Annotated in this window: 54 protein-coding genes (1 of these 54 running past the window's edge); 29 read left to right on the top strand and 25 right to left on the bottom strand. The window is 37.3% G+C overall.

Annotated features, from left to right (window positions below; translation table 11 throughout):
- The 9 genes from BLW74_RS22565 to nhaA all read left to right on the top strand — a co-directional run.
- A partial coding sequence (locus tag BLW74_RS22565) for a hypothetical protein (protein ID WP_167358478.1) occupies positions 1–490 on the top strand: 490 nt, incomplete at its 5' end.
- Between the two features lie 29 nt (positions 491–519).
- Positions 520–843 carry a hypothetical protein gene (locus tag BLW74_RS19425; RefSeq protein WP_089695284.1) on the top strand — a complete coding sequence of 108 codons (324 nt, stop codon included), beginning with the start codon at positions 520–522 and terminating at the stop codon, positions 841–843.
- A 56-nt stretch (positions 844–899) separates the two neighbouring features.
- Positions 900–1,454 (top strand): RHS repeat-associated core domain-containing protein, encoded by a 555-nt coding sequence (locus BLW74_RS22830; RefSeq protein ID WP_139265770.1) that lies wholly within the window; start codon positions 900–902, stop codon positions 1,452–1,454.
- Positions 1,455–1,896: 442 nt separating this feature from the next.
- Entirely contained in the window at positions 1,897–2,601 is a 705-nt protein-coding gene (locus tag BLW74_RS19435) for a hypothetical protein (protein ID WP_089695287.1), read from the top strand.
- Positions 2,602–2,920: 319 nt separating this feature from the next.
- A complete protein-coding gene (locus BLW74_RS19440) occupies positions 2,921–3,220 on the top strand; it encodes a hypothetical protein (protein WP_089695291.1) in 300 nt (99 codons plus the stop codon).
- A 315-nt stretch (positions 3,221–3,535) separates the two neighbouring features.
- The gene (locus BLW74_RS19445; RefSeq protein WP_089695294.1) at positions 3,536–3,823 is read left to right on the top strand and encodes a hypothetical protein; all 288 of its coding nucleotides are present in this window, start codon (positions 3,536–3,538) and stop codon (positions 3,821–3,823) included.
- 618 nt (positions 3,824–4,441) lie between these two features.
- Positions 4,442–4,807, top strand: coding sequence for a hypothetical protein (locus BLW74_RS19450; RefSeq protein WP_089695297.1), 366 nt, complete (start codon positions 4,442–4,444; stop codon positions 4,805–4,807).
- Positions 4,808–4,917: 110 nt separating this feature from the next.
- Positions 4,918–7,128: a RelA/SpoT family protein gene (locus BLW74_RS19455; protein WP_089695300.1), complete on the top strand. Its 2,211-nt coding sequence runs from the start codon at positions 4,918–4,920 to the stop codon at positions 7,126–7,128.
- Positions 7,129–7,130: 2 nt separating this feature from the next.
- Positions 7,131–8,309: a Na+/H+ antiporter NhaA gene (gene nhaA / locus BLW74_RS19460; protein WP_167358479.1), complete on the top strand. Its 1,179-nt coding sequence runs from the start codon at positions 7,131–7,133 to the stop codon at positions 8,307–8,309.
- On the opposite strand, the gene BLW74_RS19465 is transcribed toward nhaA, so the two are convergent.
- Complete coding sequence (locus BLW74_RS19465; RefSeq protein WP_089695307.1) at positions 8,306–9,319, bottom strand: YihY/virulence factor BrkB family protein; 1,014 nt, start codon at positions 9,317–9,319, stop codon at positions 8,306–8,308. The genes nhaA and BLW74_RS19465 overlap by 4 nt on opposite strands.
- A gap of 264 nt (positions 9,320–9,583) precedes the next feature.
- Between BLW74_RS19465 and BLW74_RS19475 the strand changes: the two genes are divergently transcribed.
- Positions 9,584–10,057, top strand: a complete 474-nt coding sequence (locus BLW74_RS19475) for a 23S rRNA (pseudouridine(1915)-N(3))-methyltransferase RlmH (RefSeq protein ID WP_089695313.1) — start codon at positions 9,584–9,586, stop codon at positions 10,055–10,057.
- 71 nt (positions 10,058–10,128) lie between these two features.
- Here the strand turns inward: BLW74_RS19475 and BLW74_RS19480 are convergent, their stop codons facing one another.
- The 5 genes from BLW74_RS19480 to BLW74_RS19495 form a co-directional block, all read right to left on the bottom strand.
- The gene (locus tag BLW74_RS19480; RefSeq protein ID WP_089695316.1) at positions 10,129–10,581 is read right to left on the bottom strand and encodes a tRNA (cytidine(34)-2'-O)-methyltransferase; all 453 of its coding nucleotides are present in this window, start codon (positions 10,579–10,581) and stop codon (positions 10,129–10,131) included.
- 62 nt (positions 10,582–10,643) lie between these two features.
- On the bottom strand, positions 10,644–10,850 hold the full coding sequence (locus tag BLW74_RS22725; protein ID WP_262487326.1) for a hypothetical protein: 207 nt from the start codon (positions 10,848–10,850) through the stop codon (positions 10,644–10,646).
- Positions 10,851–10,924: 74 nt separating this feature from the next.
- Positions 10,925–11,455 (bottom strand): tetratricopeptide repeat protein, encoded by a 531-nt coding sequence (locus tag BLW74_RS19485; RefSeq protein WP_228424979.1) that lies wholly within the window; start codon positions 11,453–11,455, stop codon positions 10,925–10,927.
- Positions 11,452–12,018, bottom strand: a complete 567-nt coding sequence (locus tag BLW74_RS19490) for a phosphatase PAP2 family protein (RefSeq protein WP_089695319.1) — start codon at positions 12,016–12,018, stop codon at positions 11,452–11,454. The genes BLW74_RS19485 and BLW74_RS19490 overlap by 4 nt, the downstream gene beginning before the upstream one ends.
- Before the next feature lie 2 nt (positions 12,019–12,020).
- The gene (locus BLW74_RS19495; protein WP_089695322.1) at positions 12,021–12,362 is read right to left on the bottom strand and encodes a Sec-independent protein translocase subunit TatA/TatB; all 342 of its coding nucleotides are present in this window, start codon (positions 12,360–12,362) and stop codon (positions 12,021–12,023) included.
- Positions 12,363–12,756: 394 nt separating this feature from the next.
- Between BLW74_RS19495 and BLW74_RS19500 the strand changes: the two genes are divergently transcribed.
- A complete protein-coding gene (locus BLW74_RS19500; RefSeq protein WP_089695325.1) occupies positions 12,757–13,707 on the top strand; it encodes a hypothetical protein in 951 nt (316 codons plus the stop codon).
- Positions 13,708–13,797: 90 nt separating this feature from the next.
- Here BLW74_RS19500 and BLW74_RS19505 read toward each other — a convergent pair whose 3' ends face one another.
- The 5 genes from BLW74_RS19505 to secD form a co-directional block, all read right to left on the bottom strand.
- The gene (locus BLW74_RS19505) at positions 13,798–14,598 is read right to left on the bottom strand and encodes an arylamine N-acetyltransferase family protein (protein WP_089695328.1); all 801 of its coding nucleotides are present in this window, start codon (positions 14,596–14,598) and stop codon (positions 13,798–13,800) included.
- Positions 14,599–14,701: 103 nt separating this feature from the next.
- The gene (locus BLW74_RS19510; RefSeq protein ID WP_089695331.1) at positions 14,702–15,952 is read right to left on the bottom strand and encodes a TCR/Tet family MFS transporter; all 1,251 of its coding nucleotides are present in this window, start codon (positions 15,950–15,952) and stop codon (positions 14,702–14,704) included.
- Positions 15,953–16,085: 133 nt separating this feature from the next.
- Positions 16,086–17,051 (bottom strand): hypothetical protein, encoded by a 966-nt coding sequence (locus BLW74_RS19515; RefSeq protein ID WP_139265771.1) that lies wholly within the window; start codon positions 17,049–17,051, stop codon positions 16,086–16,088.
- 84 nt (positions 17,052–17,135) lie between these two features.
- Positions 17,136–17,708 carry a hypothetical protein gene (locus BLW74_RS19520; RefSeq protein WP_089695337.1) on the bottom strand — a complete coding sequence of 191 codons (573 nt, stop codon included), beginning with the start codon at positions 17,706–17,708 and terminating at the stop codon, positions 17,136–17,138.
- Positions 17,709–18,001: 293 nt separating this feature from the next.
- Positions 18,002–20,911: a protein translocase subunit SecD gene (gene secD, locus BLW74_RS19525; RefSeq protein WP_089695340.1), complete on the bottom strand. Its 2,910-nt coding sequence runs from the start codon at positions 20,909–20,911 to the stop codon at positions 18,002–18,004.
- Between the two features lie 217 nt (positions 20,912–21,128).
- Here secD and BLW74_RS19530 point away from each other — a divergent pair, with 217 nt between their 5' ends.
- Positions 21,129–22,496, top strand: a complete 1,368-nt coding sequence (locus BLW74_RS19530) for a PQQ-dependent sugar dehydrogenase (RefSeq protein ID WP_089695345.1) — start codon at positions 21,129–21,131, stop codon at positions 22,494–22,496.
- Between the two features lie 114 nt (positions 22,497–22,610).
- Here the strand turns inward: BLW74_RS19530 and hemN are convergent, their stop codons facing one another.
- The 3 genes from hemN to BLW74_RS19545 form a co-directional block, all read right to left on the bottom strand.
- Positions 22,611–23,969 (bottom strand): oxygen-independent coproporphyrinogen III oxidase, encoded by a 1,359-nt coding sequence (gene hemN, locus BLW74_RS19535; RefSeq protein WP_089695347.1) that lies wholly within the window; start codon positions 23,967–23,969, stop codon positions 22,611–22,613.
- 178 nt (positions 23,970–24,147) lie between these two features.
- Positions 24,148–25,179: a WD40/YVTN/BNR-like repeat-containing protein gene (locus BLW74_RS19540; RefSeq protein ID WP_089695350.1), complete on the bottom strand. Its 1,032-nt coding sequence runs from the start codon at positions 25,177–25,179 to the stop codon at positions 24,148–24,150.
- A gap of 51 nt (positions 25,180–25,230) precedes the next feature.
- Complete coding sequence (locus BLW74_RS19545) at positions 25,231–26,748, bottom strand: amino acid permease (RefSeq protein ID WP_089695354.1); 1,518 nt, start codon at positions 26,746–26,748, stop codon at positions 25,231–25,233.
- 181 nt (positions 26,749–26,929) lie between these two features.
- Between BLW74_RS19545 and pnuC the strand changes: the two genes are divergently transcribed.
- From pnuC to BLW74_RS19570, 5 genes are all read left to right on the top strand, one after another.
- On the top strand, positions 26,930–27,601 hold the full coding sequence (gene pnuC, locus BLW74_RS19550) for a nicotinamide riboside transporter PnuC (RefSeq protein ID WP_089695356.1): 672 nt from the start codon (positions 26,930–26,932) through the stop codon (positions 27,599–27,601).
- Positions 27,602–27,605: 4 nt separating this feature from the next.
- Entirely contained in the window at positions 27,606–28,298 is a 693-nt protein-coding gene (locus BLW74_RS19555) for a hypothetical protein (protein ID WP_089695359.1), read from the top strand.
- An 89-nt stretch (positions 28,299–28,387) separates the two neighbouring features.
- Positions 28,388–29,155 (top strand): diaminopimelate epimerase, encoded by a 768-nt coding sequence (gene dapF, locus BLW74_RS19560; protein WP_089695362.1) that lies wholly within the window; start codon positions 28,388–28,390, stop codon positions 29,153–29,155.
- A 33-nt stretch (positions 29,156–29,188) separates the two neighbouring features.
- A complete protein-coding gene (mltG, locus tag BLW74_RS19565) occupies positions 29,189–30,214 on the top strand; it encodes an endolytic transglycosylase MltG (RefSeq protein ID WP_089695365.1) in 1,026 nt (341 codons plus the stop codon).
- A 133-nt stretch (positions 30,215–30,347) separates the two neighbouring features.
- Positions 30,348–32,885 carry a TonB-dependent receptor domain-containing protein gene (locus BLW74_RS19570; RefSeq protein ID WP_089695368.1) on the top strand — a complete coding sequence of 846 codons (2,538 nt, stop codon included), beginning with the start codon at positions 30,348–30,350 and terminating at the stop codon, positions 32,883–32,885.
- Between the two features lie 45 nt (positions 32,886–32,930).
- Here BLW74_RS19570 and BLW74_RS19575 read toward each other — a convergent pair whose 3' ends face one another.
- The 4 genes from BLW74_RS19575 to BLW74_RS19590 form a co-directional block, all read right to left on the bottom strand.
- Positions 32,931–33,389, bottom strand: coding sequence for an adenylyltransferase/cytidyltransferase family protein (locus tag BLW74_RS19575; protein ID WP_089695371.1), 459 nt, complete (start codon positions 33,387–33,389; stop codon positions 32,931–32,933).
- Positions 33,390–33,533: 144 nt separating this feature from the next.
- On the bottom strand, positions 33,534–34,556 hold the full coding sequence (galE, locus tag BLW74_RS19580; RefSeq protein ID WP_089695373.1) for a UDP-glucose 4-epimerase GalE: 1,023 nt from the start codon (positions 34,554–34,556) through the stop codon (positions 33,534–33,536).
- 25 nt (positions 34,557–34,581) lie between these two features.
- Positions 34,582–35,040: a hypothetical protein gene (locus BLW74_RS19585; RefSeq protein ID WP_089695378.1), complete on the bottom strand. Its 459-nt coding sequence runs from the start codon at positions 35,038–35,040 to the stop codon at positions 34,582–34,584.
- An 8-nt stretch (positions 35,041–35,048) separates the two neighbouring features.
- Positions 35,049–36,173: a DegT/DnrJ/EryC1/StrS family aminotransferase gene (locus BLW74_RS19590; RefSeq protein WP_089695379.1), complete on the bottom strand. Its 1,125-nt coding sequence runs from the start codon at positions 36,171–36,173 to the stop codon at positions 35,049–35,051.
- An 88-nt stretch (positions 36,174–36,261) separates the two neighbouring features.
- On the opposite strand from BLW74_RS19590, the gene BLW74_RS19595 reads away from it, so the two are divergent.
- Positions 36,262–37,863: a S8/S53 family peptidase gene (locus tag BLW74_RS19595; protein ID WP_089695382.1), complete on the top strand. Its 1,602-nt coding sequence runs from the start codon at positions 36,262–36,264 to the stop codon at positions 37,861–37,863.
- A 205-nt stretch (positions 37,864–38,068) separates the two neighbouring features.
- Here the strand turns inward: BLW74_RS19595 and BLW74_RS19600 are convergent, their stop codons facing one another.
- Positions 38,069–40,603 (bottom strand): phosphoenolpyruvate carboxylase, encoded by a 2,535-nt coding sequence (locus tag BLW74_RS19600; protein WP_089695386.1) that lies wholly within the window; start codon positions 40,601–40,603, stop codon positions 38,069–38,071.
- Between the two features lie 127 nt (positions 40,604–40,730).
- Between BLW74_RS19600 and BLW74_RS19605 the strand changes: the two genes are divergently transcribed.
- The 3 genes from BLW74_RS19605 (at position 40,731) to BLW74_RS19615 (ending at position 42,641) form a co-directional block, all read left to right on the top strand.
- Positions 40,731–41,462 carry a hypothetical protein gene (locus tag BLW74_RS19605; RefSeq protein WP_089695388.1) on the top strand — a complete coding sequence of 244 codons (732 nt, stop codon included), beginning with the start codon at positions 40,731–40,733 and terminating at the stop codon, positions 41,460–41,462.
- Between the two features lie 134 nt (positions 41,463–41,596).
- Positions 41,597–42,001, top strand: coding sequence for a hypothetical protein (locus BLW74_RS19610; RefSeq protein WP_089695391.1), 405 nt, complete (start codon positions 41,597–41,599; stop codon positions 41,999–42,001).
- 34 nt (positions 42,002–42,035) lie between these two features.
- A complete protein-coding gene (locus tag BLW74_RS19615) occupies positions 42,036–42,641 on the top strand; it encodes a hypothetical protein (protein ID WP_167358480.1) in 606 nt (201 codons plus the stop codon).
- A gap of 176 nt (positions 42,642–42,817) precedes the next feature.
- Here the strand turns inward: BLW74_RS19615 and lpdA are convergent, their stop codons facing one another.
- Positions 42,818–44,218, bottom strand: a complete 1,401-nt coding sequence (gene lpdA, locus BLW74_RS19620; protein WP_089695397.1) for a dihydrolipoyl dehydrogenase — start codon at positions 44,216–44,218, stop codon at positions 42,818–42,820.
- Positions 44,219–44,317: 99 nt separating this feature from the next.
- On the opposite strand from lpdA, the gene BLW74_RS19625 reads away from it, so the two are divergent.
- The 6 genes from BLW74_RS19625 to BLW74_RS19650 all read left to right on the top strand — a co-directional run bounded on the left by BLW74_RS19625 (position 44,318) and on the right by BLW74_RS19650 (position 50,489).
- Positions 44,318–44,725, top strand: coding sequence for a winged helix-turn-helix transcriptional regulator (locus tag BLW74_RS19625; RefSeq protein WP_089695400.1), 408 nt, complete (start codon positions 44,318–44,320; stop codon positions 44,723–44,725).
- Between the two features lie 223 nt (positions 44,726–44,948).
- Positions 44,949–47,156 carry a DUF11 domain-containing protein gene (locus BLW74_RS19630; protein WP_089695403.1) on the top strand — a complete coding sequence of 736 codons (2,208 nt, stop codon included), beginning with the start codon at positions 44,949–44,951 and terminating at the stop codon, positions 47,154–47,156.
- Between the two features lie 62 nt (positions 47,157–47,218).
- Complete coding sequence (locus BLW74_RS19635) at positions 47,219–47,746, top strand: hypothetical protein (protein ID WP_089695406.1); 528 nt, start codon at positions 47,219–47,221, stop codon at positions 47,744–47,746.
- A 192-nt stretch (positions 47,747–47,938) separates the two neighbouring features.
- Positions 47,939–49,102 carry an iron-containing alcohol dehydrogenase gene (locus BLW74_RS19640; protein ID WP_089695409.1) on the top strand — a complete coding sequence of 388 codons (1,164 nt, stop codon included), beginning with the start codon at positions 47,939–47,941 and terminating at the stop codon, positions 49,100–49,102.
- Positions 49,103–49,305: 203 nt separating this feature from the next.
- Positions 49,306–49,767, top strand: a complete 462-nt coding sequence (locus tag BLW74_RS19645) for a lipocalin-like domain-containing protein (protein ID WP_089695412.1) — start codon at positions 49,306–49,308, stop codon at positions 49,765–49,767.
- 65 nt (positions 49,768–49,832) lie between these two features.
- Positions 49,833–50,489, top strand: a complete 657-nt coding sequence (locus tag BLW74_RS19650; RefSeq protein WP_089695414.1) for a GDSL-type esterase/lipase family protein — start codon at positions 49,833–49,835, stop codon at positions 50,487–50,489.
- A gap of 128 nt (positions 50,490–50,617) precedes the next feature.
- Here the strand turns inward: BLW74_RS19650 and BLW74_RS19655 are convergent, their stop codons facing one another.
- From BLW74_RS19655 to BLW74_RS19665, 3 genes are all read right to left on the bottom strand, one after another.
- Positions 50,618–51,970, bottom strand: coding sequence for a DEAD/DEAH box helicase (locus tag BLW74_RS19655; protein ID WP_089695417.1), 1,353 nt, complete (start codon positions 51,968–51,970; stop codon positions 50,618–50,620).
- 151 nt (positions 51,971–52,121) lie between these two features.
- Positions 52,122–52,631, bottom strand: coding sequence for a hypothetical protein (locus BLW74_RS19660; protein ID WP_089695420.1), 510 nt, complete (start codon positions 52,629–52,631; stop codon positions 52,122–52,124).
- Between the two features lie 91 nt (positions 52,632–52,722).
- The gene (locus BLW74_RS19665) at positions 52,723–54,369 is read right to left on the bottom strand and encodes an ABC1 kinase family protein (RefSeq protein WP_089695423.1); all 1,647 of its coding nucleotides are present in this window, start codon (positions 54,367–54,369) and stop codon (positions 52,723–52,725) included.
- A gap of 211 nt (positions 54,370–54,580) precedes the next feature.
- Between BLW74_RS19665 and BLW74_RS22570 the strand changes: the two genes are divergently transcribed.
- Complete coding sequence (locus tag BLW74_RS22570; protein WP_167358481.1) at positions 54,581–54,745, top strand: hypothetical protein; 165 nt, start codon at positions 54,581–54,583, stop codon at positions 54,743–54,745.
- 75 nt (positions 54,746–54,820) lie between these two features.
- Here BLW74_RS22570 and BLW74_RS19670 read toward each other — a convergent pair whose 3' ends face one another.
- On the bottom strand, positions 54,821–56,323 hold the full coding sequence (locus BLW74_RS19670; RefSeq protein WP_089695427.1) for a bifunctional GNAT family N-acetyltransferase/carbon-nitrogen hydrolase family protein: 1,503 nt from the start codon (positions 56,321–56,323) through the stop codon (positions 54,821–54,823).
- Between the two features lie 83 nt (positions 56,324–56,406).
- Between BLW74_RS19670 and BLW74_RS19675 the strand changes: the two genes are divergently transcribed.
- Positions 56,407–56,619 (top strand): hypothetical protein, encoded by a 213-nt coding sequence (locus tag BLW74_RS19675; protein ID WP_089695430.1) that lies wholly within the window; start codon positions 56,407–56,409, stop codon positions 56,617–56,619.
- A gap of 52 nt (positions 56,620–56,671) precedes the next feature.
- Here the strand turns inward: BLW74_RS19675 and guaA are convergent, their stop codons facing one another.
- A protein-coding gene (gene guaA / locus BLW74_RS19680; protein WP_089695433.1) for a glutamine-hydrolyzing GMP synthase crosses the window boundary here: on the bottom strand, positions 56,672–57,671 show its 3' portion. It continues 530 nt past the right edge of the window; the window shows 1,000 of its 1,530 coding nt (coding positions 531–1,530); its start codon lies beyond the right edge, outside the window — the gene reads right to left on this strand; the stop codon is at positions 56,672–56,674.

Genomic DNA, 57,671 nt, shown 5'->3' on the forward strand with positions numbered 1-57,671 from the left:
AATGCTTAATGGAGATAGCTCACATGCCAGTGGTTATGATATACCTCTTACAGGCGCTGCTGATATTCCTGTTACTACAACGGCTGATGAACCAGATCCTGGTCAAATGATTACATTATATAGGGGTGTTTCATCAAAAATATTTCATAATGATAATAGCCAATATATAAATGCACATTTTGGAATTGCAATTCCGAAGGAATATTATCAAGTAAGTTCACTTTTTGGTCCTCATAATGACATGGAAGCACACGCTGGAGGAGACAATCTTAGTATTTGGACAAGTTGGACTACCAGTAAGGAAACTGCTAGAGATTTTGCTACAGGAGTAGCTTTTGGACCAGCAGTTCCTGGAATTATAATGTCAAAAAGTTTCAAGATTGGTGTAGCAAATCCTAATCCCTTTAATTTAGGGGAGGCCGAATGGCTTGTTCCTGGTGTAGTTTATGGTGCAAAAGTCGAATATGTTCGTCCTAGACCTGGACAATAAATAATTTACTCTAAAATAATATCAAAAAAATGAATGAATTAATTTATTCTAAAATAAAAGAATATGATCCTCAATTAAATGATTTTGAAATTTCATATTCAAATCACGCTTTAATTCTTGATGATTTAGTTTCCTTGTATAAAGGAAGAAATAAGATGGCTAAAAGTGAAAGTATAAAAGAATTAACATATGAGATCTTAAATAATCTTCTTTTAATTAAAAACGAATCTATTAGATATGTAAAGTTTGTTGTTGTGAGATATGATATGATCAGTAGGCTCTTTGTTTTTAATGAAGATTATTCAAAAGTTTTTTTTGATTTCATAGTTCCAAATGAAAATAATTCACAATAAGACTAAAATAAAAAACAAGTATATTATTTCAAGTATATTGGTAATAAAGCAGAGCATTGAAATTCAATGCTCTGATATTAAAATATAACGGCAAAGAGCTTCAGGAAACAGGCATGTACAGCTACGGATGGAGAGACTATATGCCGGATTTAGGAAGATGGAACGGGATAGATCAGCTTGCAGAAAGCTATCTATCTACCAGTCCATTTGCTTATGTAGCCAATAATCCTGTATCAAGATTTGATGTGGACGGAAGATGGATGGATGATTCAGTGCATATTACAGATACTACAGGACAGACCTTTGGGTTTCACGGATCGCAGTATAATCCTCTGATGTCTTTCAGTACGTATGACGGGATGCATACTAATGAGGGTTCTGGCGTTACAGATAATGGAAATAATAGAATTGCCCAAGGACCTAAGCCTAGTATTTTTGAGACAATAGGTAATTTCTTCAGAAATTTATTTGGTCGGAATAAAACTAAAAATAAAGTAGAAGTTGGACCAGCTGAAAAAATTTCAGAAGAGCGGTTTTCAAACCAGATTAGTACTTGGCAAATTGTTAGTGCTTTGTTGTTTAATAGTACAGACCCTTATTCAGGCAATTGAAAATATGGGTGTAGGATCTTATGCAGAGGAAAGAGAGAATGCAGGTATAGTTGCTACGCTTTTTATAAATCCTGAAGCAGCTTCTGAAGGACTTTAAAGAAAAGCACTGTCTAGAGAAGCCATGTCAAAAATCTAGGGAGCTGGCCCAAAAAGAATTGATCCACAGAATCTTCCAAAAAGTGTAACAGAAGATTGGGTTGAAATCTTAGCAGGAAGAGGTGTAAAACAACTTGATGAATTTGGAGTACAGGCCGTTACTCAAAATAGATCAGGAATAAGCCCAAAATGGGTTGGATCATTAGAGTGGAAAATAAAAGATGTTCCTGGCTCTGTTAGATTAAATTAGCAGCAGAATTGTTCAACATCCTGATGGGAAATGAGGACTGGCTATTGATCATGATTATACAAAAATTATAAATTTACCGACAAGTTCGGCAGTAAAATGAAAATAGAATTTTTATTAGAAGAACACTTATTGCTTACAACAAGCTATATAAAATTGATTTATAAAAAAGATTTTGATAAAATAATCATACGGAGAGAACATATTAAGTTTATCAATTTACAATTTGGAAAACTATTACTAAAAGATTTAATAATTAGGGTTTCTTTTAAAGCTTTTAAAAACGAATATGTTTTTAATGCATCTGATATTACACTTAACACAAAAGAAATTAGCATATCAGGAATTCTCAATGATCCATTAGGAATATATGATCAAGGATATATTGATAATTTTAAACTACTTACTGATCAAAAAGGAAAAATAAAATGGTATGATCTGAATGATAAACAAAAATATTATTATTTAAGAGGATGTGTTTTACTAGTTGGAGTAAAAGAGAATATAGATAATAAAAACTCAACAATAATTATTGATCTATCAAATGTACAAATTGATTTAGATGTATATTATGAAATTGGAAAATCTTTTTTTACTTCGTTCGGTTATTTTGGCACTGAATTCCATTCTTTTAGAGACTGTTTAGTTAGCATCAAAGAATCGTTAAATCAAAGAGAAAATATGCCAATTTTAAAAATAAAGGGATATAAAAATTTTGAAAAAAATTTTTCAAACAATATTCTATTCAGTGACTTTTATGAGAAATTCACAAATGTTGGTTTCAAGATTGAAAATGTGAAATAAGGTTTAACATTCCGAACAGATAGGCAATAAATTAGAGTATTGGTTTTCAATACTCTAATTTTAAAAACATTTGTAAAATCACCTTGGAAATGCCAGGGTAAGTTTTGTAAAAAACAGCGAAGGAGCTCCTGAAAATAAAATTGAAACTAGTGACTTGTTAAAAACTATACTTTTGTTTTATTGGTAGAAATACAAAACTTAACGGTGGTAGAACAAGTTTTCAAGAAGCTATTGTACAATTTGGATTGAAGGTAAAAGTCTTGTTGAAGCAATAAATAAATTTGCTACATCTTACCCCTGCCCTTAAATTTATAATATTATGAATAATAAAAAATTTTGTTGTAAAAAATTCGAGTATTATTATACTGGAGAAAAAACGATGGGACTTAATTTTAGGATTGTAAAATATGGAATGAATGTTCTTATTAAAGAAGCTAAATTTTATAGTAAAAAAATAGAAGATGTTTGTAGTAAAGCCTTTTTTATTACTGAAGGATACAGTGATAAAATCACCGATTTTAAAATCAAAAAAATCGTAATTAATTATTGTCCTTTTTGTAATCAAAAACTTAGAGATTTTTATACATCTGATGATTATGTACAGGAAACTATTGAATAAGATCTAAGGCATTTTTAGTTAGTATTTACAAAAGAAATCTGATGAAGTTTTAAGTAAACTAACTATGTTATATATTCCTAAAAATTAATTAAAAAAATGAATACTAAAAATTTTTGTTGTGAAAATTTTAGATTTTACAATTCAGGTGACAATATAATGGGGTCTAATTTTAGGATTGTTAAATACATTGGAAAATTTAGAGAAAATATGCTTTTGCTCATAGGGTAAAATACTATTAATGTTCACTTAACCTGACGAGCTTCTCACTCCTATCTACAAATAAATTAAAACCATTGTCCTTAAACTTAAAATAATATGAGTAATAAAAAATTTTGTTGTGAAAGACTAGAAGGCGCATATAGTGTACAGAATGGATTTGGTCTTAATTTTAGAATTGTGAAATTTACTGAACCTCTATATAGTAAATTAAAACTTATTAATCCAAATATGGTGGATAAAGGATTTGTTATGACATCAGGTTATATTCATACAATTAATGATGAAAAAACAATGAGTTTATTTATAAACAACTGCCCCTTTTGTGGCCAAAAATTAAGTGATTTTTATAAATCTGATGATTACGTACAAGAAATAATTGGTTAAAATATTGCTAACATCTCAACCATGTTGATCATAAATAAGAGTATTGGCTTTCAATACTCTTATTGTTAAAATATACATCACCGTGGAAATACCAGAATAAGTTGTGCAAAAAACAGCGAAGGAGCTCCTGAAAATTAAATGGAAACTAGTGATTTGTTACAAACTATATTTTTGTTTTATGGTAGAAATACAAAACTTAACGGTGGTAGAAATAGTTTTCAAGAAGCTCTTGTTCAATTTGGATTGAAGGTAAAAATCTTGTTGAAGCAATAAATAAATTTGCTACATCTTGCTCCTACCCTTAAATTTATAATATTATGAATAATAAAAAATTTGGTGGTAAAAAATTCGAGTATTATTATATTGGAGAAAAAACGGGATCGATGCTTACATACATTAAAAGAATTAAACTAAATACAAATCATAATAAGAGCAAGACTTTCCTCTAACTCAATATTACTCATTTACTAAAATCAAACACCCGTTCAATAATTATTCCTAATTATTACCATCTTCTATTGAAAACACAATGTTAATTAACAAATATTATTAACGTAAACACAATGTCAATCAGAAAATTATCACTAACTTTAGTCATAACTTTAAAACCAATTAACTATGTCACATATATTAGCTGGAGTATTTGCTCATCACAGCGACTACAAAAAACTGGAAAGTGATCTGGAAAATTCAGGATTTGAAAACGCAGATTACATTGTATACCTCAATGAAGGTTCCCACAACTCCCAATATCTGGCAAGTGTTACCGTACATGATGGCAACCAGATTGACCTTGCACGAAATGCCTTTGTTCAGAATGCAGCCTTGAAATCATACCTGTTTGAGAACATGAACATCAATGAAACAAATTACGATACCATCAAAAGGTACATTGATGCCAGAAACAGAGCCGAAATCCATAACAGCCCTGATATTAAAATCAAAACGTCAAGTGACGGCATGAATTCTGAAGTAAAATTCTAATCGATATAAAAATCTAATAGCCGGAGATCCGTAGTGCATACTGCGGATCTTTTATCTTTGAAAAAACTAAAAATTTTCGTATTTTCGTGATATTATAGGCATGTGCACAAATGAGTTACGATTTAGAACAGGAGAATAAAGAGATCCTTGCAAGATATAAGGATCTGATTTCTAATACATACAGAACATTGGATGAGGAAAATAATAAGCTCATCCGAAAGGCATTCGACATCGCTCTGGATGCCCACAAGGATCAAAGGAGAAAATCCGGAGAACCTTACATCTACCACCCTATTGCTGTTGCTAAAATTGTAGCCACAGAGATTGGTCTGGGAGCAACTTCTATTGCCTGTGCGCTTTTGCATGATGTGATTGAAGACTCTGACTATACCTACGATGACCTGAAAAAAATATTCGGTGAAAAAATTGCCAATATCGTGAATGGACTGACTAAAATCTCCATCATGAACCACCAGAATATTTCCGTACAGTCTGAAAATTACAGAAAACTGTTACTGACATTATCAGAAGATTTCAGGGTTATTCTCATCAAAATTGCTGACCGTCTTCATAATATGAGGACCCTGGAAAGCATGGCTCCCGATAAGCAGAAAAAAATTGCCTCAGAAACAGTCTATATCTACGCTCCTATGGCTCACCGCCTGGGGCTGTACAATATCAAATCTGAGCTGGAAGACCTTTCCTTAAAATATAACAGTCCTGAAGTATATAACGAGATCACGGAAAAATTGGAACTTGCCAAAGAAAACCGTGAAAGATATATCAACGAATTTACAAAAGAAGTATCGGCACGACTGGGTGAAGAAGGCCTAAACTTTAAAATCAAAGGACGTGCAAAAGCCATCTCCTCCATCTACAGAAAGATGCTGAAACAGGGGGTTTCTTTTGAAGAAGTTTTTGATAACTACGCCATCAGGATTATCTACAAATCGGATGCGAAAAATGAAAAATTCTTGGCATGGAAGATCTACTCCATCGTTACGGATGTTTACCACAGTAACCCTTCCAGAATGCGTGACTGGATTACCCAGCCCCGTTCCACAGGATACGAAAGTTTGCATTTAACGGTTTTAGGCCCGGACAAAAAATGGATTGAAGTTCAGATCCGTTCAGAAAGAATGGACGAAATTGCCGAAAAAGGAGTTGCCGCCCACTACAAATACAAGGAAGGTTACAAACAGAGTTCTGATGACAGAAACTTTGAAAAATGGGTAACAGAGATCCGTGAGGTACTGGAACAGCAGCAGAATCTCTCTACTTCGGAACTTTTGGATAATATTAAACTGAACTTATATTCTAAAGAAGTATTTGTATTTACCCCGAAAGGAGAAATTAAAATTCTGCCAACCAATGCTACCGCGCTGGATTTTGCCTTCTCCGTCCATTCCGATTTGGGAATGAAATGCCTGGGAGCTAAAATTAACGGAAAACTCGTTCCTATTTCCTACATCCTTCAAAACGGAGATCAGGTGGATATCCTCTCTTCTCAGAATCAGAAACCCAAATCTGACTGGCTGGAATTCGTAGTGACTTCGAAAGCCAAATCCAAGATCAAAAGTTATCTGAACTCCCAGAAAAACCAATTGGTAGAAGAAGGAAAAGAAATCCTGCAGAGAAAACTTCGTCATGCCAAAATCAATTTTAATGATGAAGAAATTAATAAGCTTCAGAAATTTTTTAATTTAAAATCGTCTCAGGAACTCTTTCTTAAATTCCAAAGCAATGAACTTGATGTCAGCAGCTTAAGAAAATATATTGAAAGTAAAAATGTATTTAATAACTTACTTTCAAGATTCAGAAAATCGCCCAACAAAAGCCAGCATTTCGAAGAGCACAAGGAAGAAAATCTTGACATGATTGTCTTTGGAAAGGATGAAGAAAAGCTGAACTACAGCTACGCAAAGTGCTGTACGGTAATTCCGGGGGATAAAATCTTCGGTTTCATCACCATCTCAGACGGAATTAAAGTGCACAGCGATACCTGTCCGAATGCCATTAATCTGAGAGCACAGTATGACTACCGTGTGATTCCCGCCAAATGGGTAAATGCGGAAAGCTTCAAAAACAGAGTGAAAATTGAAATTGAAGGACTGGACAGAATGGGTATGATTAACGATATCACTACCGTTATCAGCGGAAGTATGGGAATGGATATGAAAAGCATGTCTATTGAATCCAACAATGGTGTTTTCACAGGAAATATCAATCTGGAGGTCAAAAATAAAGGCCAGCTCGAAGAGACCTTTAAAAAACTTAAAAGTATCAATGGTGTTTCCATAGTGAGGCGACTACAATCATAATTATGAATTTATCTCTTTATTTTAAAAAATTTTTCAGCAACAGTCAGTCCTCAGGAATTATTCTTATTTTCTGTGTGCTTATTTCATTGCTTATTGCCAATTCATCTGCTGCAGAAAACTTTCAGCATTTTTTAGATAAGGAAGCAGGCACCCACCTTTTCGGATTGGAATATCCGGTCAGTATCTGGATCAATGACGGATTAATGGCCGTATTCTTCCTGCTGGTAGGTCTGGAAATAAAACGCGAACTTGTGGAAGGAGAACTGTCTTCTTTTAAAAATGCCTCCCTTCCTATTTTTGCTGCAGTAGGCGGAATGCTTGTTCCGGCCGTCATCTACAGCATTTTTAATACCGGTACCGAATACGGTAATGGCTGGGGAATCCCTATGGCCACAGACATTGCGTTCTCTCTTGCCATCATTTCGATGCTGGGTAAAAAAATACCCAATTCTATCAAAATATTTTTAGCAGCACTGGCTATTGTAGACGATCTTGGAGCCATTCTGGTGATCGCCGTTTTCTATACTGAGCAAATCCACTGGAGCTATCTTTTATTGTCTTTCGGAGTAACAGCTCTCCTATTTGTTTTAAATTTTTTAAAAGTAACCAAAACAATATTTTACATCATTCCGGGGCTTTTTCTGTGGTATTTCCTGCATCATTCCGGAATTCATGCCACAATAGCCGGAGTTTTATTGGCCTTTTCCATTCCTACCAATGCCTCCAATGTAGAAATTTCGCCATTGGAAAAACTGGAGCATCAGCTTCACATTCCGGTAAGCTTTCTGATCATGCCTATATTTGCCTTAACCAATACCAATATCACTTTTTCCAGTGAAATGGTAGCTGGAGTTACGAGTACATTAGGATTAGGAATTATTTGCGGTCTGGTCTTGGGAAAACTTATTGGCATCAATCTTTTCTCTCTGATCGCTATTAAATTAAAGCTCAGCTCACTGCCGCAAAACAGCAACTGGCTTCAGATGATCGGGGTAGGTTTATTGGCCGGAATCGGATTTACCATGTCCATTTTCATTGCATTGCTTTCCTTTAAAGGTGAAATTGAGATTCAGGATGAAGCAAAGTTTGCCATTCTGATAGCTTCTTTTGTAGCTGCAATTGCCGGATTCACCATATTGAGTATAAGTTCAAAAGAAAATCCGGAACTGGAAGAAAACTAATCTTTCTTACGGTTTTCCAGCTTTCTCTTATGTTCCTCAGCACTATCAAAATCTGGTTCTGTAACGGCATTACGGTAATGAACGGTTTCTTTACGAATTTCATCAGACAGCAGTTTCTCTATTCTCAGCTTTCTGATCGCCATATTCAGTTCATTCCCGAATAAAAGCAGATAAACATTCACATTTACCCACACCATCAGCAGTATCATACTTCCTATGGACCCGTACAAAACGTTATAGCGCGCAATATCCTTTACATAAATTGCAAAAATATAAGTCGTGAGTACAAACAAGACAGTTGTTAAAATAGCTCCGGGAACAGCCTGACGGAATCTTGTAATTTTTACGGTTCCCAGCCAGTAAAATAAAGTCAGCAGTATAAAATAGAAAAGAGGGAAAGAAACAAATCCGATAATGCTGGAAAGGTTGTCTACAAGCCAGGTAATATCATACGCCGGCGTAAAAAGCTTCATCACGACCTCCACATAATATACCCCGAAAAGGGCTAAAAAGACAATAGTAATAAAGCCTATTGTGATAAAGAATGAAAGAATAAATTCCTTTACATCCGTTAGTTTTTCATCCGAATTTTCATTAAAGCCATTGATCAGGGAAAATGTACCATTGGTGGCAAAAACAAGCGCTAGAATAATGGTGAGATTACTGATTCCTCTCATGTTCGGGATGATGCTGTTTTCGATATACCCTCTTACATCACCTTCCATATTGGAGGGAAAAACATTATGCATCAGTACATCAAAAATATAGAACTGAAGCTTGTCGTAATGCGGCATATAAGGTAAAACGGAAAGTAAAAAGAGTATAAAGGGAAAAAGACTTATGGTAAAGCTCCAGGAAATGGCAGCCGCTTTTCTTCCTATCTTCCCTTTGAAAATTCCGGAGATATAGATCTGAAACATCTGCCAAAGCGATATTCCTAAAACCGGAATATGGATGCTGTCAAAAAACTCTTGAATTTTTAAAATAAACTTAGGAACTTTTACACTCATCGATCTGTTTGTCTTTATACAAAGGTAGGGGAATTAAATTAAATAGGAAAAAGATCGTGGGGAATTAGACGGCAGATGTTTGGCAGCAGGAATTGGGGCAAATACTGTTTCTTAAAAAAGCACGATTCGATTTCTTCCCTTCTGATCTTAAATCCTGAACCGGAAAAACCGGCGGCCGGACAACCCGCAGTAAAAAAACACTTGAGCCAAAAACTTTGATCATTATCTCCTGAAATCTTATCTTTGCAGCTGAAACTTCTCAAAATGCGCATCAGCTTACTTTGCATCGGTAAAACAGATGATAAGGAAATTACCTCTTTAATCAATTATTATCTTAACCGTTTACCCAAACACTGGAATTTTGAAATCACGGAAATACCGGATGTTAAAAATGCCAAAAACCTATCGTCCGACCTGCTCAAAAAAGAAGAAGCCAAGCTGTTCTTACATCATATTGATAAAAATGATCTGGTGGTTATTCTTGATGAAAAAGGAAAACAGTTTACCAGCCGTGAATTTTCACAGAAAATTGACACCTGGATGAATTCTTCTGTAAAAAAAGTACATATTCTGATTGGAGGAGCCTACGGTTTTTCAGAAGAAATTTACAGCAGAGCAAATGAAAAAATGTCCTTATCTAAAATGACCTTTACCCACCAGATGATCCGCCTGTTTATAGTGGAACAGCTGTACCGCGCCGATCAGATTTTACAGGGAAAGCCTTACCATAACGATTAAAATAAAACCCTTCAAGATTCAGAAGGGTTTATAGTTTATAGGATTTCAAGCTTTTTGCTTATTAAAATTAATTATTTCAAACTGATCTGTCTCTTTGCTTCGCCCACCACAAAAGCAACGGAATTCGCTATATTAAAACTCCTGATGAGCTTTGACATAGGAATGGTCAAATGATTTTCAAAACGGTCCAGAACCTCTCTGCCCAATCCCACACTTTCTTTTCCGAACACAAGCCAGTCTCCGTCCTGAAAATCGGTTTCCAGATAAGATTTTTCAGCATGCGAGCTCATTAGAAAAACACGTGAGCGGTCAGGAATACTTTCAATCCATTCATCCACATCTGCATATTCAGTCACATCAAGATGAACCCAATAGTCCAGTCCGGAACGTTTAAGATTTTTATCATTAATCACAAATCCAAATGGATGAATCAGGTGCAGTCTGCTTTCTGTTCCTACACACAGTCTTCCGATATTTCCAGTATTGTTGGGGATTTCGGGTTCTACAAGAACAATATTCAACATCTCTCTATCGCTTTATTCGTTTTTTGTTTGGATGGGTATAAATGATGGGGCTGTCTTTTAAATTATTTCTTTACACATTTAGCATAAACGTCAGTAAGCACAGCTTTTTCATAACCTAATGCCACTGCTTTATCGAGGTTTTCACAAGCTTCCCTGAGTTTGGAAGTATCAAACAGAATCATAGCTCTGCTTACATAAGACGGTGCAAATTTGGGATCTATAGAAATTGCTTTATTGGCATCTGCAAGAGCTTCCTTGTATTTTTTCATTTTAAAGTAAACATCTGCCCGCCCATTATAAAGCAATGATTCCGGCTTCTCGGAGAGAAGTTTATTATAATCTTTCAAAGCTCCCTCAAGATCTCCATTATTCTTTTTGAGATTGGCCAATCCGGTTTTGGCAAAAAGGTTATCAGGAGCAAAAGTGAGAATCTGATTAAGATCTTTATGGCCAGGTCTTTTTTTCCCTGGCTGTCATAAATTTTGGAACGCGTAAGATATAAATCCGGAGTCTCAGCATTCACCTGAAGCCCTTTTTCTATATATTCCAGCGCTTTTACCTTATTTCCTTTCTGGCTGTAAAGCGACGAAAGATTGGCATAAACGGAAACTGACAGCGGATTTGCTTTCAACGCAGATTCGTAAGACTTAAAAGCCTGCGTGGTCTTTCCGAGTCTTCTCTGAGAAGTTCCGAGATAATCATAATATTCCGATTGAAATTTTTGGATCTGTTCTTTCTCTGCGAGTTTTAAATATTGCTCTTCGGCACATTTATAATCGGCTTTATTAAAACATTCTTCAGCCAGTTTTTTATCCTGGGCAGAGAAATTCAGAGAGATGCAGAAGGAAGCTGCTAGTAATAAAATTTTTTTCATGAAGTTATAGTTTGTTTATTGATCACTTTTTTGGTGAGTGCACCAAATATCACTCCCAATAAAGATCCAACAAACGCCCCCACCAAAATATCTATCGGGAAATGCACTCCTAAATATATACGGCTGTAGGAAACCACTATAGCCCATACAAATATAGCATATGGAAACCATTTAAGCTTATTTTTCAGTAAAATACTTAAAAATGAAGCCAGAAAAAATGTGTTAGAGGCGTGGGCAGAATAAAACCCATACTGTCCGCCGCATTTCACGATTCTCATATGATGCTCCAGTGTAGGATCATGACAGGGTCTCAGCCTTGCCACTCCATATTTGAAAACACCAGCCAGCTGATCTGAAACCGTTGCACCGATAGCCAAAAATATAAGAATAAAAACTAAAGATCTTAGCTGATGATTTTTGTATAAAAAATAAAGAAATATGATGTAAAGAGGAACCCAGATCCATGTACTGGAAATCAGCATCCAAAATTGGTCGAAAGATGAGTCGCCCAAATTATTAAGGTAAAGAAATACCTTCTTATCTTCCTGAATAATTTCCTCCATGATTATCTGCTTACAGGTCCTTCGTAAGTATCATCATCTGCCGGCTTAGGTTTTGGAGGTTCATTAGAAGCCGCTGAAGAGGGCTCTGTAAGAATATCTTTCTGGATATCATTCATCGGGTTAAAATCCTTTGCCGCATCTTTTACCTTTTCAATCTCACGTTTGATCTCAGAAACAGGATTATCTGTTTCCTTCATGATTTCAGTTTTGATATCTTCTACCGCTCCACGCATCTTTCTAACGCCTGCACCTAAGTCACGCGCAATCTGTGGCAGTTTATCCGGACCGAATAATACAACGATTGCAATGGCAATGAGTGCCATTTCTCCAATGCTTAATTCCATTTGGTAAAATTACAAAAGATTATTGCATTTAGGGAATGTAAACTAAAAATTTAAACAAATTTTAAGATTTTATAAAGTTGTATGGTTTTTGGAGGCTGAGCCACTTTCCTGGGGATTCAGGATTCAGGTTAATTTTATTTCAGTGAGCAGATCGGTGGTTTATTTGTTGCCGGGTTTCGGGGTGTTAAAAGTCTTGGATTATGATTACCATGCTATATCAGTTTCAGCTTATCTGCCACCTTAAACTCTTAACGCTCACTTCCCTAATCCTTATTATTTATTACCCATAACCTAACAATCATCAACTATTAATTAACAAAAATTTAATTCAAGACAATGAGAATTACGCAACAATTCTGTATATTTATAATACACAAACCAATAAATATTTATTATGAAAAAACTAGTGACTACTTTTAAAGTTTTCGCTGTCTTATCGGTACTGGCATTGCACAGCTGCCGCGACGAAAACAACGAAATGAATCAGCAGGAGGCTGTTCAGGCAAAGGTAACCGCAGATGACCTTAAAAGGGAAATTACTCCTCTCCTGTCGCCAACTGTTCCTGATGCCGTACAACTTCAGCTGAATGAATCCCAAAAAAATCTCGGAATTTATCTGAAAAATGATTTGCAGATAGCTGGAGTAGCTGTTCTGGGAAAAATTACAACTCCAAAAGGAATCGAGCTTTCCAAAAGCCTGATCACTGATAAAGAACAGTACACCGCTTCCGGAAACATCATGGATCCGTCTTCAGTAAAAATAGGGAAATTGGGTGAACTGTATACGGCGGAAGACCTTACTACAGCACAACAGGGATTAAGAGAAGCCATTACGGAAGAAATAAAACCCGAAACCCATGTAATGGAAATAACCTGGAACAGCAACAGCGGAAAATTTACTACGGTATGCTTTTACAATGATTCAGGAATTATCTGGGATAACATCTTCGGAGGACTTGTTATGATGGATACCAGAGGGAATGCTGAGGCTTCTAACAACAATCAGGCATCAAAAGTGGTTTCAACATGGTATAAGCAGTGGTGGACAGCCAACTGGCTGTGGGGTTCTAAGAGAGGTGAAGCCGGATATCAGATTACAATTTATTACTCCGGTTCTACGGTTTCCAATGCGGATGTAAGCGACTGGGGATACATCAGCTTGGGAAAGGCAAAAAGTGAGAGCAAAATTACTAAGAAAACCGGAGCCTACGGACAATGCCGTTATGCGTTGGGACTTTGTACTCCTACAGGATCTTTAAGTTTTAATTCCAGCAATTTCACAGTATCATTTTCAGGATTAGGAAGCAATATCGTAAGTAATGGGACAAAATCCCTTTATCCATAATTATCTTCATAAAAATCTGATTTTAAAGGAAACGGGAAGCTCAGTGAGCTTCCCGTTTTTATGAGTAAAATTTATATTTGTAGGGCCTTATCAGGCACCAGCTTTTAATTTCAGGGCTTCTATAGCATTCTCTTTCAATCCAAAAGTATGAACCAGTATCTCATAGAGCTGGCTGTCATTTTCTATAGATATGGACTCTTTAGCACCATCAGCAGACCGGATATTCAATACACCATCTGTATAAGTATACCGGGCATTTTCATCAACTTTGGAGAGAATCAGCCTGTTTTTGAAATGAGAATCCGGATGGGTAGACAAATACCAGTTGGAAATATCAAGATCAATAGGTTCTACATGCTCCGGTATGAAGCGGTATACCGGAAGCCACTGCTCTTTCTGCATCCAGAGTATATAGGTATCTTCTTTGCGGGAAACTTTAAAAATTCCGTTGGGAGTTTGCTGCTGATCTTCTTCATGCAAAAGTAGGGGTGCCGTAAGGGTAGCTGTCCCAAAGCCACAATCTGCCAAATATTTGCGATCTTCAAAATCCACAATAAGCAATAGATGGGTTTGTGCAGCAATACTATCCTCCTCTCTTCCCCACACTACTCTTCCGAGCTGAAGCTTTACATTGAATCCTAACATTTTTAAAACTTCACTCAACAGCAGGTTTTGTTCGTAACAATATCCACCTCTGGATTCGAGAACCAGTTTTTTAAAAATTTCATCAATTTTTAAGGAAGGAACGGTTCCTGTATAAGAATCAATATTCTCAAAAGGAATATATTTCGGATGAAGCTGATGTATTTTTCTTAGCGTTTCCCAATTCAATTCCGGAATTCCGGAGAAATGAATTCTTTCAAAATATGTATTCAGATCTGATGCGTTCATAATTAGTTGTTTCAAAAATGAGTAAAAATTACTCTTGTAAAATTATCAAATAGATGAAACGCGCATTAGCAATATGTTCAGAATAGAACAAATCTATTGTTAATTAAAAGTCTTTTTTTGTGGTTACATCTATTGCATCTTTTCCTTTTTTCTGAAAAGCAGAATAGGTAATGACTACACTGACCGCCATTAAAATAAATGCTAAAAAGAAAGGTGCTCCGGAAAATTTGAACGGTGCTTCATCATGGGTGAAATAGTAAAAAAGATTCGTCATCATGGGAGGCCCGATAATGGATGTTGCACTCATCAGACTCGTCAGCGCTCCCTGAAGCTCCCCTTGTTCATTAGAAGGAACGCTTTTCGTAATAACAGACTGTAAAGCAGGGCCGCAGATCCCTCCCAGACAATACGGTACCAAAAATACAAACATCATCCAGCCTTCGGAAGCAAAAGCAAATAACAGCATTCCTATGGCATAGAAAGCTAATCCGTAATAAATACTTTTCTGCTCTCCCAACTTTGGTGTGGTATACCGGATAAGCCCTCCCTGTACCAAACCTACCAATAAACCTACTACGCCTAGTGAGATTCCCACCATTCTTTCTGTCCAGCTGAATTTATACATGGTAAAAAAGCTCCAGTTGCTCTGTACGGCATGGCCAGCAATATAAATCAATATCAATGAAACAATAAGCCCTGAAATTTCGGGATGCTTCCCTAAAAATTTAAATGACCCTATAGGATTGGCACGTTTCCAGTCGAATTCTCTTCTTTTATCTTTATCCAAACTTTCAGGAAGGATGAAGTATCCATACAGGAAATTAAGTAAACATAAACCGGCAGCCGCATAAAAAGGAACTCTTGCACCGTAATGCCCAAGAACTCCCCCCAGAACAGGGCCTATAATAAAGCCTAATCCAAAGGCTGCTCCAATCAGTCCAAAATTTTTAGCCCGGTCTTCATCCGTAGAAATATCGGCAATATAGGCACTGGCAGTGGTGACACTGGCACCTGTAATCCCTGCAATAATTCTTCCCAAAAACAGCCACCATATAGTAGGAGCCAGCGCAAGGAAAATATAATCAATCGCAAATCCGAAGAGAGAAATCAGAATTATGGGTCTTCTTCCGTATTTGTCACTCAGATTTCCAACAAGCGGAGAAAAAATAAACTGTGTAAATGCATAGGCAAATCCCAGCCAGCCGCCATATTTTGCTGCTTCGCTGATATCTGCATGAATGAGCTCCTCTATCAATTTAGGAACTACAGGGATGATGATTCCCCACCCTGTTATATCGATCAGTAAAGTAATAAATATGAAGCCTATAGCTGCTTTTTTCTTTGAATTTTCCATGATGGTGCAAAATTAATCAAATCTGGAAAATAATGATTCTAAATTGTAAGTCAGGATATTTAATAAAATACGAATAACCTGTCTCAGAGGTATTATTGAAGCAGGTTATTCATATCAATTAATCAGTATTTTGCTAATTGTTGCTGGGTTTTGTATAAATCATTCTGTTGGTAATAATACCTTTGATTGGGTTTACATACAGGTTTCCTACATTGGAAACGGCCTGAAAAGCACATGTATAGAAACTGGAATGGGCCACTACCCTGTATTGATTATTATTGAATGCCTCAGGAATATCATTGATCATAAGCGCAGATGAATTAACATTGCTGTAATGAGAATCATTGACAAGGTTAGTCCAGATGCTTCCTTTAAGAACCTGCCACTGATACGTTATATTATCAGGCGTTTCATCTGTAGGTGTATTACTGATTACGGCGGTTATCGTTGCCGATCCGCCAACAGGTACTGTATGATCACCGGGCTGGGAAAGATAAGTCAGAGGAGCAAGGTAGTATTCCGAAAGGATATTATACACCCTTATCTGGCTAAATACCAGACCTGCACCCAGAGCTTCACCAAAAACCAATCGAACTTCATCCCACGCCGCCGGAGGAGTTACTTTCATAATCCTGCGTCCCTTACTGTCTCCAAGATCCAGAAGAAGATGCTCATTAATTCCCACACGGTAAACCTCCTGCCCGTTATTGTAGAAAACAAAGTTTCCGGCATTAAAGCTGGGATATAAGTTAAAACCATCCGAGGCGAAATCAATATAGACCGGTTTATCTGCCTGAAAATCGGCTCCCGTAGTTCCTACCCCTAAAGACATACTGCAAAGAACACCAGCACCTGTACCCGGCTTTAAAGAAGCATATGAATTTACATCCGTATCTGTCATATTGCCGGGATTAACAGCTTCTTTCCCCAGCCTGACACAAAGCAGTCCGCCATCATTTGAGCTTGAAGTATTAGTATCCAGCAATCTTCCGCATCCACCGTTAGGCAGCGTTACCATCTCCTGAGACTGTAGCTGGGAAGCTACCACAAAGCACACTATGGTCAAAATCCCGCGTAATATTGAATTTGTTTTCATCATCAATAATTTTAAAATGTAAATGTATACAAGAGAGAATTTTCATCCCTGAAAAGGGATGATTACAATGACAGCCTGCCATTTAAACTACCTGATTACGAACACAATATTGACAAAAGAGGACGCAGTGGCCGGCCCTATCACATCATAACTTAATATTCCGTTGGCGTCTATACTGACATTACCGAGAACTGTATTGTCAAAATCTGTCACATAATAATACAGATCTGACGGATTGGTAAAAAAGGGAATAGCTGCCGGAGCACCGGTACTGGAGACTTTTGGCGCAGAAAATTGAGTCTTGTAAAGCTGGAATAAATCTTTTGTCTTTCCTGTGCCTGCCACAGAAGTATCTATACTAATGGAGGGCATATAGAAAAACTTAACAATATTACCACTGATCGGAACCCAATTGGGAAGGTCTGAGGTTCCTGCATTTTGGGATAATGCCTGCCTTTTGAGGTCGTATACGAGCAAACCGTTAGCAGGATTGACAATTGTTGACAAATCGGAAATTCTGGGAATTAATACTCCTTTACTGGAGTTGGTAACATCTAATGCAGAACTCGTATCGGGACTGGGTATTCCTATTCCAATCTGTGAAAAGAGAGAACTGCCGGCAAGCAATGCCACAGTAATGAATAATTTTTCGATTTTCATTTTTGTTTTGTTTGGTGTAAATATAAAATAATTTACTACATAAAACGTTATTTACAAACAAAAATAAAGTACACAAACACCTTATTATCAATATATTATGTATAAAAAATTAATCAAAACCATTAGAATTATTAAACATAATTCTTACATATTGTTATTTCTTAAACTAACTTTAATCAAATAGCATACTATGCAACACATATAAATTATTCAAAAAGGTTACATCCATAGATGAGCATAAAAAAAAGGCCGTTTCTTTCGAAACGGCCTTTACTAATTTATTGTAGTGTGTATTACTTTGAAGCAAGTTCTTCTTTTGCAGAAGTGGATTTTCCGTGCACCTCTTCTTCTTTTCCTGTTTTAAGGAAGTCATAAGCAATTGCAGACGCAATAAAGATGGATGAATAAGTACCGAATCCAATACCGATTAACATCGCAAACATGAATCCTCTCAGGTTATCACCTCCGAAGATAAAGATCGCAAGGATCACCAAAATAGTGGTGAATGAGGTGTTGAATGTTCTACCCAATGTACTTGAAATAGAGTCATCAAACAGACCTGCCAATGTTAGAGATTTTTTCTCTCTCAGGTATTCTCTAATTCTGTCGAAGATAATTACCGTATCGTTAATTGAATAACCTAATACCGTAAGAATCGCGGCAATGAAATCCTGATTGATCTCCATGTTGAACGGCATATATTTGTGAAGCAATGAATAGGCTCCTAAAATAATGACCGCATCGTGGAACAGAGCAGCTACCGCTCCAAGAGAGAACTGCCATTTTCTAAATCTTACCAGGATGTAGATAAAGATCATCGCTAATGCAGCTAATACCGCATAAATACCGTGAGTCTGGATATCATCTGCAACAGAAGGTCCTACTTTTTCAGAAGAAATAATTCCTGCATGATCTTTATCAGCAGATTTGAAATCTTTCAAAGTAGTTCCTGCCGGTAAGTTTGTTTTTAAACCTTCAAATAATTTTTGTTCGATAATCTGGTCAGCCTTTAAAGATTCGTCTTCGATAAGGTAATCTGTAGAGATCTTTAATTGTCTGTTATTTCCGAAAGTTTTAGCTTCTACAGAAGAGTTTTTACCGTCTTCAGTTTTGAATAGAGCAACTAATTTTTCTTCAATATCTTCAGCTTTCACATCTTTGTCGAATCTTACCACATAGTTTCTACCACCGGTAAAGTCGATACCGTATTTGAAACCGTGTGTTGCTATTGAAATAACACAGATAACGGTAAGAACCGCAGAAATGATATATGCATATTTTCTCTTTCCAATGAAATCGATCCATGTGTTTCTGAACAGGTTCTTGGTAGCTGGAGTCCAGACAGAAAGACCTTTTCCTTTATTTAATCTTGAGAAGATCATTACTCTTGAAAGAAGTACAGACGTAAACAAGGTCATCAGGATACCGATCATCAGGGTTAATGCGAAACCTTTAATAGGTCCTGTTCCGAAGAAGAACAGTACAACTGCCGTCAGGAACGTAGTAGTGTGACCGTCAATAATCGCGTTCAATGCATGCTTGAAACCATCTTTGTAAGCTTCAAGAATACTTTTCCCAGCGAATAATTCTTCTTTGGTTCTTTCATAAATGATAACGTTCGTATCCACGGCTACTGCCATCGTCAGAACGATACCCGCGATACCTGGAAGGGTAAGCGTAAAGTCTCCCGAATCCATGATACCGAAAATATAGAATAAGTTGATCACCATTGCAATTACCGCATATACACCTGCTCCACCGTAGTAGAAAATGATGTACACAATGATAATAGCAAACGCAATGATGAATGACATTAAACCGGAATCAATAGCCTCCTGTCCTAAAGACGGACCTACAACCGTAGCCTGAACTACTTTTGCACCTGCAGGCAGTTTACCCGCACCTAATACGTCTACAAGTTCTTTAGCTTCTTCCTGAGAGAAGTTACCAGAGATCTGAGTTCTACCGTTAGGGATAGCATTTACAACGTTCGGAGCTGTATAAACTCTGTTATCAAGCGTTACAGCAACTGGTTTTCCAACGTTTTTCTCCGTTAATGTTTTCCACTCTTTTGCTCCTTTGGAGTCCATCTGCATATCTACTACCACTCTGCTCAGTTCGTCGTAGCTGATGTTGGCAGTTTCCACAGCACCGTCTACCGGAGCTTTTTGGTTGATGTTACCTCTGATAGCATACAATACCAAGCTTTCCGTATCTGTAGCCTCAGGTTTGTAACCCCACATGAACTGTGTATATTTAATGTTAGCCGGACGTAAGGACTGACCTACTTTGCTGTTCAATATTTTGTTTACAACTGCAGTATCAGATAGTTTTACGTTGGCTACACCATTGGTTCTTAATTTGTCAAGATGTAAAAGGTTCATGAAGTTCACATTCTTTGCCACTCCCATAGAATCACCTTTTGCAGCAACCATAGTTGTTAAAGTCTGGAAATAAGGCGCAATTTCAGGAACCTGCTGTACTTCCCAGAACTGAAGTTTTGCGGAAGTCTGAAGCATTTTCTTCACTTTATCAATATCCTTCATACCAGGCATTTCCACAGAAATTCTCGCTGTACCAGGAACTCTCTGAACGTTTGGCTGGATGGCTCCAAGCTTGTCAATTCTCGTTCTGATTACCTCGAAAGCTGTTCCTACAGACGCATCAATTTTTCTTTTAACAATGCTTTTTACCTGCTCATCAGGCGTATTGTACTTCACCTCAGTAAGGGTAGTATTTCCGAAAATTTCCGGATCTGCCAACTTAAGGTTTGTTCCTTTAGCTTTGTTAACTACATCGAACTGGTCAAAGAAGTTGTCGATGTAAGGTCTTGTAGAATTCTTCTGTGCTTCATCAGTTTTGTTTAAAGCCTCGATAAGTACAGGATTGGTGGAATAATTGGTTAAATCATTCACAAGATCCCTTTGGTTGATCTCCAAAAGAACGTTGATCCCTCCTTTCAAGTCAAGACCAAGTTTCATTTCCTTGTCTTTGGCTTTAGTGTAATAAAGTTTAGTGAATCCTAAATTCAAAGTATCCTTAGAAAGTCTTGTTATTTCTTTCTGATACTTCTCCGGATTGTCTCCTGCAATAGCAGTTGCCTGCTTTTCAATCTTGCTGGCGTACCATGTTGGTAATAGCTCGTTTAAGCAAATCAACCCTAGTACAATAGCGACAATTGTAATAAGTCCTTTTCCTTGCATTTTGTTATAACTACGTTAAATTAAGTCGGCAAATATAATGATTTTCTTGTATTTTATGAATTTTTAACAACAGAAATGGTTTATTTTCAGAGATATTGGTATTCCGATTTCTATTTAAGATTTAACAATTTTTTTTCGCTATTATAGTAAAGTCTTCAAAATATGATTGGTATAAAATTTTCATTCACTCTTTCAACACACTAACTCTCAAAATATTATGAAAAAACTACTTTTTAGCATCAGCATCTTTTCTTCCTTAATCGTTAATTCTCAAAGCATTAATTTGGAAGAATTTGTGACCGGACTTACCAGTCCCGTAGAAATTACAAACGCCAATGACAGCCGGCTTTTTGTAGTACAGCAAAACGGAATCATTAAGATTGTGCAGCCCACCGGAGCCGTTAATACAACTAATTTTTTAAACATCAGTTCGAAAATTATTTTTGGCGGCGAAAGAGGTCTGTTAGGACTGGCGTTTCACCCACAATACGCTACGAACGGGTATTTTTTTGTGTATTATAACAACACGGCCGGCAACGTTACTGTTGCCAGATACAGCGTCAGCACCACAGATCCGAATGTAGCAGATCCTAATTCTGAAAAAATCCTGCTAAGCATTCCGAAACCATTCGACAATCACAATGGAGGAAGCATTCATTTTGCTCCTGACGGAAAACTCTGGATCATCACCGGAGACGGAGGAAGTGGCGGTGACCCAAATAATAATGCGCAAAACAAAAATTCGCTGCTGGGGAAAATGCTGAGAATAGATGTAGATGCCACTGGCCCTTACAATATTCCACCGGATAATCCTTTTGCAGGAGCAGGAGTGGATGGCGCTGATGAAATTTGGGCGTACGGCCTCAGAAACGGATGGAAATTCTCTTTTGACCTTACAACAGGAAATGTACTGATTGCAGATGTAGGCCAGGGAGCCATTGAAGAAATCAACAAAATGCCCATTACCACAGCAGGTTTAAACTATGGATGGCGCTGCTATGAAGGCAATAATGTTTACAATACTGCAGGATGTGCTGCACAGTCTACGATGACGTTTCCGATTGCAGTGTATGATCATTCCGGAGGCAAATGCTCCATCACAGGCGGTTATGTATACAGAGGAACCCAATACCCTTCACTACAGGGGAAATATTTCTTCGCAGATTACTGTTCCACTCAAATCGGAGTTCTGGACAGCAACAATGCGATCACCTGGACTTCTCCTTATTCCGGAAACAATTTTTCTACTTTTGGAGAGGATTATCAAAAAGGTCTGTACGTTGCAGCAGTCAACAGTGGAAAAATCTTTAAAATATCTACCGGTACTTTAGGCACTCATGAAAATACTCTGCCCAGTATCAAGGTCTACCCCAACCCTGCTTCAAAAGAGATTTTCATTGATGGGGTAAAAGATAAAAAAGCAACGCTGGAAATTATCAGTGCCGAGGGAAGAAAAGTACTGGAAACTGATCAGATTACTGACGGTAAGGGAATTAATATTTCAGGAATTCCTGCAGGAATGTACTATATCAATCTAAAATCCGGAGAACTTAAATCTTACAGTCAAAAAATAATTATTAAGTAGCACTATTCTTTAACATAGCACGTATGCGGCGTTTAAAATACGGAGCGCATCAAAGCATGTCAGCTAAAATTTTAAAGCCAAAATAAAAGCGGTTCAAAACTGAACCGCTTTATTTTATATTGTCATAGAGAAAATTCTCGTTTCCGGTTTATTTCTCATCATTCTCAGGTCAAAAACCATCGCCACATTTCGGGTAAACGCTCTTCCTTCTTCTGTAATTTTAACTTCGGTTCCGTTGATGTTCACGAGACCATCATTTTCCATTTCTTTAAGCATTTCAAGGGCATTTTCAAGTTCAGGAAAAGAATTATTGATGTCAAAAGTGGTTTCAAGCTGACACATCAGATTCAGAATATGTCTTCTTACGATAAGATCTTCTTTATTCAGAACATGTCCTTTTACGACAGGAATTTCTCCTTCTTCCACCATTTTCTGATATTCTTCCACGGTTTTGACATTCTGTGCGAAAGCATACCAGGAATCCGAAATAGCAGACATTCCAAGCCCCACCATCAGCTGGGTTTTGCTGGAAGTATAGCCCATGAAATTTCTGTGAAGTTTTTTATGAATCAGAGACTGATACAAATCATCATGCTCAAGAGAGAAGTGATCCATTCCTACCTCAATATATCCTAAATCCTGAAGAAGCCTTTTACCATCTTCATACAAACGGCGTTTTTCTTCTCCGCTTGGAAGATCATTCTCATCAAAACCTCTCTGTCCAACGCCTTTTACCCATGGAACGTGTGCATAGGAATAAAATGCAAGCCTGTCTGGTTTCAGCTCCATCGTTTTTCTGATCGTGTGTTCCATGGCCTCCCAATTCTGGTGTGGCAGTCCGAAAACAAGATCATGGCTGATTCCTCTGTAACCAATTTCCTTCGCCCATTCTGTAACGTTTTTTACATTTTCGAATGGCTGAATTCTGTTGATGGCTTTCTGAACTTTAGGGTCATAATCCTGAACGCCAAAGCTTACTCTCCTGAAACCAAGATCATACAGCGTCTGAAGATGTTCTTTTGTAGTATTGTTAGGGTGTCCTTCAAAAGAGAATTCCGGGTGCTCTGCAATATCTACTGTTGAAAAAATACCTTCCAGCAATGTTCTTAAATTTTCCGGAGAGAAAAACGTAGGTGTTCCTCCTCCAAGGTGCAGTTCCTTAAGCTTAGGTTTTTCATTAAAAAGATCAAGATAAAGCTTCCATTCTTTTAAAACACTTTCCAGATAAGGCACTTCTACACTGTGCTGTTTGGTAATACGCTTGTGGCATGCACAAAATGTACACAATGCCTCACAGAAAGGCAGATGGATATAAATAGAAATTCCCTCCTCTGCATTGCTCTCATGAAAAGACCTGATTACGGTTTCTTTCCATCTTTCCGGTGAAAATGTGGATTCATCCCAATAAGGAACGGTAGGATAAGAAGTGTAACGCGGTCCGGGAATATTATACTTATCTATTAAAGAGTTCATTTTGAAATTTAAAAATTTATAAAGGCATGAAATTTAACATAATTAAAATTTCACCTTACAAAATTAACCATTAGTTATGAATTTTAACCTATGAATTATGTTAGGTCCTATTTTATAATGAGTCTAAATACGTATGATCAGGCTTTTGACCGATAGTGATAAATTCTATATGTTTTATTTAAAATTTTAATTTCATCACAGCAATTTTGTTATTTCCTGCAAAAACAACACGGCTGCTATCAATCCACTGGCAGACAAAGAAGCCCTTTTCATCGGAAATTTTCTTCCAGGTCTTTCCAAAGTCTGAAGAATAGCTGATGTGCCTGTCTCCTACTGCAATGATTTCTTTTCCTTTGGATCCCGGTTTAATTTTCACACAGGTACTGTAACCCGCATTCTGTCCGGACGCCTGAATCTGCCATGTCTCTCCGCCATCAAAAGTGGTTGCTATATTATTGATATTCGCTTCCTGCCTGGTATAATCTCCTCCAACCGCAATCCCGAACTTATCTTCATAAAAATCTATAGAATATATTCCCTGCGAAGATTCTCCCTGGATAAATGGAGTTTCAATAATTTTCCAATCTAATCCTTTCTGCTTAAAAATTCTGGAAGCTTTTCCACCGGTTGCAATCCAGAGGATATCTTTGTAGGAAGCAATATTGGTATTGCTTGCGGCAAATGCGGCCTCTCCTTCTTTCAGCTTTAACTTTTCATGATTGCTGATGGGAGGATTCCATAGCTCATACATTTTCTTGTGCGGAAACAATAACGCCAGCTTCATCAAAAGATTTTTATCCGGATCACTGAACGTTATACCATATCCGTCTTTCACAAAATGTAAAGCATCATAAAAAGCGGTTTTGGCAGTGTCCTTAAAAATAACCTGAGAGATCAGCTCTTTTTTATCAATTTTAAAAAAATATGCCGGACTTTCGATATTAATTGCATAAAATGATGTTTTATCCTGTGCCAATGTTCTGAACTGAAGTTTATCTTCAGACAGTTTTATCTGCTTCTGATTAGTAGATTCTTTTAGATCTACAAACCCGAATTTGGAATCAGTTCCGCTATACCAGACTTTGTTGTCATACAATTCCAGCGCCCTGATACTGATTTTATCGTTAAGAATGATTTCAAGGCTTTCCACCTGCTGGGAAAACGCGGTGAGTCCGAGAGACAGAAATACAATGGAAAAAAACTTTTTCATACACATCTATTTTAAGACAAAAAAAACCGCCGAAGCGGTTTATATTATTGATTAATCCTGATTCTGATATTTTTCAGGGTTGTTAAGCTTACTGTTTGATTTTCCGTAAAGGAAGTATACTAAACCTCCTAAGAACAACCATACAGCGGAAAGCTCCAATGCATGAGCGCTTAGGTTAAAAATCAAATAAAGATTGATGATTACGCCTAATGCTACCACAACTTTATACGCAGGAACTTTGAATGGTCTGATCAGATTCGGTTCTTTTTTTCTCATTACCCAAACTGCAATACAAACCAGTGTAAATGCGAACAGGGTTCCGAAACTTGTCATATCTGCCAAGGTTGAAATCGGGGTAAAGGCAGCAATCAGCGCTACTACAATTCCTAATAAAATAATTCCTTTGTAAGGTGTTTTTGTTTTTGGGTGAAGCTGTCCGAAGAACTTAGGGATAAGGCCGTCTTTTGCCATTCCGATGAAGATTCTGGACTGTCCCATCATCATTACCATCACTACAGAGATTAATCCTACAGTGGCAGCGATGGTTACGATATTACTGGCCCAGTGTTTTCCTGCAATTTCAAATGCGTATGCTACAGGAGCTTTAATGGCGTCAGGATATTTACCTTCAGGATTAAAGTCTGTATAATGCATCATCCCTGTTAATACAAGAGATACACAGATATATAAAGCGGTACAGATTAATAGTGATGCGATAATTGCAAAAGGCACATCTTTTTTAGGATTAATAGCCTCTCCAGCCTGTGTAGAAACAGCATCAAAACCGATATAAGCAAAGAAAATAGCTGCTGCTCCTGAAATAATTCCTTTAATACCATAGGCGGAGACCATATCCCCTTCCGAATTTTTGATCTTTACCGGATCAGGAATAAAAGGCTTCCAGTTTTTAACACCGTCTACAGCGTTATAAAGATCAGTATTAGAAAAAATAATATATACCCCTGCAATAATTACAAAGATAACGGCAGACGTTTTCATTAAAACGATCAGGTTATTGGCTCCTGCTGCTTCTTTCGTTCCTTTTACCAATAATGCAGTAATTAACAGAACAAGAATAAATGCAGGCAGGTTCATAGAAAAACCATCTCCTGTATAACTTGCGGGATCTGATGTGAGATAAGCAGGTAAATGAATATTAAAAATCTTCAGAAATTTATTAAAATAACCGGACCAGCTTACAGAGACCGCCATACTCGCCATGGCATACTCAAGGATGAGACACCAGCCCATGGCCCATGCAAAAATTTCTCCTACGGTTCCGTACGCATACGCATAAGCTGAACCTTCTACAGGAATAATGGAGGCAAACTCTGCATAGCACAATGCAGCAAAAACGCAGGCTATACCTGCTATAATAAAGGAAATTGCAAGTGCAGGCCCTGCATGATAATAGGCTCCCGTTCCCGTAAGAACGAAGATTCCACCACCGATGATAGCACCTACTCCAATTGCTGTTAAACTCCATTTTCCAAGGACTTTTTTCAGCTCACTTTTCTTCATATCTGCCTCATAGGCACTTAGTGGCTTCTTAACCCAAATTTTCGACATGTTTTTTTATTTATTAAGGATTTACGAAAATATAAAAAATTTAGAAACTCTCACGTTAATCGTTAAATTTTCATCATTTATTTTACATTAAAATCTTTAAAAACCTGATCAGCACCTTATTCGAAGTATTTCTAAAAAAGTATTTATTAACAAGTGTTAAGTTTTCTTTATTTTTGAACGCATGAATTTATATGATCTTTTCATAAAACCTTATGAGAAATATGACACCTTACAGATTATCGTGGAGGCGCTGGCAGCTTTCTTCGGTATTTTAAGTGTTTACTTTTCGATTAAAAAAAACATCTGGGTATACCCTACCGGAATCATCTCTACGCTGATCTATGTGTATATTCTTTATAATTTTGGCTTATTGGGAGACTGTATGATCAATGTCTATTATACGGTGATGAGCGTTTACGGATGGATATTATGGGCTAAAAATTCTGATGATCATATTCATGTAGAGGTCAACTGGGCTTCTAATAAAGAATGGGTTTATGCCTTTCTTCTTTTTATCTTAAGTCTGGCGCTGGTTACTCTTGTTTATTATTATAAGCCTTATATTGACAATAAGTTCTCTATGGAAGGAACCAGTTTAGGATTATATCATCTTGACTGGGCCAACTGGATGGATATTTTTACCACCTCCATATTTTTAGTAGGAATGTGGTTGATGGCCAAACAGCGCATTGAAAGCTGGATTTTCTGGATCATCGGAGATTTTATTTGCATACCAATGATGATTTTTAAGGGACTTGGCATCACTTCGGTTCAATATTTGGTATTTACTATAATGGCGATCTTAGGATACGTCAATTGGAAAAAAAGTTTTAAAGAAAAAAAAGTACAATAAAGTCATGAAAAATTTATTTAAAATAGCAGTCAGTATTTTTGCTATTACCAGTTTAACCTCTTGTATGGCATATACCGATGGATACGGAAGCAACAGTGGAGGTTATGGCTATGGAGATCCTTATTATAACAACGGATATTACTATGCTCCTTCCGGATATTACGGAAGCGGCGGATATTGGGGGAATGACGGCTATTATTATAGAAACAATGTTAATTACTACTATGATAATGGTATTCCTTACTATTATGACAATTATAATAACTCCAGAAGAAAAGTATATGTAGAAAGAAGATCCTCCAGTTCTTCAAGACCTGAAAACGGATTCCAGAATACACGTACTACCAATAGCAATGGTTCTTACAACAACGGAGGCGGTTTCAATAATGGCAGCAGAAATAACAATGGCGGATTCAGAAACCAGAACAGCGGGTATCAGAATAACCAGGGAAATCAGAACAACCAAAACGGCGGGTTCAGAAACCAGAACAGCGGTGGATTCCGAAATCAGAACAGTGGCTCCCAAAATCAGGGTACACAAAACAACAGCGGATTCCGAAACCAAAACAGCGGTGGATTCCGAAATTCTGAAAGCAGCACAAGATCAGAATCTTCCAGCGGCGGATTCCGAAACAGTTCGAGCAGCCAGAGCAGCGGTTCTACAAGACAGCAGAGCAGCGGAGGCGGCTTTAGATAAAACGATTATAAATAACAAAACGAACAGCTAACACTGTTCGTTTTTCATTTTAAATATAGTAATTTTGCTTCTTCATTTAACAAAGAAATATGGAATTTTATAAATATCAGGGAACAGGAAATGACTTTGTGATGGTAGACAACCGTGATCTGGAGTTTACTAAAGATAAAAACAATATTGAGAAATTATGTGACAGACGTTTTGGGATAGGTGCTGATGGTCTTATCCTGTTAGAAAACGATCCGAATTATGATTTCAAAATGGTGTATTACAATTCTGACGGAGGAGAAAGTACCATGTGCGGAAACGGAGGGAGATGTCTTGTCGCTTTTGCTTTTTTCCTTGACCTATTTGAAGACAAATGCAAATTCATTGCGACAGACGGAGAACACGAGGCGGAAATCCATAACGGAGTCATTAAACTAAAAATGATTAACGTAGATACCATTTCGCATGACGGAAATGATTTTGTTCTTGATACAGGGTCTCCCCACTACGTAAAATATGTAGATAATCTGAAAGAATACCACGTCTATGATGCAGGATACGGTATCAGAAATTCCGAAAAATATAAAGAAAAAGGGATCAATGTAAATTTTGTAGAAAAAATTTCTGATGATGAGATTTTTGTAAGAACCTATGAACGAGGCGTTGAGGATGAAACTTACAGCTGCGGAACAGGAGTTACAGCTTCTGCTTTAACTTTTCTTCAAAAACATAATCTAACCTCTGTAAAAGTTAAAACTTTAGGTGGAAATCTGAAGGTATATGCTGAAAAAAGCGGCGACTCATTCCAGAACATATGGCTGGAAGGTCCGGCAAAGCAGGTTTTTAGAGGTAAAACAGATCTTCTTTAAAGACAAAAAACTTTTAATCAACATTTAATAAGAATGAAAAAAGCTATTCTCATTATCATTCTGCTGGTTTTTGTAGTGGCAGGATTTTTTGGTTTTAGATTTTATAATAAATATTTAGGAAACAATGTGGAAAAGGAAGGTTACGTTCTGATTCCTCATAGAGCCGGTTTTAAACAGATCATGGACTCTATTGCTCCCTATATTAAAGACAAAGAATCTTTTGAAGCGGTGGCTAAGGAGAAAGGTCTTGACACCAACTTTAAGGCAGGGCGTTACCACATCGAAAACGGAACAGGAAACAAAAACCTTGTGAATATGATTAAAGCCGGTAATCAGACTGCAAATTCTTACAGAATCGGGGATTTTGGAGATATGTACCAGATGATCGGCAGGGTAACCAAGAAAACGGAAATTGATTCATTACATTTTGTAAATGATCTGGATGCCGTTGCACAGGAGAAAGGCTATAATAATGTAGAAGATTTAAAAAAATATTTTTTCATTGATACTTATAAATTCTTCTGGACGGTAAGCCCAAGAGAGTTTTTTTCAAAATTTGAAAATCAGTATAATGATTTCTGGACAAGCGAAAGAAAAAGTAAGGAACAGCAGTCTGGCCTCACAAGAGAGCAGATTTACGCGCTCGCTTCTATTGTTTATAAGGAATCAGGTGGAAAAAAAGATGAAATGAAAACTATTGCAGGATTGTATTTAAACCGTTACAGAAAGGGAATGAAGCTTCAGTCTGATCCTACGGTGATCTATGCAATTAATAAGCAGACTAATTTTAAAGAACCTATAAAAAGAGTATTATATAAGCATTTATCTACACCGTCCCCTTATAATACTTATGCCAATGCAGGTATTCCTCCGGGACCGATCTGCGTAGTGGATAAGAACTCAGTAGATGCTGTTTTAAATGCTGAAAACAACAATTTTATATTTATGTGCGCAGATCCGGCAAGGTTTGGTTACCATAAATTTACGGCAAGTGCTGAAGAGCATGCGGTGAATGCAAAGGCTTACCAGGACTGGCTGAACTCTAAAAATATAAAATAAGCTTAATAAGCACAAAAAAATTGAAACAGTTAGTAAAATAATAGACGACCATAATATTTTGACATTCAAATTGATATGGATATTCAAAATAGTAGGGGTTATTCTTTCACGATTTTATACAAAAAAATAACCTATGAAGAATAAGACAGAAATTGTCAATATTTTCACAAGAAAAACTTTAGGACTTACGTTAGTACTTTCGGCAGCCGCATTGGCTTTTGCACAGGAGAAAGCAGGAGTTTCCGGAACGATTGTCAACAAAAAAAATCAGCCGGTTCCTTATGCTTCTGTAACGTTCAGCAACAAAGCCAACAAAACATTAAGTGATGCAGTACTGACAGATGAAAAAGGACAATACAAGCTGCAACTGATGCCGGGAGATTATGACATTACCGTAGAAGCTATTGATTACAAAAAAAGTGTAGTCAGCAAAAATATTGCAGCCGCAGGTAATATCGGAGCATTATCTATTGAAGCGGAGCCCACCTCCACTGCTGATGGCAAAACCAATGAAATACAAGGAGTTGTCATTACTGCAGCAGCGACAAAACCCTATAAAGTAGAACTTGATAAGAAAACATACGACCCTTCACAGGACATCGTAAGTAAAGGAGGAAACCTTCAGGATGTTTTAACCAATGTTCCTTCAGTTTCTGTGGATACGGACGGAACAGTTTCCATGAGAGGAAGCTCCAATGTAAAATTTCTGATCAACGGAAAGCCTTCCGCTCTCCTTGGAATAGATGATGGCGCTAATGCATTACAAAGTATCCCTGCTGATCAGATTGACAGAATTGAGGTAATTACCAACCCGTCTTCGAAATTTGAAGCAAGCGGAACTGCCGGTATTTTAAATATTATTTTAAAGAAGAATAAAAAAACAGGTTTTAATGGAAGCGTTACAGGAACTTTAGGTTATCTTCCTCAAACTGCTCTCAACACCAACTTAAGCTGGAGAAAAGGTAAATTTACATGGTTTCTTAATGGTGGCGGCAGCTACAGAGAATCTAAAAACACCAGTAGAAATGATGCATGGTTCAACAGTGGAATCAATAGGGAAACTCACAATGAGTCTATCAGTAAAAATAAAAATGATAGCTATAACGCATCTGCAGGGTTAACGTATGATATTTCTGATAAAACTTCAGTAAATGCATCGGGAACAGTAAGAACTTTTGACAGTGACAACTCGGGAAATATCAGTTATTTTGATAATCCTTTCAGTGGTGGAACTATTTTCAGACAAAGAAAGAGCATCGGAACAGGAAATAATCTTGCATTTCAGGGAGATTTTGGTTTAGATCATAAATTTGATGATAATGGCCAGAATTTATCGGTTTCATTAAGTCTGCAAAGAAACCGTTCCAATAATGATAATAATATCAATGATACGACCGAGGGAATTTTCCAGCTCCAGGATCTTGTTTCTCAAAATACGATTAATAAATCTGTTATTGCCAAGGCTGATTATGAACTGCCGCTTGGAGAGAATTCTAAATTAGAGGCCGGTTATAGATTAGATACTAATAATAATGACTACAGCAATCAGGTAATGCAGAGCACTGTTACCGCTCCTGCTTTAGCTTATCTTGGTAAATACAGTTATGACGCGACGTATAAGGAAATGTTTAATGCATTTTACGTTCAGTTTAAAAGCAAAATAGGAAAATTAGGATATCAGATTGGTCTTAGAGATGAATTGTCAAAAGTAGATATCAATTATCTGAACCGTGATGGTGAAACTGTAAATAAGTCCAAAAATTACAATAATCTTTTCCCAAGCGTATTTTTAAGCTACGAAATTGCGAAAGACAATCAGTTCTTAGTAAATTATTCAAGAAGAATTGACCGTCCCCGTTCTTTCTTTTTGATTCCGAACCCGAATTACAGCGATAATCAGAATCTTTTTGACGGAAATATTGATCTGAACCCATCATATGTAGATTCTTATGAAATTGGATACAGTATTTCCAAAAAGAGTTTTACCATTAACCCTACAGTCTACTACAGACATTCCACGGATGATGTGAAAATGCTGGTATATGATCAGGATGTTGCCTATAATGACGCCAATGGTGATCCACAGACTTTAACTACCTTCCATACCAAACCTATTAACTTAGGAACAGATGACCGTTACGGATTAGACCTTAACTTCAACTGGGATGCAACAAAATGGCTTAAATTCCTGGGAAATGTAGATTTATTCGGTTATAAAACTACAGGGGTGTATTTTGACCCTAGTATTATGGATAAACCTACTTCTTTTGAAGGAAAAGGTTTTTCTACGAGAGCACGACTTACTTCTACATTCAAAATTGATAAGACGTTAAACTTCCAGCTTCAAGGGTTCTACAGAGGTGGACAAAAAACGGCTAGTATTGACAGAAGAGATATGTATGCACTAAATTTTGGGGCTTCCAAAACAATATGGAACGGAAATGGAACCATTAGTTTTAATATACAGGATATTTTCAATACAAGATCTATGAGATCTACAGCATATGGTCCTAATTATACAAGAGACAGCTATATGCAGTGGCAGCCAAGACAATTTGCCCTATCGTTTACTTACAGATTCAAACAAGGGGAAAAAGTAGAACAGCCTAAAAAGAAAAAAGATATTAATTCCAATGCAACGGGAGATGACCAGCAAGGCGGCCCAATGTAAAAAGAAAAAATCCCGAAAAGTAATTTTCGGGATTTTTTATGATTGTTATTTTACAGATTCTGCTTTTGCCTTGGTGTCTTTTTCTTTCTCAGCTTCATAGATTCTTCTTCTCAGATCGCTGGTGGAAAACCTGTGGTCTCTTTTGTTGTAAAAGAGCTCAATTCCTTTTTCTTCACAGTATTTTTTACCTGTAAAGTCTCTGTTCATATAATCATCTCCAATGATCCTTACATCAATCACAAAAGATTTTAAAATGTCTAACAGATCCTCTTCTGTGTAATACGGAATAATCTCATCTACTGCATTCACTGCTTTCAGTTGAATATACCTCTCAACAATAGTCTGGCTCGGCTTATTTTTGTTGGGACGATCGTGAGACGGATCAATCTGCAGTCCTACAATTAAGTAGTCGCATACCGTTTTTGCTTCTTCAAGCATTTTAATGTGACCAGCATGTAATAAGTCAAATGAGGAAAATGTAATACCTATTCTTTGTGTCTTCATATTAATTGTAATTTAAATCTTCTCTGATAGTACATTTGCTGATGAGGGCAAGGGCAAGATGTTCAGTGAAGGTGTTTGTAATTTTTTATAATTATTTTTAAATTTTTCTTTCATAAGGTAAGGAAAATTTCACAATCACTAAGATTATGAATTCCTTGCATTTAAATATTTCTGCCACTCCCAAACCGTTCTTAAAGATTCCTCAAGAGACGTTTCGGACTTCCAGTTGAGTTCTCTTTCCGCTTTTTCCGGGTTGGCATAGGCAATTGTAATATCTCCTTCTCTTCTGGAGCAAATCTTATAAGGTACTTCTACATTATTAGCTTTTTCGAATGCCTTTACCACTTCTAGCACAGATGACCCTTTTCCTGTTCCCAGATTGTAAGTATCGACCACCGCTTCAGCTGAAGTGTCCTCAATCAGTTTCTTTAGGGCTGCAACATGGGCTTTCGCAAGATCAACAACATAGATATAATCACGAACGGCTGTTCCGTCCTGGGTTGGGTAATTATCTCCCCAGATACTTAATTTCTCCCGGATTCCTGCAGCAGTCTGCATTACATAAGGTACTAAATTATCAGGAACTCCAATTGGCAGCTCTCCCAATTTTCCAGACGGATGTGCTCCGATGGGGTTAAAATACCTCAATACCGAAATTTTACGGTGATAAGCCTTAGCAAAATCAATCAGAATCTGCTCCCCCATTTGCTTGGTTTTCCCGTAGACGCTTTCAGGCATTTTCAATGGTGCATTTTCATCTATAGGCATTACATCAGCCTGTCCGTACACTGTACATGACGAGCTGAAAATAAAATTGGAAATTTCCCTTGTTTTAAACTCCTGAAGAATATTAATTAATGAAAACAAATTATTTTCGTAATAATCTACAGGTTTTAGCTGGCTCTCTCCTACTGCTTTAGAAGCTGCAAAATTAATACAGCCATCAATCTGATGGGCATCAAAAACCTGAGCAAGAAGCTCTTTTCTTCTCAAGTCAAAAGGATAAAAAACAGGCTTTTTTCCTGTAATCTCCTGGATATTGTTTAAAATAAACCTTTCTGAATTGGATAAATCATCTACAATAACGACTTCGAAGTCATTATTGAGGAGTTCTACCACGGTGTGAGAACCAATATAGCCAAGTCCTCCGGTAACAAGTATTGTCATTCTATTTTTATTCTATGTGTTTTTCTTAGTCTTCGTGTTTTCCTATATTTTCTATTTCATTTATTCCTATCCCCTCTTTCTTAGTATTGCTGTTAAGATAAAAGACATAAAAAACAATAAAACCCATAACTCCTGTATTAAAAGTAATTACAAAATTGTAATATGAGTTATTAATATAAGTTTTAACCAGGGTATATTCGGCATAGCAAACCAGAATAAAGATCATTGCTGCAAAAAAATTAAGGATCACCTTCGCATGCTTTATTTTAAAATAAATGATCGCTCCTGAAATTAAATTGATAATAATATAAAAAGAGTATTTTGTGATATTTTCCCAAATACTCTCTTTATAATAGGTAGAATAAGATAAGGAATTGTAGGAATTCAGTGTATTTACTACGTAGATAGAATAAAGCCCTACGATAAAAAGGTGAAATCCTAAAAAGAATTTATATTTTCTCCCTTTTAAAAAAAATTCCTTCATACTTATTTTTATCCCATGAACTCAAGCACTGCATCTGTAATATACTTCAGCTGCTCTTCGTCTAATTCTGTATGCATTGGTAAAGAAATTACCTGATCCAAAAGCTTATCTGTATTTACAAAGTTTGCCGGATCACTTTCCTGGAAGTATGCTTTTTGCTTTCTTAGAGCTACCGGATAATAGATCATTGCGGGGATTTCTTTTTCCGCCAAAAACTTCTGAAGCTCATTGCGTTTTCCATTCAGAATTCTTAAAGTATACTGGTGGAATACATGCGTAGATTTCTCTGCTCTTTTAGGAGTAAGAATATTTGGGTTCGCCTGGAATGCTTCATCATAAAAATCTGCTGCTTTTCTTCTTGCTTCGTTGTAAGAATCAAGATGAGGAAGTTTTTTTCTTAAAATAGCAGCCTGAACGCTGTCCAAACGAGAATTCACTCCTACCTCATCATGATAATATCTTTCGTACATTCCATGGTTTACAATTCCTCTCAAACGGTGGGCAAGCTCATCGTTATTGGTAAAAATAGCTCCTCCGTCCCCATAGCATCCTAAATTTTTGGAAGGGAAAAAAGAAGTTGTACCTACCGTAGACATTGTTCCTGCCTGCTTTACGGTTCCATCGGAGAATGTATATTCTGAACCAATTGCCTGAGCGTTATCTTCAATAACATATAAATTGTGCTCTTCGGCAATTTTTAAAATCTCTTCCATATTGGCACACTGTCCGAAAATATGTACCGGAATAATTGCTTTTGTTCTTGGAGTAATTGCTTTTTTAATCTGCTCTGTAGAAATAGTGAAAGTATCATAATCTACATCTACCAAAACAGATTTTAATTTAAGCAGGTGAATGACTTCCACTGTTGCTGCAAAAGTAAAATCAGCGGTAATAATTTCGTCTCCTTCTTTCAGATCTAAAGCCATCAGGGCAATCTGTAATGCATCTGTACCATTGGCACATGGAATCACGTTTTTTACTTCTAAATAAGATTCCAATTCATTCTGGAAAGACTTTACTTCAGGACCGTTTATAAATGCCGCAGAGTCCATTACATTCAAAACTGCATTGTCTACATCATTCTTTATTTTATAATACTGACTTTGCAAGTCGACCATCTGAATTTTTTTCATATAATAAATATTTCTGTAAAAATAAGGAATTTAATATCTGATCAAAAATTTTATTGATTTTGTTTTTATCTTTATAGAAATTATTCTTATGAAAAAACTTTTACTCTTTTGTTTCCTAACGGGTTATCTCCAGGTTTCCGCCCAAACAGAACTTGTTTTTGTTTATTTTACGGATAAGCCCAATAAAGCTGCGTTTTATGCCAATCCTTTGTCTGAACTCAGCCAGAAATCACTTAACAGACGTACTACACTCGGAATTCCGCTTAATGATCAAGACGCTCCTATAGAACAGGCCTATCTTCAGAATCTTCAAAATTTAGGATTTACGGTTACAGATTATTCAAAATGGCTTAACGGAGCCGCTGTAAATGCTACACCGGCGCAAAAAACTTTACTGCAGGCCCAGCCTTTTGTATTATCTGTGGAAAGTTTTGCGAGAAACAGCTCATCCCCTGTAAAAATGACTCCTGGAAAATGGAAAGATTATGCAAACATGCATAAAACACTTACCACTTTTAATTATGGCGCCGGTTCCGGGCAAATTGATCAGGTTAATATACGGCCACTGCATCTGGCAGGTTTTACCGGAACCGGAATTTCCATTGCGGTGATTGATTCTGGTTTTCCAACGGTGAATACAGGAGCTGCATTTTCAAGACTGTGGACGGGTAACCATATCAAAGCCACTTATGATTTTGTCACCAAAACAGGGGACGTTTACAATACAGCTCTCAATGGGCATGGCTCTGTTGTATTAGGGGCTATCGGAGGTTATCTGCAGGATGTTTTTGTGGGATCCGCCCCTGATGCGGATTTTTATCTTTACCGCAGCGAAAATGCCACGGTAGAGGTTCCCGAAGAAGAACTATACTGGATTGAAGCGGCCGAGGAAGCTGACAGAAAAGGGGTGGAAATCATTACTTCGTCATTGGGATACAATGTTTTTGATGACAGCCGTTATAATTACACTTATGCTGATATGAACGGCACTACATCCTTCATTGCGCGCGGGGCAGGCATTGCTGCGGAAAAAGGTATTTTTGTTCTTGCTGCTGCCGGTAATTCCGGCCAGCAGCCATGGCATTACCTGATGACACCTTCTGATAACGCTAACGTGTTTTCTATAGGATCTGTAGATGCAGCAGGAAATACATCGGATTTTTCTTCTTTCGGGCCTAATGCCCTGGGGGTGGTAAAACCTGATGGAAGTGCGCAGGGGACAGGCACTACAACGGTTTTTGACAGTGCTACTTTAATTGTGAACGGAACATCTATCTCTACTCCTATTGCGGCGGGAGGAGTGGCATGTCTTATACAGGCTTTTCCAACCATGAACAGGGAGCAGATGAGAACAAAACTAAGACAGACCGCTTCACTTTATCCTGCCCATTCGGATCAGACAGGATATGGAATTCTTAATTTCGGAAGTTTGTATAATCTTGTGCTGAATACTTCTGAAATAGTAAAGAAAGACCAGTTTTCCCTGTTTCCCAATCCTGCTAAAAACATCCTGAATATTGCCTCAGAACAAGAAATTCAGTCATTAGAAGTTTATGATAATCTGGGAAGGTTAATCCGGAAAGCGAACAACCAGAAATCTATAAAAGTGGAGGATTTTGCAAAAGGAACTTATTATCTGAAAATACAGATAAAGGATAAGGTTTTGTATGAAAAGTTTTTAAAGGAGTAAATGTTTTGTTTCCTGCAGGCTGAGCAGATGCATTATAACAGAAACATTTGTGTAATCTGCAGGAGATATATTACTATTTTGGGCATATTAAAATAAGTTTGAGCTAAAGCTCATTGAATGGTTTATAATAAAAAAACGGGCTAAAGCCCGTTTCTATTGATATTGATTATCATTTCGTTATGGTCATTCTTATTTTAAAAATAGCTTACGCTGAATTTCTGCTCGCGTTGATATTCCCGAATAAAGAACGGGTTACCAGCTTCTCATAAGCTTCTTTATTCCCTTCTCCCTTCTGGATCTTCATTAAGGCATACTGCTGAATGCTCAACAGGGGAAGGACAATTTTTTCGCGGATTTTTACAGATTTTCTGGATAATGGATCCTCTTCCTGCAGCATTTTAAATCCTGTCAGCTCCAGCATAATATCTCTTGAAAGTTCATATTCATTGAAAAGAACATTCCAGAATTCACCAAATTTCGGATTGTTTTTAATGTAATAGGTCAGAGGGAAATAGGATTTATTCATACTCATCATAGAGTTTAAAACTAAAGTTTTGAAGAAATCAGAACCTTTGTACAGCTCTCTTACCTCTTCAAACCTGCCCTGCTCCTTCATCTTTTGCATGGCATAGCCAAAACCAAAAAAACCTGGTACATTCTGCTTTAATTGAGACCATGAACCTACGAACGGAATGGCTCTCAAGTCCTCAAATTTCAGTTCATTCCCGTTTCCTCTTTTAGAAGGGCGGCTTCCGATATTGGTTTTTCCGTAATATTCAAGGGTACTCATTTCCTGAAGATAGGGAACAAACATTGGGTGCGCTTTTAAGTCTGAATATTTTTGATAGCTGATATCTGCCAGCTCAATAATTAAAGCTCTTTCCTTTTCGGTAAGTTCTTTTTTCGCATTTTTGAAGACATCATTTTCAACTCCGGCTGTCAGAAGCTGTTCAAAATTGTATTTTGCCTGTTCTTTATTTCCGAAAATACTGGTAATTGTCTGCCCCTGAATGGTCAGTTCAATCTTATTATTGGCAATCGTTTTTCCCTGTGAAGCGTAAAAATCGTGGGTTTTTCCTCCACCTCTGGCTGGCGGCCCGCCTCTGCCGTCGAAGAATACCACTTTAATGTTATTCTGCTCGGAAAGCTGAGTGAGTACTTCTTTTGCTTTGTAAATTTCCCAATTGGCTTTTAGATATCCTCCGTCTTTGGTTCCGTCCGAGAATCCAAGCATAATTGTCTGCTGGTTTCCTCTTTTTTCAAGGTGTTTTTTATAGACTGGATGATGATATAACTCGGCCATTACATTTTCAGCGTTGGCAAGGCCTTCCATGGTTTCAAAAAGCGGAACAATATCCATATTGATATCTTCGTCTTTGTAACCGCATATTTTAAAGAATGCATAGACATTCATAACATCTTTTACCGCATCAGAATTGGAAATAATATAACGGTTCATGCCTCGAAGTCCGTTCAGATTCTGGATTTCTGTAACCTGGGAAACCGTTAACAGTGTATCTTTTACAATGTCTTCAAAATCTTCTGCATGTACTTTTTCTGAAACCTCAATCAGCTTGCTGAATTTCTGATCATAATCAGCAGCTTCATTCCCATATACTTTTGCGTAGACCTCATCAATGACTTTCTGATGAATTCTGCTGTCCTGCCGGATGTCCAGTGTTGCAAAGTGAGTTCCGAAGATCATCACACGGTCTCTGAAATTCACCAAAAGATCTAAAAACAAAGAATTATGTTCATTGATCAGTATTTTTTCCGCTTCATCTGCTTTGTTTAAAATATCTTCTGCCTTAATGTCTTTTCCGTCGAAAATAGCCGCATACAGCTCTTCGCTTAGTTGGGTTAGCACTTCAGAAACCCCTCTGAAACTTAATCTTCTTCTGATAAATTTCAAATGGCTGTAGTACGATTTTAAAATGGCTGAACGAAGTTCCTCTGCCACTCTCTTGGTTACCTCTGCTGTTACAAACGGATTTCCGTCTCTGTCACCTCCTGGCCAGAAGCCAAGCTGGATGATATCTTCATGAAGGTGAAAATGGCCGTTTCCGAATGTTTTTTTGATCTTTGTAAACAGTTCACCAATGGTATCATAGTATACATATCTCAGGTAAGAAATAATGCTCAGCGCCTCATCTATTGGCGTAGGTTTTTCTTTGTTGACAAAAGGAGTCTTCCCCAGCTGCTGAAGAAGCATATCAATCTGCGTCACAGAATCGCCGGTAATGGCCCCTCTCAAATCCTGAATAATTCTCTGTACGGAGCTTGGGTAAAACTGAGTGGGGTGAGCCGTAAATACTACTTTTACACTGAAATCTTTCAGTTTCTCGCGTACTTTTTCAATTTTATGATCCTGAACAGAACGTTCAAAAAGGTTCGTTACAGTACCGTTATCACTTTCAGAATGAAGGTTAGGGAATGCAGCATCTTCAATACTGTCAAACAAAACAACCTGTCTTTCTATATACTGAATGATCTTGAAAAGCAGTTCGAGCTTCTGCTCTTCGTTCTGGAGATCGGTATGGTTTTTAAAAAATTCTTCGACGATATCTTCAGGAGTTTTCCCTGCTTCATAACCGGTTCTGCTTTCTTCATAGAGAAACGGAAGCAGCATTCCGATATTCGTCATTTTATCATAAGGCAGGCTCATAAATAATGAATTGTAGATCTGGAACTTATTTTCCACAATCTGCCTGAATTTTTCTGCGCGTTGGTCATGTATCATAGTAACAAATGTAAGCGATTTTCAAATGAGTTGAGTTGACAAATGACAAAAATTAAGACAGAAATTCAAAAAAACAGTAGTAATTTCTGTTTAAAATTTGATTATTTTTGGCAACCATGTTAACTCTATGATTAAATTCAATTTCAATGCCGATATCAATATCAAATCAAACGGAACAAAGGTTGATAAAAAAGGAATTAAGACCATTCTTATCCTATTCGGCGTTTTTATATTTATCTGCATTTCTATGTTTATAGGATTTGGCTTTTTTATTTTCAACAGTATAGGCTCCATGCAGGAAGCAGTAGATAATCACAACAAACAACTGGATAAAATTGCCTCTTTACCCGTTCTGAAATGTAAAATATATACGGATCAAACAATCACTTCACCTATCTCAGGAAAAGAGTCTGCCATGTACCTTCTGCGGATTGGTTTTGCTAACTTTCACACAGATTTAAAAACCAAGCTTCCGTCCAGTATTTACGAAGAGTTCGACTATAGTGTTATTGCAGGATATCCTGAAGGCGCCCAACTTTCAATCAATAATCAGTTATATCCTGTTCATTTTTCCTTGTGTATCGCGGATAATGTAAGCGGAAAGAAGCATCTTACACAAAGCGCTTATGCCACCAATTATAAAACGCCTGCTTACCTGCAAAGGTATCAGCCAACAGAAAACGCAAAAATATCCGTTCTGAAAAATCAGCATCCGTGGGTAAATTTATTTCTTGAACCTTATGGTTTAACCAACCTGCTGGTGAAAGAGTATCTCTTTAAGAACGGAGATTCTATCTATATCAAAGGAAAAATTGAAAATGGAAAAATTGTTCCGTTTGTAGAGCATATGGTAAACTGATGAAGGAATATTCCTGATCGCTTTTACAAATAAAAAGGAAATCCGGAAATTCTTATAAAAGTGTTTAAACACCAATTTTACTATCTTTGTAAAACGTTCACGCATAAGTAATTGGGAATTAAATCTGAAATACAATGAAAAAAATATTTATTTTTTTACTGATCACGCTTCTGTTCATCTCTTGTGAAAAAGATTGTTATAATGCACCGTTACCGATCATTTTTGAGTTCGTCAATTCCAGCAACGAAAATCTTATTACCAACGGGACCTTAACGAGCTATTCAATTCAGGATGAGAATAACGTAAGTATATCACTTTCCAAAACATCTGATAACAGGATTCTCTTAGAAAATGTAGGAGCCTATAACGGAACAAAAAAATATAAATTTTATTCCAATATTAAAGATCTTGACTTTTCCATTCAATCCTCCGAGTTTAAAGGAGGGTGTGATGGTTATCAGATTAATAAATTAACATTTACAGGCATAGGTATTGATGTAACTGATGAAAAAGGATACTACAAAATTGTTTTGCAGTAATTCTCATTACATTTACCCTATAAACACATTCTCTATGAAAGTAATCGTCATATTCTCCCTGATCTTTTCCAGTCTGCTTTCCAGCCAGATCAGGGTTCCGGATGATTATAAAAAAATTCCTGATATCCTGGATACTGTAGAATATCTCTACCCGTTTGTTGTACCAGATAAAGAATATGCGTACTGGCGTGTTCTCAGCAACGATTCGGATGATGAAAAAGCAGTGATCTATGAAAGTCAGGCACCAGAGTTTATGACGATCAATGAACCTGTTCCTGAAAAAGGATTTTTCCAGAAATGTATTGGGAATAACTGTTTTTCATACATTCTGGCGTGTAAGAATGAAAGATCAGTGTATTTTTCGAATGAACAGCAGCTGAGAGATTTTATCGGAACAGTTGATAATCTTCCTGAAGCTATTTTACTGGCAAAAACATATGGTTATTCTGTGGATACAGGTAACCGGTTTACCGGAGCCTATAAAATTGACGAACGCCATATTTCTATGTATCTTATGCAGTCTAAGGGTTGTCCGGCTGTGAAAGAATCTTTTTTCGTTAAAATCAATAGAAAAAACGGAAAACTTGAAACGAAAAGCAATGGAGTGTATGCAAAGGATGAAAACTGTACTTCTTTGTAACTGATCCTTTTGAAAAATACTATTATATTTTAAACCATTAAGATTTTTTAAGTTGATAAGAATAGTTAAGAGAATAGCTCAAGCTATTTCTTTAGCAATACGCCTTATTTTTTCAGCTGAGATGAATCTTAATTATTCTCATCCTCTTCACAGATCTTAATGGTTTAATCTTTTCTTTATATATTAATCGCACCCTGCCCGGATGCTATCAGGTAGGCTTCTTTAAGAGTTTCAGAATAGGTTGGATGGGCATAGGAAATATGGAACATATCTTCTGCTGTTACCTCATATTCCTGAGCAATTACCCCTTGAGCAATCAGGTCTGCGGCCCTGGCGCCAATGATATGAACGCCCAGAACTTCTCCATATTTAGGATCTACCAGTACTTTCGCAAAGCCTTCCATATCCATTGAAGCACGAGCTCTTGCACTGGCAGAAAACGGGAATTTTCCTACATTATAGGCAATATTATTTTGTTTCAGATACTCTTCCGTATACCCTACAGACGCTACTTCAGGCCAGGTATACACTACTGAAGGAATACGGCTGTAATGAATATGACGCTTTTGTCCATGAATGGTTTCTGCTACAAAAACACCTTCTTCTTCAGCTTTATGAGCCAGCATGGCCCCGCCGATAACATCTCCAATCGCATAGATCTGGGACGCAGATGTCTGGTTGTTTTCATTTACTTTAATAAAACCTCTTGCATCGAGCTGTATATCCGTATTTTCAAGGCCAAGCCCTTTCACATACGGGCTTCTTCCTACTGCCACCAGGATATACTCTGCTTCCAGTTCATCCTCTGCCCCATTTTTATCTTTAAAGAATACTTTAGCTGAAGAGCCATTATTTTCTGTTTTGTAAACGACATGATTAAGTCGGATGTCAATGTCTTCTTTTTTCAGGATTTTCTGAAGGTTTTTTCCCAGTTCATGATCCATGGATGCAATTAAATGATCAGCATATTCCAAGATGGTCACCTTGGTGCCGATACGGTTAAAAATCGAAGCCATTTCCACCCCTATTACTCCACCGCCGATAATTACCATAGATTCTGGTTTTTCCTGTAAAGACAATGCTTCTGTAGAAGTAATAATTCTCTTTTTATCAATTTCCACTCCGGGGATGGTTGAAGGTTTTGACCCCGTAGCGATAATAAAATGCTGGGCGGTTACCTCTTTAACTTCAGATTCATTGATGATTTTTATCGTAGAATTATTGATAAAGCCTGCTGTACCTTTTAGCCTTGTAATCTTATTTTTATTCATTAAAAAATCCAGGCCTGCTATATTTTTAGAAACTACATCTGCTTTTCTCCTGTACATTTGGGAAAAATCCAGGCCTATTGTATTCAGTTTAATCCCATGTTCATTGAATTTATGTTTCGCTTCTGCATAATGATGGGTACTGTCTAATAAGGCTTTGGTAGGAATACAGCCCACATTGGTGCATGTTCCGCCTAACGTATCATATTTTTCGATAATCACTGTTTTATATCCCAGCTGTACACTCCTGATAGCAGCAACATATCCTCCGGGGCCTGAGCCTATTATGGCAATGTCATAATGATCCATTTGATTTATTTATTTTTTATGATTAAATTTACTTGCAAAATAAAAGCAAAATTAAATCAAACACTTCCAATTTGCAAGTATTATTTTTAAATTAACAAAATGAGTAAAAAAAGATCAGACTGCCCGATAAGCTGTTCACTGGAAATGTGGGGAGACAAATGGTCTCTGCTAATCATAAGAGATCTTATGCTGAAAAAGGAATGTACTTACGGGGATTTCCTCAAGGCAGAAGAAAAAATAGCCACCAATATTCTTGCAACAAGGCTGCAAAACCTTTTAGACAACGGAATTATTGATAAAAAAGATCATCCGGACAGTAAGCTGAAAATTCTTTATTTTCTGACTCAGAAAGGAATTGACCTTATCCCTGTAATTGTGGAAATCAATCTGTGGGGGGATCAGTATCTGACTGTTCCTGATGACCGTAAAAAACTGCTGGAAGAAATTAAAAAAGATAAAGAAGGGTTTATAAAAAGAGCTAAAGAATATCTTTCTCCTGCCTTCTGAACAAAATTATGTTAAGATAATCTCCGGACCTGAATATAAAACAATGTACTTCAATTATTGAAGTATATTTTTTTTATTTAAATCCCGATCACTGTGGATATTATTCCATGACCACAAAATCTGTTAATACCATTCATTCCTAAGATGTAATACCTATGTAAGGTCTTAAAATTCATCAAAAGGATAAATAGTTTATAGTTTTGTGAACCAAAAAAATACACTTATGCAAAAAAAATTCATTAGGCGCTCTAGATGTGCCCAGGCAGCTTTTATAAAAAGCTGCGGAACTGTTTTTCAGCTCATCCTTTTTCTATCTTTATTCATTTCATCAAATGTCTATTCGCAGACCTGTACCAACGCCAATTTTAATGATCTTACCGTGCTGAATCCCAGCGGCGGGAATACGGCTACAAACGGACTTCAAATTCAGATTACCGGTGCCGGCAATTTCCAGGTATTAAAAAACGGTGTATATCAACTGTATGGAAGTACAATTTCTTCAGGAAGCCCATATAATGCTGCCAATGGTTCACAGGGAGACGGTCTTCTGCTCTTTATAGGTAATAAATATTACAAAATAAAAAGTATGACGTACGATCCTATCTCAGGATACAGCCAGGCAACCAGCTCATTAATGAATGTTGTTTCCAACACCTGTTCCACCTCAGGAAATACGCAGGCATTGGACATCCGTCTTAGTGCAGTGGCAGGAGGACTTACTTATTATTTGAATCTCAAATATTCTTATACCATTCCAAACAATTATTTAACAGTAACATATAGCATTGAAATTCCTTCAGGCAGTACTGCTCCTGTAAAACTGGCTCATTTTCTAGATGGCGCCCAATTATTGTCGGCCGATGAATCAGGATTTGTAAATGGTGCTGCTCCTTATTATACAGTAGGTATTGGTAATACACCGCAGCTTTATCAAGCTTTTAAATATAATTCGGGAACACAATGGTCCGGATATTATGCCTACGGTATGAGCGGTGTACCCGGTGACTTAGATGGTGATGCTATTTTCAATAATACCATTGGGCCTACTCAACTAACTAATTCATATGGAATATCTCTGGACTTCGGAACTACACCTGGTACATATACCAGTACAAGTGATATTCTTTTTGCGTGCAACGCTCCTACAACTCCTCCATCATTCTCTAATAAAGCAGTATGTGCAGGAACCAGTGTAGATCTTACCTCCCTGTATACAGGACCTGCCCCAGGAAGTAACATCGCACTGCGTTATTATGATCCTTCCGGAAATCTTATTGCAGATCCTACCAATGTTACGGGAGCAGGTAATTACACTGCAGAATATGTTGATACGGCTAATCAATGTAATTCTCCAAGAGCTACGATTAAAATCACCAATGCTGCATGTTCCGATCTGAGCATAGCCTATGGTGGCGTAAGCAGTACCTGCGTGAAAAAAGGAAGCACATTTACCTTAACCTATACTGTAAACAATTCCGCAGGTGTGGCTAATAATCCCGTTACCGCAACATTAGCAGATGCTGATCCTAATTCATATATCTTCCAGTCTTATACGGCTACTTCAGGAACCTATGACAATACTACAAGAAAATGGACTATTCCAAGTCTTGGAATCAATGGGGCTTCATCTACTATTACCCTTACCTATAAAGTAGGACAGAATCCTGGAAATATCCAGTTTATTGGAAATGCAACTGTTGCAGGAGCTTCAACTGATGCGAATCCGGCTAATAATACCATCGACATGACTTCGGTATATGTTACACCGCTGGATAATATTACGGCTAATAACGATGCTATCACAGCACAGCCAGGAAATAATGTTATCAATGTCCTGACGAATGATGTTCTGAACGGTGCATCGCCAGCTACATTAAACAGTAACTCCAATACAAAAGTTACCATGGTTTCTCAATCTGTACCGGGTGCGCTGATACTGAATGCTGATGGAAGCGTAAATATCCCTTCAGGAACTCCTGCCGGTGTCTATACAATGGATTACAGCTACTGCTATTATACCACCTATGGAAGCACTACCAATACATGCACCAATTGCACAACGGCAAGACTTACCGTGACTGTTACTACGAGCTGCTACAAGCCAGGTGCTGTTGCCACAGCAGGAAATCCTGCACTGATCAGTAAAGTGGGAATTTCTTCGCTGCAAAGAACAGCAGCTCAGAACTCAGATAATTTTCCGGCTGTACGCCAGGGAGCATGGCTGGCTCTGGAAGCCAGAACAAAAGGTTTCGTCGTAAACAGAATTGCGTTTAACGCTTCGGGAAATCCTATTGGTATTCCACCTGCAGATTTCGTGGAAGGAATGATGGTGTATGACACAACAAACAAGTGCCTAAAAATGTATACTTCACAAGATGGAGGAACTACTTTTGGATGGTTCTGCATCACTACACAAACCTGTCCGGATTAATAACAATTTTCTGAGTGCCTGAAACGCTTTCAGAATCTCAGTTTTAACTAAAAAAAATAAAAATGATTAAAAATATACTATTAATAGGAGTTTTTTTGACCGCTGATCTGGTGTCGGCACAAATTGGAATAAGCAGAGCATCCGTAAGCAATGCTTCTGTATCTCTGCAGTTTGGAGATACGGAAAGTAAAGGTTTATTACTTCCTTATGTTACTGATAAAACAGGAATTACAGATAACGGAACCCTTATTTTTGATACTTCAGATAATAAGGTAAAATATTTAAAAGATACCAATACATGGTTTGATCTGAGCGTTGACACAACAGGAGCTGCGGATTTAAGCATTCAGGCAGCCGACAGAACAGAGCAGCCCGGAGCTAAAGTTTCCATCAACTCAGCAGATACAGGAACAGATTCTACAAAAGGAATACTGGTTCTTGCTGATACCAACAAAGCAATGGTACTGCCTAAAGTGGCAAGCCCTCACCTGAATATCATTGCACCCAGCGCCGGTATGATAGCTTACGACACTGTAAAAAAGCAACTGGCCGTCTATAACGGAAAAGTCTGGACTTTTTGGAAACCCTAACATTAACTAAAACCTTCTTTACTGAAGGTTTTTTTTATAATATGATTCAAATCTGAACAATAATAGCGCGAACCACCAAGTGAAGCAGTGGTTCAATAGTTTCCATCACATTCAATGATAATAAATTTAAAATTTCATTAACTCAATTTTCCTTTTTCATTGCGTAAATTTGGCTTAAATAAATTTAGAACAATGCTTAATTTCGAGTTTAAAAACCCTACAAAAATACTTTTCGGGAAAGGCGAAATCGCTAAAATTTCCAAAGAAATTCCTCAAGATGCCAAAATATTAATGATTTACGGAGGCGGAAGCATCAAAAACAATGGTGTTTACGATCAGGTAAAGGAGGCCTTGGCACATCATGAAGTTTATGAATTCGGAGGCGTTCCTGCCAATCCGGAATATGAAGTTCTGATCAACGCCCTGAGCTTTATCAAAGAAAAAAGCATCACGTATCTTCTTGCGGTAGGTGGCGGATCTGTAATAGACGGAACAAAATTCCTTTCTGCAGCAGCTCATTATGACGGAGAACCATGGGAAATTCTGAGAAAGTCGGTAAGAACGTTTGAAGGTCAGGGAATGCCTTTCGGCAGTATTTTAACATTGCCTGCAACGGGTTCTGAAATGAATTCAGGATATGTTATCTCCAGAAGAGAAACCAATGAAAAGCTGTCTTCCGGAGGTCCCGGCCTTTTCCCACAGTTTTCTGTGCTGGATCCTGAGGTTGTAAGATCGATTCCTAAAAATCAAATTGTAAACGGGATTACAGATGCCTATACTCATGTATTGGAACAATATATGACGGCTCCTTCTTCTGCTGATCTTCAGGAGAGAATTGCAGAAAGTATTCTTATCAGTCTTCAGGAGACCGCTCCAAAAGTATTGGCGGATGAATTTAATTATGATGCTGCCGGTAATTTTATGTGGTGCTGTACAATGGCTCTGAACGGACTGATTCAAAAGGGAGTGATTACGGACTGGGCAGTACATGCAATGGGACATGAATTAACCGCTTATTTTGGAATTGACCACGCAAGGACACTTGCAATAATTGCTCCTTCACATTACCGTTACAATTTCGAAGATAAAAAGGGGAAACTGGCTCAGTACGCTGAAAGAGTCTGGGGAATCAAAGACGGAACTGTAGAAGAAAAAGCAGAACTGGGTATCAGAAAGCTGGAAGAATTCTTCCACAGTCTTCATATCAAAACGAGACTTTCCGAGTACACGGAAGACTTTAAGGGAACTGCTGAAAAAGTTGAAAAAGCCTTTACAGACAGAAAATGGTTAGGGCTTGGAGAGCATAAGAAGCTGACTCCTCAGGATGCTTATAAGATTGTAGAGATGAGCTATTAGTGATTTCGGTGTGCGGTTTTGGGATTAAAGATGAAAGTATTTATATTAATTTTCAATATGAAAATATATGAAACGAAACTTGCATCTTCCATCGCTGCATTCATAAAATTATTTAATTTACAAACATTTGTTTAAAAATTCATTATTTCATTACAGATATTTCAAATTTATTTATATTTTAGCATATTCTTAAATTTGTGAAAATGAAAAAACAGCTACTTTTATTTGCCTTTTCTGCCCTTGCGCTTACTTCTTGTAAAGACGACAATCTTGAAGCTTATGATATGGATATCATGAAGGGAGATTGGAAAGAAGTTAAAAGAGAAGTAATTTCGGGAAAAGATAATAAAACAGTGCTTTATACTGAAACTTTAACAGGATGTGCCACCAAAAATACGCTTTTCTTAAGAACAGATTATTATGTAAGCTACACAGCGTATACAGGAGAAGGTGCTAATTGTACTGCTGCTCCTACAACTGAAGGAAGATATACTTACGATGCTGATTCAAAGGTGATAGGAATTAAACTTGGAAATGAAGGCTCTGTAAACTACAGAATTGATATTTTGACCAACAAGGATCTTAAACTGGCTCAGCAGTCAGGAATATTTGACATGGACGGAGATAAAATACCTGATATTCCTTACGTTACCTACAAAAGATAAATCATAAACTCCCGCTAATCGGGAGTTTTTTATTACTTTTATACTTAATTTTAAAACTGAATATAATGAAGAAGATTCTAACAGCATTTTTACTGCTGTGCTTTACTGTTGCTTTTTGTCAGGAAAACAAACCTATGTTCTGGCAGGACATCCAGGAGTTTAAAAAACTGGATCAGCAAAACCCTCCTCAAAAGGATGCCATTTTATTTATCGGAAGTTCCTCATTCACCAAATGGACTGATATTGCAGATTATTTTCCGGGAAAAACCATTATCAACAGAGGGTTTGGGGGATCAAGACTTACAGATCTTAATTATTTTGCCAATGATCTCTTAGCTCCTTACCAGCCCAAACAGATCATCATTTACTGTGGTGAAAATGACTTTGCAGATGATCATAAGCTCAAGGCAAAAGTGGTAGTTGACAGGTACAAAGCTTTCTACAGAAAGATCCGTGAAAGATTTCCTGATATTGAAGTAGATTACATTTCCATCAAATATTCGCCAAGCAGAGAAGTGATCTGGCCTCAGATGAAAATTGCCAACAAAAAAATTGCTGCTTTTATGAAAAAAGAACCGAATGCAGCATTTATTGACGTTACAAAAGCCATGCAGGATGCCAATGGAAACGTAAGAAAAGATATTTTTGTGGAAGATATGCTTCACTTTAAGCCGGAAGGATACAGAATCTGGACAAAGGTGATCACGCCCTACCTGAAGTAATAACTGGTATTATTTTAATTCACCCGGAATTTCACCTGATTATAGACAAAGCTAGATTTTCGGGATGAATATGAAGAAACCTAAACTTTAATAAAAAAACGATTCCATTTCAGGAATCGTTTTTTATTTTATTTCTTTCTTTTCGATTTCGATATTGCTTTCTGCTGGGCTCTGTTGGCGCCAAACTTCTTAGGTGCCTTTCTTTTGGAAGGTCCACCCCAGTTTTCTTTAGTATTTTTAGCTTTTTTCTCGTGGAATGCGCCTCCTCCTTCATTCAGTTTTACCTGTACCGGATTTTTCATTATTACCTGATCTTCTTCGGCCGCAATCTTTTTAGGATTGATCTCAACTTCTTCAGGGAATTCATTAAACTTCAAATCCTTATCCATCAACAGTTCAATGTCCAGAACCAAAGGTTCTTCCTTTTTAGTAACAAAAGTAATGGCCTTTCCTTCTTTATCTGCTCTACCTGTTCTACCGATTCTGTGGATATACTGCTCCGGAATATCAGGCGTTTCAAAGTTAATAACGTGGGTAATATTTGAAATATCAAGACCTCTTGCCATAACGTCTGTGGTAATCAAGCCTCTTATTTCCTCATTCTCAAAGCTTTTCATAGCCTTAAGTCTGTAGTTTTGAGATTTATTGGAGTGAATGACATCAAACTGCTCTGGGAAAAGCTCATCAATTTTAGTGAAAAGCAGGTCTGCATGTTTTTTATTATTCGCAAAAATCAAAACTTTAGACATATCTGTATCATTCTTCAGCAAATGTTCCAGCAGGTTGATCTTGGTATTGAAGTTTTCCACTTTGTAAGCCGTCTGCTCAATTTTTTCAAGCGGAGTTCCTGATTTTGCCAATGAAATTTCTACAGGACTTGCAAAATACACATCCAGCATTTCATCCACCGCTTCAGTCATGGTTGCAGAGAAAAGAATATTCTGCCTCTTCTCTTTCATCATTTCAAAAATATGGGTAAGCTGCGGTCTGAAACCTAAGTTAAGCATCTCATCAAATTCATCAATGATCAGCTTCTGAACTTCTTTCAGAGAAATAGCGTTGTCTATGGAAAGATCCATTACTCTTCCAGGGGTTCCTACTAAAATATCACAACCGTCATTAAACAACAGTTTTTGCGTGTTGATATTTTTCCCACCGTATATTCCGATTACTCTTGCTGTAATATTTTCTGTCAGTTTCTCAAGAATTTCAGTTACCTGCACTACCAATTCTCTTGTAGGAACAAGCACTAAAACAGTTGGATTTCCTGTTTTGCTATATTTCCATGTTTTCAGAACGGGCAAAAGATAAGCTAATGTTTTCCCGGTTCCTGTCTGTGCAATTCCCATTACATCTCTTCCGGAAAGAATAGGTTTTAAGCTCTTCTCCTGAATTGGGGTAGGTTCAAATAATTCCAGATCCGCTAAAACATCAAGAATTTTAACCGGAAGGTCAAAATCTGCAAAAGTGAGTTTTTCCATTTTGCAAAGATAGGTATTTAATTTTTTAGTAGGGAAACCGGGAGTATGAAGCTGGGAAATTATAAGACTTCATAGCTGAATTGATGATCAAAATAATGGAGTATCACAGATTATTTCTTCTCTTTCAATCTCCGTCATCCAGCTATGCTGATCAGTTCACCTTTACACTGCTGACTTTGATTTTAATATCATCGTCTTCCCATTTGCTTGAGGTGACAATTACGTATCCCTTCTTTTTCGGGTCTTTTCTGATGGGAAATTTATCTTCTTCCCACTGGTTGCAGTGGGTTGAAATAGGAGGCAATAATGGTTTCCAACCTGTTTTATCAAATGTGTACACATAAAATGGATGCCAGCAGCTGGTACACCAGTTGGGATAAAAACCGATCTCATCTTTTCCGTCGCCATTAAGGTCGCCTAAATTATACAGGATTCCCTGATTGGCCGGTGAAATAGTGATAGGTTTTATCTTTTTATCACTGAAGTAAATCGTGGTTTCACATTTGCCTTCGCATTCTTCACCACAGTCCGTGACTTTAGTGAAGGCATATTCTTTGGTTCCACTGCCGTCAAAGTCTCCCTGAACGTTCTCTTCGTTTCCCTGCTGGGCGGTACAATACGAGCTTAATAAGGTGATTGCTGTAATAATAAGTGTTTTCATTGTGGGGTTAAGGTTATGAGTTATTGAGTTACGCGATTAAGGGTTATGGTGGTAAGGATTTGAGCTTCTTTCAGATCAGCCATCTTTACTTTTATTTTCTGGTAACTCTCAGCAGGAGTATTATAACTAACAGGACTGAAAAAACAAATCCCAAGACTGCCACCAAAGATAATTCCCCTATTCTGGGTCCTGATTCTGAAGAAAAAACGATAGCCGTTGCAATGATATTAGCGCCTAAAACCATGGCTAAAATCAGATTAATAACACTGGATTTGATCAGCTGGTTGGTTTTTTCTATATTTTTAATCTCACTGGAAACAGTAAACTTGTTTTCGTCAAGTTTTTGCAGTACAGAACGAAGTTCTTTAGGGATTTCATCTACATTATCCGTGAAGTTCATCATCCTGTCCATTCCTGTTTTTAAAATATTCTTTGGACTGATCTTTTTGGTAAAAATTTTCTTGGTATAAGGATGCAGACTTTTGACGATATCCAGATCCGGATTGATATTTCTTCCCACCCCCTCAATCAGGCTGATTCCTTTAAATAGAAGATAGAAATAATCCGGCATATAGAGCCTGTTTTCTTTCAGAATATCTTTCATTTTATTGATGATCACCTGCACATTAATGTCCTGTAGTGAGGAACTGTGAACAAAATTCAGAATGTCATCTACGTCATTTTCGAATCTTCTTTCATCCGGTATTTCATAGCTTACCGCCATTTTTTTGAGATAACGGACAATTTTATGAGAATTTTTCGCTACAAAACTTACAATAAGATTTTCAAGGATTTCTTTATCATTGGGCTGAATCTTCCCTACCGCACCAAAATCAATAAAAACAATTTTACCGTCTTTTTTCACCAATATATTACCGGCATGTGGATCCGCATGGAAGAATCCGTAGTCTAAAATCTGAGAGACAAACAGTCTGAGCCCTGTTTCAGAAACTTTCACAGGATCAATATTATGGGCTAAAAGGAGTGATTTATCCGTAACTTTTATTCCATCAATGAATTCCATACAAAGAATATTGTTATTGGAAAGTTCTTCGTACACTTTCGGGACATACGTTTCTTTATTATTTTTAAAATTCAGACGGAACTGCAGGATGTTATTTCTTTCATTCGTCAAAGAGACTTCTTCCAGTAATGATTTTTCAAAAGTGGAAATAGCCTGTTTCAGATTCAGCTTCTCTCCTATCTCCGAATAAGTGGATATCAGCTTTTCAATATCTTTAATAAGAAGGAGATCATCTTCAATAACAGACTGCACATCAGGCTTTCTGAGTTTTAAGATCACGGGGCTTCCGTCTTTTAAAACCGCTTTATACACCTGGGCGATAGATGCTGTGGCCAGGGGTTCTTTCTGAATTTCGAGGAAATAATCCTGAACAGAAATATTGAACTCATTCTCCAGCATTTCTTCTACGTCCATCTCTACGGTTTCTACCTTATCCTGAAGCTTCTGCAGCTCCTGAATCAGTTCCGGTGGTAATAGATCTTCACGATTGCTGAATGACTGGCCAAGCTTGACAAAAGTGGGTCCCAGTTCTTCGAGAGCCAGTCTTATTCTTTCATAAACCGTTCCCTTTGAAATAATTTCGTCAGAATTAGATGGTTCTTCAGGCTTGTTTCCTCCGTTCATTCTTGCCAGCATATCTTTAAATCCATATTTACTCAGTACGGAAATCAGTCTTGCGGATCTTTTCAGTTTTCTTTGCTGCTTATCAAACATAGTGTATCAATAGTAGGTGCAATGTACTCCAAAAACTGTTCCTTTATGAAAAGAATTATTTATCATAACACCAACACAGAAAGTTAAAAAAAACAACACATAATCAGTATTTTAAAGAATTAAATACATTAATAATTAGAAAAATCTTTATATATCATAAAAATTAATATATTTACAGCGTACAAATAAAACAATCCAAAAGTATTAGAACATGAAAAATTTACGTAACAACAAACTTTCAAGAGCGCAATTAAAAGGAATTGCAGGAAGCGGAATTATTATCGGAAACTGCTCCAATGAATGCTGTCCTAAAGATGGAAGGCCAAGATGCCCAAGACTGATCTGCCCTGCTGTAGTATGTCCTGAGTACATGTAATTCACTCAAAGAAATTTTAGGTAAAATAAAAAAGAGACTGTCTTTGCGGACAGTCTCTTTTGTTTTTGATTATTTTTATTTAAGATAGGTTTCGTACAGATCTTTTCTGCGGTCTTTCATCACCTGAACGGAGCCATTGTGATGGAGATCTTTTAAAAGGTTCAGGTCTACATCTACAATCAGGGTCATTTCTGTATTGGGAGTCGCTTCTCCTTTTACAGCATTGGATGGGAATGCAAAATCGGAAGGGGTAAATACAGCCGCCTGCCCGAACTGAATGTCCATATTATTAACCTTTGGAAGGTTTCCTACGCATCCGGCGATGGCAACATAACATTCATTTTCTATGGCTCTTGCGGCGGCGCAGTGACGAACCCTCATGTAGGCATTCTGAGTGTCCGTCAGATACGGTACAAACAGGATTTTCATTCCCTGGTCGGCCAGAATTCTTGGCAATTCCGGGAACTCGACGTCATAGCAGATCACCAGGCCTATTTTACCGCAGTCAGTATCAAAAACCCTGATTTCATTTCCTCCTTTCATCCCGTAATATCTCTTTTCGTTCGGGGTAATATGAATTTTCCTGTATTCATCCATACGCCCGTCACGGTGAAGAAGATAACTTACATTGTAGAGTTCATTGTTTTCAAAAACGGGCATACTTCCGGAAATAATGTTCACATTGTAACTGATGGCGAGTTCTGAAATTTTCTTTTTGATCTCTTCAGTCAGCTTCGCCAGCTCTATCATACTGTCTCTTTCAGAAAGATTATTGAAAGGAGCTAATAAAGGCGTGTTGAAAAGCTCCGGGAAAAGAACAAAGTCTGACTTATAATCTCCCATCACATTCACGAAGAATTCCACCTGCTCATAAAAGGCTTCTATATCCTTAAAATGCCTCATCTGCCACTGTACCAATCCGAGACGGATGATGCTGTCCTGCATGGTATTGGGCTTTCTGCTGTAATAGATATTGTTCCATTGTAAAAGAACAGCATTTTCTCTTGATGCTTCATCTTCAGGAAGATATTTTTTCAGGATTCTTATCGGAAGAAAATTATTGGAAAGCTGGAAAGATAATACGGGATCATAGATCTCTTTATCTCTTACTTTTCTGATATATTCTCTGGGTGAAAGTTCATGGCTGTATTTATGATAGCTTGGAATTCTGCCTCCAAGGATAATGGATTTTAAGTGTAACTGCTCGCAGAGTTCTTTTCTGGCGTCATAAAGTCTTCTTCCGAGGCGCAGTTCACGAAACTCCGGATCTACAAAAACTTCAATTCCGTAGAGGACATTTCCTGTAGAAGTATGGGTATTGAAGGTATAATTTCCTGTGATATCACTGTACGTATGATCGTCTCCAAATTCATCGTAATTCACAATAATGGAAAGGGCTACTGCAGCCAGTTTTCCGTCAACTGTTATACAGATCTGTCCATTGGGGAACATTTTGGTGAGCTTATCAATACTTTTTTTGGACCAAATGGATTCTGACATTTGTGGATAGGCCCTTTTCATCGTTTCCGCCAGTTCATCATAATCCTGAAGCGTCAGGTTTCTTGTTTCTATTTGCATTTGATGTAATTTTACTTAAATTTAGTGAAAATTTGTTTTAATAGGCTATTACCTAGCAAAACATTAACCAAAAATGAATCGGAATGGCAATAATTTTTCTGAATCAAAGCGAGTGTCCTGTTTGTAAAAAAACTTTAGATAAAGGACAGGATATCGTGTTATTTCCTCCTTTCACCTCGGACAAGAATCATCAATTTTACTTATTTAATGATGAAGGAGTTCACCGTTCCTGTTTGAAGAAAACAAAATTTGGAACAGAAGCCTTACAATTTTTAGAAACAAAATTTCCGATATAAAAAAATCCCACCCAAAACGGGCAGGATTTATATTTAAAATTCAAGTCAAAAATTATTCCCACTCAATCGTTGCAGGTGGTTTGCTTGAAATATCGTAAGCTACTCTGTTGATTCCTCTTACTTCGTTGATGATTCTGCTGGAAACGGTATCCAGGAATTCGTAAGGAAGTCTGCTCCAAGTGGCCGTCATAAAGTCGATGGTGTTGGCAGAACGAACTACCGCTGTGTATTCGTATGTTCTTTCGTCACCCATTACTCCAACAGATTTTACCGGAAGAAGTACAACAAATGCCTGAGATACTTTTTCGTAAAGGTCATTCTTGTATAATTCTTCAATAAAGATATCATCAGCTTCCTGAAGGATTCTTACTTTTTCGGCATCTACTGCTCCCAATACTCTGATTCCTAATCCCGGACCTGGGAAAGGGTGTCTGTATACCAAGTGGTGAGGAATACCTAATTCTTCTCCTACTCTTCTTACTTCGTCCTTGAAAAGTTCTCTCAATGGCTCTAATAATTCGAATTCCATATCTTCAGGAAGTCCTCCGACGTTGTGGTGAGACTTAATTACAGCAGATGGTCCGTTGACAGACTGGCTTTCGATAACATCAGGATAAATGGTTCCCTGAGCTAAGAATTTAGCACCTTCAATTTTGTGAGATTCTTCGTCAAATACGTGGATAAATTCGTTTCCGATGATCTTTCTCTTCGCTTCAGGATCATCTACTCCGGCTAGTTTTGAAAGGAATCTTTCTTTAGCATCTACCATTTTAATGTTCATATGGAAATGCTCTCCATACTGATCCATTACTTTTTTGCCTTCATCCTTTCTTAATAATCCTGTATCTACAAAGATACATGTTAACTGATCTCCGATAGCTTTGTGGATCAGAACAGCGGCTACAGAAGAATCCACACCACCGGAAAGTCCAAGAATTACTTTGTTGTCTCCTACTTTCTCACGGATTTCTTCAACAGTTTTTTCAATATAGTTGGTCAGTTTCCAGTTTTTCTCTGAGTTACAGATTCCGAATACAAAATTTTCAAGCATT

The sequence above is a fragment of the Chryseobacterium culicis genome, from assembly GCF_900108365.1.
In the GTDB taxonomy this organism is placed as follows: domain Bacteria; phylum Bacteroidota; class Bacteroidia; order Flavobacteriales; family Weeksellaceae; genus Chryseobacterium; species Chryseobacterium culicis.

What these genes read in the sequence shown, in the direction of transcription:
- BLW74_RS19425 (WP_089695284.1), top strand. Translation starts at nt 520, where the DNA reads ATGAATGAATTAATTTATTCTAAAATAAAAGAATATGATCCTCAATTA.
- BLW74_RS19435 (WP_089695287.1), top strand. Translation starts at nt 1,897, where the DNA reads ATGAAAATAGAATTTTTATTAGAAGAACACTTATTGCTTACAACAAGC.
- BLW74_RS19440 (WP_089695291.1), top strand. Translation starts at nt 2,921, where the DNA reads ATGAATAATAAAAAATTTTGTTGTAAAAAATTCGAGTATTATTATACT.
- BLW74_RS19445 (WP_089695294.1), top strand. Translation starts at nt 3,536, where the DNA reads ATGAGTAATAAAAAATTTTGTTGTGAAAGACTAGAAGGCGCATATAGT.
- BLW74_RS19450 (WP_089695297.1), top strand. Translation starts at nt 4,442, where the DNA reads ATGTCACATATATTAGCTGGAGTATTTGCTCATCACAGCGACTACAAA.
- BLW74_RS19455 (WP_089695300.1), top strand. Translation starts at nt 4,918, where the DNA reads ATGAGTTACGATTTAGAACAGGAGAATAAAGAGATCCTTGCAAGATAT.
- nhaA (WP_167358479.1), top strand. Translation starts at nt 7,131, where the DNA reads ATGAATTTATCTCTTTATTTTAAAAAATTTTTCAGCAACAGTCAGTCC.
- BLW74_RS19465 (WP_089695307.1), bottom strand. Translation starts at nt 9,319, where the DNA reads ATGAGTGTAAAAGTTCCTAAGTTTATTTTAAAAATTCAAGAGTTTTTT.
- BLW74_RS19475 (WP_089695313.1), top strand. Translation starts at nt 9,584, where the DNA reads ATGCGCATCAGCTTACTTTGCATCGGTAAAACAGATGATAAGGAAATT.
- BLW74_RS19480 (WP_089695316.1), bottom strand. Translation starts at nt 10,581, where the DNA reads ATGTTGAATATTGTTCTTGTAGAACCCGAAATCCCCAACAATACTGGA.
- BLW74_RS22725 (WP_262487326.1), bottom strand. Translation starts at nt 10,850, where the DNA reads ATGAAAAAATACAAGGAAGCTCTTGCAGATGCCAATAAAGCAATTTCT.
- BLW74_RS19485 (WP_228424979.1), bottom strand. Translation starts at nt 11,455, where the DNA reads ATGAAAAAAATTTTATTACTAGCAGCTTCCTTCTGCATCTCTCTGAAT.
- BLW74_RS19490 (WP_089695319.1), bottom strand. Translation starts at nt 12,018, where the DNA reads ATGGAGGAAATTATTCAGGAAGATAAGAAGGTATTTCTTTACCTTAAT.
- BLW74_RS19495 (WP_089695322.1), bottom strand. Translation starts at nt 12,362, where the DNA reads ATGGAATTAAGCATTGGAGAAATGGCACTCATTGCCATTGCAATCGTT.
- BLW74_RS19500 (WP_089695325.1), top strand. Translation starts at nt 12,757, where the DNA reads ATGAAAAAACTAGTGACTACTTTTAAAGTTTTCGCTGTCTTATCGGTA.
- BLW74_RS19505 (WP_089695328.1), bottom strand. Translation starts at nt 14,598, where the DNA reads ATGAACGCATCAGATCTGAATACATATTTTGAAAGAATTCATTTCTCC.
- BLW74_RS19510 (WP_089695331.1), bottom strand. Translation starts at nt 15,952, where the DNA reads ATGGAAAATTCAAAGAAAAAAGCAGCTATAGGCTTCATATTTATTACT.
- BLW74_RS19515 (WP_139265771.1), bottom strand. Translation starts at nt 17,051, where the DNA reads ATGATGAAAACAAATTCAATATTACGCGGGATTTTGACCATAGTGTGC.
- BLW74_RS19520 (WP_089695337.1), bottom strand. Translation starts at nt 17,708, where the DNA reads ATGAAAATCGAAAAATTATTCATTACTGTGGCATTGCTTGCCGGCAGT.
- secD (WP_089695340.1), bottom strand. Translation starts at nt 20,911, where the DNA reads ATGCAAGGAAAAGGACTTATTACAATTGTCGCTATTGTACTAGGGTTG.
- BLW74_RS19530 (WP_089695345.1), top strand. Translation starts at nt 21,129, where the DNA reads ATGAAAAAACTACTTTTTAGCATCAGCATCTTTTCTTCCTTAATCGTT.
- hemN (WP_089695347.1), bottom strand. Translation starts at nt 23,969, where the DNA reads ATGAACTCTTTAATAGATAAGTATAATATTCCCGGACCGCGTTACACT.
- BLW74_RS19540 (WP_089695350.1), bottom strand. Translation starts at nt 25,179, where the DNA reads ATGAAAAAGTTTTTTTCCATTGTATTTCTGTCTCTCGGACTCACCGCG.
- BLW74_RS19545 (WP_089695354.1), bottom strand. Translation starts at nt 26,748, where the DNA reads ATGTCGAAAATTTGGGTTAAGAAGCCACTAAGTGCCTATGAGGCAGAT.
- pnuC (WP_089695356.1), top strand. Translation starts at nt 26,930, where the DNA reads ATGAATTTATATGATCTTTTCATAAAACCTTATGAGAAATATGACACC.
- BLW74_RS19555 (WP_089695359.1), top strand. Translation starts at nt 27,606, where the DNA reads ATGAAAAATTTATTTAAAATAGCAGTCAGTATTTTTGCTATTACCAGT.
- dapF (WP_089695362.1), top strand. Translation starts at nt 28,388, where the DNA reads ATGGAATTTTATAAATATCAGGGAACAGGAAATGACTTTGTGATGGTA.
- mltG (WP_089695365.1), top strand. Translation starts at nt 29,189, where the DNA reads ATGAAAAAAGCTATTCTCATTATCATTCTGCTGGTTTTTGTAGTGGCA.
- BLW74_RS19570 (WP_089695368.1), top strand. Translation starts at nt 30,348, where the DNA reads ATGAAGAATAAGACAGAAATTGTCAATATTTTCACAAGAAAAACTTTA.
- BLW74_RS19575 (WP_089695371.1), bottom strand. Translation starts at nt 33,389, where the DNA reads ATGAAGACACAAAGAATAGGTATTACATTTTCCTCATTTGACTTATTA.
- galE (WP_089695373.1), bottom strand. Translation starts at nt 34,556, where the DNA reads ATGACAATACTTGTTACCGGAGGACTTGGCTATATTGGTTCTCACACC.
- BLW74_RS19585 (WP_089695378.1), bottom strand. Translation starts at nt 35,040, where the DNA reads ATGAAGGAATTTTTTTTAAAAGGGAGAAAATATAAATTCTTTTTAGGA.
- BLW74_RS19590 (WP_089695379.1), bottom strand. Translation starts at nt 36,173, where the DNA reads ATGAAAAAAATTCAGATGGTCGACTTGCAAAGTCAGTATTATAAAATA.
- BLW74_RS19595 (WP_089695382.1), top strand. Translation starts at nt 36,262, where the DNA reads ATGAAAAAACTTTTACTCTTTTGTTTCCTAACGGGTTATCTCCAGGTT.
- BLW74_RS19600 (WP_089695386.1), bottom strand. Translation starts at nt 40,603, where the DNA reads ATGATACATGACCAACGCGCAGAAAAATTCAGGCAGATTGTGGAAAAT.
- BLW74_RS19605 (WP_089695388.1), top strand. Translation starts at nt 40,731, where the DNA reads ATGATTAAATTCAATTTCAATGCCGATATCAATATCAAATCAAACGGA.
- BLW74_RS19610 (WP_089695391.1), top strand. Translation starts at nt 41,597, where the DNA reads ATGAAAAAAATATTTATTTTTTTACTGATCACGCTTCTGTTCATCTCT.
- BLW74_RS19615 (WP_167358480.1), top strand. Translation starts at nt 42,036, where the DNA reads ATGAAAGTAATCGTCATATTCTCCCTGATCTTTTCCAGTCTGCTTTCC.
- lpdA (WP_089695397.1), bottom strand. Translation starts at nt 44,218, where the DNA reads ATGGATCATTATGACATTGCCATAATAGGCTCAGGCCCCGGAGGATAT.
- BLW74_RS19625 (WP_089695400.1), top strand. Translation starts at nt 44,318, where the DNA reads ATGAGTAAAAAAAGATCAGACTGCCCGATAAGCTGTTCACTGGAAATG.
- BLW74_RS19630 (WP_089695403.1), top strand. Translation starts at nt 44,949, where the DNA reads ATGCAAAAAAAATTCATTAGGCGCTCTAGATGTGCCCAGGCAGCTTTT.
- BLW74_RS19635 (WP_089695406.1), top strand. Translation starts at nt 47,219, where the DNA reads ATGATTAAAAATATACTATTAATAGGAGTTTTTTTGACCGCTGATCTG.
- BLW74_RS19640 (WP_089695409.1), top strand. Translation starts at nt 47,939, where the DNA reads ATGCTTAATTTCGAGTTTAAAAACCCTACAAAAATACTTTTCGGGAAA.
- BLW74_RS19645 (WP_089695412.1), top strand. Translation starts at nt 49,306, where the DNA reads ATGAAAAAACAGCTACTTTTATTTGCCTTTTCTGCCCTTGCGCTTACT.
- BLW74_RS19650 (WP_089695414.1), top strand. Translation starts at nt 49,833, where the DNA reads ATGAAGAAGATTCTAACAGCATTTTTACTGCTGTGCTTTACTGTTGCT.
- BLW74_RS19655 (WP_089695417.1), bottom strand. Translation starts at nt 51,970, where the DNA reads ATGGAAAAACTCACTTTTGCAGATTTTGACCTTCCGGTTAAAATTCTT.
- BLW74_RS19660 (WP_089695420.1), bottom strand. Translation starts at nt 52,631, where the DNA reads ATGAAAACACTTATTATTACAGCAATCACCTTATTAAGCTCGTATTGT.
- BLW74_RS19665 (WP_089695423.1), bottom strand. Translation starts at nt 54,369, where the DNA reads ATGTTTGATAAGCAGCAAAGAAAACTGAAAAGATCCGCAAGACTGATT.
- BLW74_RS22570 (WP_167358481.1), top strand. Translation starts at nt 54,581, where the DNA reads ATGAAAAATTTACGTAACAACAAACTTTCAAGAGCGCAATTAAAAGGA.
- BLW74_RS19670 (WP_089695427.1), bottom strand. Translation starts at nt 56,323, where the DNA reads ATGCAAATAGAAACAAGAAACCTGACGCTTCAGGATTATGATGAACTG.
- BLW74_RS19675 (WP_089695430.1), top strand. Translation starts at nt 56,407, where the DNA reads ATGGCAATAATTTTTCTGAATCAAAGCGAGTGTCCTGTTTGTAAAAAA.